Annotated in this window: 48 protein-coding genes (2 of these 48 only partly in view); 33 read left to right on the top strand and 15 right to left on the bottom strand. The window is 47.5% G+C overall.

Translation table 11 applies throughout. The features are described from left to right. From PV783_RS20755 to PV783_RS20690, 14 genes are all read left to right on the top strand, one after another. On the top strand, window positions 1–222 hold the 3' portion of the coding sequence (locus PV783_RS20755; protein ID WP_159454456.1) for an RNA polymerase sigma factor. The gene continues 381 nt to the left of window position 1, outside the view; the window shows 222 of its 603 coding nt (coding positions 382–603); the start codon falls outside the window, past its left edge; the stop codon is at window positions 220–222. Window positions 223–391: 169 nt separating this feature from the next. Then, window positions 392–1,540, top strand: coding sequence for a FecR family protein (locus PV783_RS20750; RefSeq protein WP_420989417.1), 1,149 nt, complete (start codon window positions 392–394; stop codon window positions 1,538–1,540). Window positions 1,541–1,750: 210 nt separating this feature from the next. Continuing rightward, complete coding sequence (locus PV783_RS20745; RefSeq protein ID WP_420989416.1) at window positions 1,751–5,977, top strand: TonB-dependent receptor plug domain-containing protein; 4,227 nt, start codon at window positions 1,751–1,753, stop codon at window positions 5,975–5,977. A gap of 16 nt (window positions 5,978–5,993) precedes the next feature. Beyond that, entirely contained in the window at window positions 5,994–7,412 is a 1,419-nt protein-coding gene (locus PV783_RS20740; RefSeq protein ID WP_420989415.1) for a RagB/SusD family nutrient uptake outer membrane protein, read from the top strand. Window positions 7,413–7,422: 10 nt separating this feature from the next. Next, window positions 7,423–8,154: an RNA polymerase sigma factor gene (locus PV783_RS20735; RefSeq protein WP_420989414.1), complete on the top strand. Its 732-nt coding sequence runs from the start codon at window positions 7,423–7,425 to the stop codon at window positions 8,152–8,154. Between the two features lie 106 nt (window positions 8,155–8,260). Next, complete coding sequence (locus PV783_RS20730) at window positions 8,261–8,728, top strand: DUF2059 domain-containing protein (RefSeq protein ID WP_420989413.1); 468 nt, start codon at window positions 8,261–8,263, stop codon at window positions 8,726–8,728. Window positions 8,729–8,793: 65 nt separating this feature from the next. After that, window positions 8,794–9,723 carry an ABC transporter ATP-binding protein gene (locus tag PV783_RS20725; protein WP_420989412.1) on the top strand — a complete coding sequence of 310 codons (930 nt, stop codon included), beginning with the start codon at window positions 8,794–8,796 and terminating at the stop codon, window positions 9,721–9,723. 10 nt (window positions 9,724–9,733) lie between these two features. Beyond that, the gene (locus PV783_RS20720; RefSeq protein WP_420989411.1) at window positions 9,734–12,076 is read left to right on the top strand and encodes a Gldg family protein; all 2,343 of its coding nucleotides are present in this window, start codon (window positions 9,734–9,736) and stop codon (window positions 12,074–12,076) included. A 12-nt stretch (window positions 12,077–12,088) separates the two neighbouring features. Further along, entirely contained in the window at window positions 12,089–14,437 is a 2,349-nt protein-coding gene (locus PV783_RS20715) for a Gldg family protein (protein ID WP_420989410.1), read from the top strand. A 26-nt stretch (window positions 14,438–14,463) separates the two neighbouring features. Beyond that, window positions 14,464–15,795, top strand: coding sequence for a MutS-related protein (locus PV783_RS20710; RefSeq protein WP_420989409.1), 1,332 nt, complete (start codon window positions 14,464–14,466; stop codon window positions 15,793–15,795). Between the two features lie 95 nt (window positions 15,796–15,890). Continuing rightward, window positions 15,891–17,228 carry a MutS-related protein gene (locus tag PV783_RS20705; protein ID WP_420989408.1) on the top strand — a complete coding sequence of 446 codons (1,338 nt, stop codon included), beginning with the start codon at window positions 15,891–15,893 and terminating at the stop codon, window positions 17,226–17,228. Then, window positions 17,225–18,166 (top strand): S1 family peptidase, encoded by a 942-nt coding sequence (locus PV783_RS20700; RefSeq protein WP_420989407.1) that lies wholly within the window; start codon window positions 17,225–17,227, stop codon window positions 18,164–18,166. Before PV783_RS20705 ends, PV783_RS20700 begins: the two co-directional genes overlap by 4 nt. A 128-nt stretch (window positions 18,167–18,294) precedes the next feature. Then, a complete protein-coding gene (locus tag PV783_RS20695) occupies window positions 18,295–18,645 on the top strand; it encodes a hypothetical protein (RefSeq protein ID WP_079472902.1) in 351 nt (116 codons plus the stop codon). Window positions 18,646–18,700: 55 nt separating this feature from the next. After that, entirely contained in the window at window positions 18,701–19,090 is a 390-nt protein-coding gene (locus tag PV783_RS20690; protein ID WP_079472903.1) for a DUF1801 domain-containing protein, read from the top strand. A gap of 6 nt (window positions 19,091–19,096) precedes the next feature. On the opposite strand, the gene PV783_RS20685 is transcribed toward PV783_RS20690, so the two are convergent. The 5 genes from PV783_RS20685 to PV783_RS20665 all read right to left on the bottom strand — a co-directional run bounded on the left by PV783_RS20685 (window position 19,097) and on the right by PV783_RS20665 (window position 22,746). Next, the gene (locus tag PV783_RS20685) at window positions 19,097–19,426 is read right to left on the bottom strand and encodes a hypothetical protein (RefSeq protein ID WP_200817378.1); all 330 of its coding nucleotides are present in this window, start codon (window positions 19,424–19,426) and stop codon (window positions 19,097–19,099) included. A 118-nt stretch (window positions 19,427–19,544) separates the two neighbouring features. Next, window positions 19,545–20,354, bottom strand: a complete 810-nt coding sequence (locus tag PV783_RS20680; RefSeq protein WP_111579729.1) for an AraC family transcriptional regulator — start codon at window positions 20,352–20,354, stop codon at window positions 19,545–19,547. 71 nt (window positions 20,355–20,425) lie between these two features. Beyond that, a complete protein-coding gene (locus PV783_RS20675) occupies window positions 20,426–21,448 on the bottom strand; it encodes an SDR family NAD(P)-dependent oxidoreductase (RefSeq protein WP_420989406.1) in 1,023 nt (340 codons plus the stop codon). Window positions 21,449–21,545: 97 nt separating this feature from the next. Then, on the bottom strand, window positions 21,546–22,097 hold the full coding sequence (locus PV783_RS20670) for a hypothetical protein (protein WP_420989405.1): 552 nt from the start codon (window positions 22,095–22,097) through the stop codon (window positions 21,546–21,548). A gap of 70 nt (window positions 22,098–22,167) precedes the next feature. Further along, window positions 22,168–22,746: a Crp/Fnr family transcriptional regulator gene (locus PV783_RS20665; protein ID WP_420989404.1), complete on the bottom strand. Its 579-nt coding sequence runs from the start codon at window positions 22,744–22,746 to the stop codon at window positions 22,168–22,170. A gap of 59 nt (window positions 22,747–22,805) precedes the next feature. Here PV783_RS20665 and PV783_RS20660 point away from each other — a divergent pair, with 59 nt between their 5' ends. The 3 genes from PV783_RS20660 to PV783_RS20650 are packed head-to-tail and all read left to right on the top strand — an operon-like array spanning window position 22,806 to window position 24,452. Continuing rightward, entirely contained in the window at window positions 22,806–22,997 is a 192-nt protein-coding gene (locus tag PV783_RS20660; protein ID WP_420989403.1) for a hypothetical protein, read from the top strand. 49 nt (window positions 22,998–23,046) lie between these two features. Further along, window positions 23,047–23,802, top strand: a complete 756-nt coding sequence (locus PV783_RS20655) for a DUF2314 domain-containing protein (protein WP_420989402.1) — start codon at window positions 23,047–23,049, stop codon at window positions 23,800–23,802. A 17-nt stretch (window positions 23,803–23,819) separates the two neighbouring features. Then, the gene (locus tag PV783_RS20650; protein ID WP_420989401.1) at window positions 23,820–24,452 is read left to right on the top strand and encodes an ankyrin repeat domain-containing protein; all 633 of its coding nucleotides are present in this window, start codon (window positions 23,820–23,822) and stop codon (window positions 24,450–24,452) included. A gap of 7 nt (window positions 24,453–24,459) precedes the next feature. Here PV783_RS20650 and PV783_RS20645 read toward each other — a convergent pair whose 3' ends face one another. After that, window positions 24,460–25,269 carry a class I SAM-dependent methyltransferase gene (locus tag PV783_RS20645; protein WP_420989400.1) on the bottom strand — a complete coding sequence of 270 codons (810 nt, stop codon included), beginning with the start codon at window positions 25,267–25,269 and terminating at the stop codon, window positions 24,460–24,462. A gap of 142 nt (window positions 25,270–25,411) precedes the next feature. Between PV783_RS20645 and PV783_RS20640 the strand changes: the two genes are divergently transcribed. The 6 genes from PV783_RS20640 (at window position 25,412) to PV783_RS20615 (ending at window position 35,639) form a co-directional block, all read left to right on the top strand. Then, window positions 25,412–25,996 carry an RNA polymerase sigma factor gene (locus tag PV783_RS20640; RefSeq protein WP_420990656.1) on the top strand — a complete coding sequence of 195 codons (585 nt, stop codon included), beginning with the start codon at window positions 25,412–25,414 and terminating at the stop codon, window positions 25,994–25,996. 80 nt (window positions 25,997–26,076) lie between these two features. Continuing rightward, entirely contained in the window at window positions 26,077–27,249 is a 1,173-nt protein-coding gene (locus PV783_RS20635) for a FecR family protein (protein ID WP_420989399.1), read from the top strand. 389 nt (window positions 27,250–27,638) lie between these two features. Next, window positions 27,639–30,890 (top strand): SusC/RagA family TonB-linked outer membrane protein, encoded by a 3,252-nt coding sequence (locus PV783_RS20630; RefSeq protein WP_420989398.1) that lies wholly within the window; start codon window positions 27,639–27,641, stop codon window positions 30,888–30,890. 13 nt (window positions 30,891–30,903) lie between these two features. After that, window positions 30,904–32,316 carry a RagB/SusD family nutrient uptake outer membrane protein gene (locus tag PV783_RS20625; protein WP_420989397.1) on the top strand — a complete coding sequence of 471 codons (1,413 nt, stop codon included), beginning with the start codon at window positions 30,904–30,906 and terminating at the stop codon, window positions 32,314–32,316. Window positions 32,317–32,408: 92 nt separating this feature from the next. Further along, entirely contained in the window at window positions 32,409–33,338 is a 930-nt protein-coding gene (locus tag PV783_RS20620) for an ABC transporter ATP-binding protein (protein ID WP_420989396.1), read from the top strand. Window positions 33,339–33,350: 12 nt separating this feature from the next. After that, window positions 33,351–35,639, top strand: a complete 2,289-nt coding sequence (locus tag PV783_RS20615; RefSeq protein WP_420989395.1) for a Gldg family protein — start codon at window positions 33,351–33,353, stop codon at window positions 35,637–35,639. 35 nt (window positions 35,640–35,674) lie between these two features. Here PV783_RS20615 and PV783_RS20610 read toward each other — a convergent pair whose 3' ends face one another. After that, the gene (locus tag PV783_RS20610) at window positions 35,675–36,775 is read right to left on the bottom strand and encodes a Kelch repeat-containing protein (RefSeq protein ID WP_420989394.1); all 1,101 of its coding nucleotides are present in this window, start codon (window positions 36,773–36,775) and stop codon (window positions 35,675–35,677) included. 214 nt (window positions 36,776–36,989) lie between these two features. Here PV783_RS20610 and PV783_RS20605 point away from each other — a divergent pair, with 214 nt between their 5' ends. Further along, complete coding sequence (locus tag PV783_RS20605; protein WP_420989393.1) at window positions 36,990–37,838, top strand: helix-turn-helix domain-containing protein; 849 nt, start codon at window positions 36,990–36,992, stop codon at window positions 37,836–37,838. Here the strand turns inward: PV783_RS20605 and PV783_RS20600 are convergent. Beyond that, the gene (locus tag PV783_RS20600) at window positions 37,832–38,824 is read right to left on the bottom strand and encodes an aldo/keto reductase (RefSeq protein WP_420989392.1); all 993 of its coding nucleotides are present in this window, start codon (window positions 38,822–38,824) and stop codon (window positions 37,832–37,834) included. The genes PV783_RS20605 and PV783_RS20600 overlap by 7 nt on opposite strands. A 115-nt stretch (window positions 38,825–38,939) precedes the next feature. Between PV783_RS20600 and PV783_RS20595 the strand changes: the two genes are divergently transcribed. Further along, window positions 38,940–39,284, top strand: a complete 345-nt coding sequence (locus PV783_RS20595) for a winged helix-turn-helix transcriptional regulator (protein WP_420989391.1) — start codon at window positions 38,940–38,942, stop codon at window positions 39,282–39,284. Between the two features lie 7 nt (window positions 39,285–39,291). Here the strand turns inward: PV783_RS20595 and PV783_RS20590 are convergent, their stop codons facing one another. From PV783_RS20590 to PV783_RS20580, 3 genes are all read right to left on the bottom strand, one after another. Beyond that, window positions 39,292–41,160: a hypothetical protein gene (locus tag PV783_RS20590; protein ID WP_420989390.1), complete on the bottom strand. Its 1,869-nt coding sequence runs from the start codon at window positions 41,158–41,160 to the stop codon at window positions 39,292–39,294. 27 nt (window positions 41,161–41,187) lie between these two features. Beyond that, window positions 41,188–43,149 carry an ATP-binding protein gene (locus PV783_RS20585; protein ID WP_420989389.1) on the bottom strand — a complete coding sequence of 654 codons (1,962 nt, stop codon included), beginning with the start codon at window positions 43,147–43,149 and terminating at the stop codon, window positions 41,188–41,190. Between the two features lie 329 nt (window positions 43,150–43,478). Beyond that, window positions 43,479–44,324 (bottom strand): class I SAM-dependent methyltransferase, encoded by an 846-nt coding sequence (locus PV783_RS20580; RefSeq protein ID WP_420989388.1) that lies wholly within the window; start codon window positions 44,322–44,324, stop codon window positions 43,479–43,481. Between the two features lie 325 nt (window positions 44,325–44,649). Between PV783_RS20580 and PV783_RS20575 the strand changes: the two genes are divergently transcribed. From PV783_RS20575 to PV783_RS20550, 6 genes are all read left to right on the top strand, one after another. After that, window positions 44,650–45,426 (top strand): pseudouridylate synthase, encoded by a 777-nt coding sequence (locus PV783_RS20575; RefSeq protein WP_420989387.1) that lies wholly within the window; start codon window positions 44,650–44,652, stop codon window positions 45,424–45,426. 33 nt (window positions 45,427–45,459) lie between these two features. Next, window positions 45,460–46,308, top strand: coding sequence for an isocitrate lyase/PEP mutase family protein (locus tag PV783_RS20570; RefSeq protein WP_420989386.1), 849 nt, complete (start codon window positions 45,460–45,462; stop codon window positions 46,306–46,308). 130 nt (window positions 46,309–46,438) lie between these two features. Further along, complete coding sequence (locus tag PV783_RS20565) at window positions 46,439–47,014, top strand: dihydrofolate reductase family protein (RefSeq protein WP_111579741.1); 576 nt, start codon at window positions 46,439–46,441, stop codon at window positions 47,012–47,014. 75 nt (window positions 47,015–47,089) lie between these two features. Continuing rightward, entirely contained in the window at window positions 47,090–48,175 is a 1,086-nt protein-coding gene (locus PV783_RS20560) for an NADH:flavin oxidoreductase (RefSeq protein WP_420989385.1), read from the top strand. Between the two features lie 148 nt (window positions 48,176–48,323). Further along, a complete protein-coding gene (locus tag PV783_RS20555; RefSeq protein WP_420989384.1) occupies window positions 48,324–48,458 on the top strand; it encodes a hypothetical protein in 135 nt (44 codons plus the stop codon). Window positions 48,459–48,557: 99 nt separating this feature from the next. Further along, entirely contained in the window at window positions 48,558–49,565 is a 1,008-nt protein-coding gene (locus PV783_RS20550) for a cyclase family protein (protein ID WP_420989383.1), read from the top strand. On the opposite strand, the gene PV783_RS20545 is transcribed toward PV783_RS20550, so the two are convergent. The 3 genes from PV783_RS20545 to PV783_RS20535 form a co-directional block, all read right to left on the bottom strand. After that, a complete protein-coding gene (locus PV783_RS20545) occupies window positions 49,509–50,339 on the bottom strand; it encodes a DUF4440 domain-containing protein (RefSeq protein WP_420989382.1) in 831 nt (276 codons plus the stop codon). The two genes, PV783_RS20550 and PV783_RS20545, sit on opposite strands and share 57 nt — an antisense overlap. 126 nt (window positions 50,340–50,465) lie before the next feature. Then, on the bottom strand, window positions 50,466–54,233 hold the full coding sequence (locus PV783_RS20540; RefSeq protein ID WP_420989381.1) for a glycosyltransferase: 3,768 nt from the start codon (window positions 54,231–54,233) through the stop codon (window positions 50,466–50,468). Continuing rightward, window positions 54,230–55,537: a hypothetical protein gene (locus tag PV783_RS20535; protein ID WP_420989380.1), complete on the bottom strand. Its 1,308-nt coding sequence runs from the start codon at window positions 55,535–55,537 to the stop codon at window positions 54,230–54,232. The genes PV783_RS20540 and PV783_RS20535 overlap by 4 nt, the downstream gene beginning before the upstream one ends. Before the next feature lie 152 nt (window positions 55,538–55,689). Here PV783_RS20535 and PV783_RS20530 point away from each other — a divergent pair, with 152 nt between their 5' ends. After that, window positions 55,690–56,283 carry a hypothetical protein gene (locus PV783_RS20530; protein WP_420989379.1) on the top strand — a complete coding sequence of 198 codons (594 nt, stop codon included), beginning with the start codon at window positions 55,690–55,692 and terminating at the stop codon, window positions 56,281–56,283. 3 nt (window positions 56,284–56,286) lie between these two features. Here the strand turns inward: PV783_RS20530 and PV783_RS20525 are convergent, their stop codons facing one another. Next, window positions 56,287–56,889 (bottom strand): DNA-3-methyladenine glycosylase, encoded by a 603-nt coding sequence (locus PV783_RS20525; protein WP_420989378.1) that lies wholly within the window; start codon window positions 56,887–56,889, stop codon window positions 56,287–56,289. A 63-nt stretch (window positions 56,890–56,952) separates the two neighbouring features. Between PV783_RS20525 and PV783_RS20520 the strand changes: the two genes are divergently transcribed. Continuing rightward, window positions 56,953–57,671 carry the 5' portion of a Gfo/Idh/MocA family protein gene (locus tag PV783_RS20520; RefSeq protein ID WP_420989377.1) on the top strand. The gene runs 277 nt beyond the window's last position, so only the first 719 of its 996 coding nucleotides appear in the window; the start codon lies at window positions 56,953–56,955; its stop codon lies beyond the right edge, outside the window.

The following is a 57,671-nucleotide window of genomic DNA, read 5'->3' as shown; positions in this document are numbered from 1 at the left end:
CACAAAGCGGTAGACGGGCTACCCGAGCAACGCCGCAGGATCTATGAGTTAAGCAGGGAAAAGGGGTTGTCACGAAAAGAGATTGCCGACCTGCTCCAGATTTCAGAGAATACCGTAAAAAACCAGCTGCGTATTGCATTGCGGCATATACAGGAGTCTATACTAAAAGATCAGGGAACTTTAATAGCAGGCATCTTTTTTATGGAGATCATCATGCATTAACGCCATATTCCCAACGCCTATCTACCTGCCTGTTTTTAGCACGGCGCCTGCAACAAACACTTCCTATGTATTATTCTTAAAAAAAAATGTAACCCGGAGGAGTACCGGTATCCATTTTTTGTGTCTATTACTAAGAACGACCTGGCCTGGCCGGGATAAAACGTACACTGTGATACAGGACGACCATATAAAACAGTTGTTAGAACGATATATAAATGATCTGTCCACGGAAGAGGAGAGGCTACAGCTATTGGATATCATCGACTCCCGCCCTGAGGTGGACTGGTATGCCCTGCTGGCGCCTGCGTTTACAGAAGCCGGTGCTGATAAAGGGTTTACACCTGAAAAGTGGCAGCCGGTACTGGATACTATTCTGAAGTATCCGCCAGTGGAGAAAACGACGCGGGTGGTACCCCTTTTCAGAAGATGGTGGTCTGTGGCAGCTATGCTTGCCATACTGCTGGGGGCAGGGTGGTGGTTTTATCGCTCCGGCAATACCAAAGTTGCTCCCCCGGTGTTAGCCATGGCTGATATACCTCCGGGCAGCAATCGTGCCGTACTGACGCTGGCCAACGGGCAGGAGATCACCCTGGATAGTGCCCACGGTAATATTGTTCAGCATGGGAATTTTAAAGTGAACAACGACAGTGGTATGCTGAATTACGAGGGAAAAGCGAATGTGGCGGAATATCATACGTTGTCAACACCACGGGGAGGGCAATACAAGCTGCAGCTTCCGGATGGCACCAATGTGTGGCTGAACGCGGCTTCTTCCATTAGCTACCCCACTGCTTTCACAGGCAGGAAGCGGGATGTTGCCATTACGGGGGAAGTATATTTTGAAGTAGCAAAAGATCCCGGCAAACCTTTTAATGTACAAGTGAACCAAATGAATATAACAGTATTGGGTACGCATTTTAACATCAATGCTTACAGCGACGAACCCGATGCTAAAACAACATTACTGGAAGGCGCAGTAAAAGTAAGCGCCGGCAACCAAATGAAAATACTTGCGCCGGGCCAACAGGCGCAGTTAGAAAAAAATAATACGCTCAGCGTCATTGAAAATGTAAACGTAGAAGATATAATTGCCTGGAAAAACGGGTATACTGTTTTTGAAAATGCCGATATCCGGACTATCATGCGGCAGGTATCCCGCTGGTATAATGTAGATGTTGTTTTTGAAGGGAACATCCCTCAAAGGCAGTTCGCAGGGGGCATCTCCCGGAAATCCAGCCTGGCAGAACTTTTAAAGGTACTGGAATTTGCCAATGTAAACTTTGTAGTGGAAGGGAAAAAGATTGTCGTAAAACCGTAGCATACATTTCGCTGCCGTTCCCTTCTCCGGTAACACGAATATTTTAAGGAAGTATTTTTTAAGTCATGTGAATAACTAATATCAACCAAAAGGCTTGCAAAAAAAAGCCGGAAGCGTTCGCGGCGCATCCGGCAAGGCTTTGGGCAACCCTTTTTCCAACAAGGCGTTTGAAAAAGTAAATTAATTATGAACCCAAAACAGTTCAAAACTATGAATTTTTATTCATTACAGGTCCCTGTATTTTTTAAACATAACAAAAAGCTGACTAAGATTTTTCTCTTAAAGACAATTACGGTATCAGTATTGTTATTTGCGGGCATCTTCGCAGGTACTGCAGCAACGGCGCAACAAATTACGCTGAATGAGAAGAATGCGCCTTTGAAAAAGATATTCAATCTTATCAAAAAACAAGGCGACTATATCTTTTTTTATGAGAAAGGTGTGCTGGATAAAACAGCCCCGGTAACCATCAATGTGAGCAATGCCGGTATCCGTGACGTACTTGAAATTTGCCTGAAAAACCAACCATTATCTTACATTATCTCCGGTAATAACATCGGCATTAAAAGAAAAACTGCCGGAGCAGAAGGCGCCAGTGGTGAAACTGCGGCGCCGGCAGCATTGCCCGACGAAGACATCCTTATATGGGGGGTGGTGGTTGATTCAGTTAGTAATCCTAAACAAGGTGTAACTGTTACCAGCATATCCGGCGGGTCGCACCAGAAAACATTTGCGGTTACCAATGCAGACGGAACTTTTGAAGTATATGGGCAAAAGGGCGATAAGCTGGTATTCAGCGCCATTGGACACAGGAATGTGGAAGTAAAATACAATGGGGAAGTGAGTCTGAAAGTAACGATGAAAGTGGCGCCCATAGAGATGAATGCCGTAGTGATCGATGACATTGACATGAGCCGGAAAAGAATACCTTTTACGGACACCATCGACATGACGCACCGGACGCACCTGAACCTGGGGCAGTTATTACAGGGCAGCATCCCCGGTCTCACTTTGCAAAATTCTTCTCAAAGCCAGCAGACATTGCAATCCATCGATTTTACCGGGAGGGGGGTGCCTGTAACAGGTACCTACACGCCAACCATAGCCGCTTTGCGGGCACACTATAACCAATATCAAAGCATCTATGCGTCAACAGGTTATCCCACCTTTGATTCGTGGATCAATTCTATGAAAGGTGTAGATGGCGTTCGTTTTAATTACAGCACTTCCGTTGGTAATAACGGCCTGATTCCCCAATTAAGAGGAGTAAGTGGATTTAGTGGTAACACGTCGGGTATGCTGATCATCATTGATGGTTTTGCGCAGGATGGATTCCCCGCCAATTACCCGATGACCAATATAGAATCTGTTAAAGTGATCAAAGATCCGGAAGAACTGACCAAATGGGGACCCAGGGCCACGGGAGGCATTATTATGATCACCAGCAAGCGCGCTGTGAAGGGAAAACTACAGCTCAGCTATAGTTCCAACTTAAATTATGCAGCGGCGCCCCGGTTTAACCGCAGTAAGCTACGTCTTGCTTCTTCCGCCGATATCGTGGACTATTTAAAGTCCGCATCCGATTCGGGTTTTATGGTGCTGGGAAGTAAAAATGATCCACGTACAGCTTTTAGTCTCAATTCTGCTGAGCGTATATTCTATGGGTGGCAGATAGGCGCCCTGTCTGAGCATGACTATAATACCCAACTGGATTCGCTGGGCAGGCTATCCAATGAAAGCCAGTTAAGGCAGCTGCAACAAAACTCCTTTAATCAAAACCAGATGCTCACCCTTTCAGGAGGCAGCAATGCCTGGCGTTTCAGGGCGGCCGGCATTTACAATACCACCCGTTCTACCGCCCTGGGTAACTACAGCCGGATGTTCAGCCTGAATATGAACAATGACTTCTTATTATTTAAAAACAAACTGCGCGCGCAATGGTATATAAATGTTTCCCAAAACACAGCCAGGACCGGTGCTAACTCCGACTTTCGCAGTTTGCAACCTTACCAGTTGCTCGTTGATCCGGTAAGCGGAAAGTATGTATACGATTATTCCACCTTTAACCCGGATGCCAATACCGCCCTTAAGAAATACGGGTATGAAGACTATGGCGCCAATGTGCTGGAGGATGCACGGATAAACAGCCAGATCAGCAAAAACCTCCAGGTGCAGTCAAGGCTGAATACCGACTGGGATATCCTGCCATCTCTCCGGTGGTCCACTTCACTGCAATATGATCTGCTGAATGGCAGAACAGAAAACCTGCTGGATGCTGTTTCCAGCCCGGCCAGGCAGCTGGTAAATGAATATGGAAGCCCTGCATTCGACGACTATGGCGCCGTTACCGGCATTGATTTTTATGTGCCCCGCGGCGGCATTATGAAAAAATCATCTTTAAAAAACAAGGATTGGAACCTGCGATCCGCTTTGCTGTTTAACAAGAATTTCGGGAAGCATTACTTTTCTGCATCAATTGGCGGCGGCGGTTTTGGTAATGCGTCACGTAGTCCTTCTTATGCCACCATCTATGGCTATAATAAACAAACCCGTCAGGGCCAGGCGGTGCTGTTGCCCTCTCCGGACCCCACAGCAGGTGTTCTTAACTTGTTTAGCCTGCCCGACAGGTATTGGGAAGGTACCTATGGCAGGATGGTTTATCCAAATACATTACTGACTCCGGCAGCGGGCGATACCATCATCTCACGGGGGCTCAACTGGAACGGCAGCTTTTCTTATTCCTATAACGATACCTATATACTAAATGGCAAGTACAATACAACGTTAAGTCCTAACTATGGCAATCCCCGTCCCTATACCAACCTTACCAACTACTCCGCGGATGCTACCTGGCGTTTAAGCAGGCAGCCTTTTTTCCAGGTTCCTTCCTGGATCACCAATGTAGCCCTGACTGCCGGCGTGGATGGAATCAGCCTTCCCGGTTTACCCACGCAAATTACTGCACAACGGGATCTTCAAAGCAACTGGAATAACTACGGGGTTTGGGTTGTCAATTTCACACCAGCCCAGCAAAGCGGGCAAAGTTCATACAACGTGTATGAGAAACTGGGGATAGGCCTGTTGGAGGATCGTTATACTTTTGATATCAGCTATAATAGTTTACGCATCAATAATAACAATAGCGGAGACAAAACCACCAGCGGCTACGAAATAAAAAATTATGTGGGTGCAAACGCACGGGTGAGGCTAAGGCAGGGGCTCCTGCATTTATACGCAGGTTATGGCTATTCGCTGGACGGGAATCCCCAAACAAATATGAGGGTTGCTTATGACATCGCCAGGGAATCCTATTTTCATGCCGGCGCCATCAGCAAATTGCTGGTGGATTTTACCCTGCAAAATATCAGTGCCTACCAGGGTATGGAAATAATGGCAGGTACCAACGCTCCTTTATCCGGTGGCGGATTCACCATGGCGGTAAATAACAGCTTCGGGCAGCTTCCGCCAACGGTAAAAAACATGGAAGTGCATTCAACGTTGGGATTAGCCAATGACCGTTATCTTTTCGATATCCGTTATTACCAGACAAACACGGCCGGGCTCAATAATTTTATTCCTGTTCCTACCGATCCTTCTACAGGGTTAGGAACAAAAATCAGTTATAGTGAGATCGTCAAAAAAGGAGTGGAGATGTACCTGCAAATAAAAGTACTGCAGCAGAAAGATTTTAAGTATGTGATTACCCTTAATGGCGCCTATAATAAAAATATTGCGAAAGATGTACCCCTGGTAAATTTCTCACAAACCTCACGCTACCTCACAGACTATCGTAATGGTTACAGCACAGAGAATCTCTGGAGCTATCGCTGGGCCGGACTGGATGCTACCGGGAGCCCCAGGATATATGACGCCAAGGGGCAAAGTACTGCCAGTCCTGACAGCGCCACACTGGCTTCTTCACTGGTCTACAGCGGCGTTACCCGTCCGCCTTTTACAGGTGGCCTTATACAGGAATGGGACTATAAAGGTTTTTTTCTGAGGGCAACACTGCTGCTCAATTTTGGTCATGTGATGCGGGAATACCTGCCGTCTCCGTCGAGAACCCAGGATAACAGCCTCCTGATCCGGGATCGCTGGCGGAAGCCGGGAGACGAGGCATTTACAGATATCGCAGCGATGTCGGGTAATGGAGATGAAGGCAGTACCCGGAAATTCATCATTCAAAATTCTACCAACAGTATTATGTCTGCAGATAACATCCGTTTGCAGGAAGTGCAGATAGGCTGGCAGGCGCTATCCGGTAAAATGCTGCAGCGTTATTTTATCAAGGATCTCACCGTATCCCTGCAAATGTTGAATGCTGCTTTATGGACCAGCAACAGGCTGCATGTAGATCCTGAAACCGTGGCCAATACAGGGGAGATAGAACTACCTAATACCCGGCAATATATGTTCACTGTTAATATGAAATTTTAAACAAGCGACAACAAATATGAAAAGAAAATTTCTCCGGCATAGTAACCTGTCAGATTTCCTGCTGCGAAGCATGGATGTAAGAGGAGTGATGATGGCTGCGCTTTGCGTACTCCTGTTCCTGTTGCCTGGTTGCAAAAAATTCTTTGATGTGCGTCCCAACACCACCAGCATCAATCCTACCACCATCAGGGACTTTGAAGAGATGCTGAACAGTGATTCCCTGGCGCTATGCAATTATCTGCTGGCGGACTTTATGAGTGATGATGTGCGGCTGGAAGATGTACACCTGTCTGCCGACGCCGTTTCATCCTATACCCGGTCTTATTTATGGGAACAAACCATCTGGAAACCAGGTGAGTCCGACTTTATGTACAACGCTTCATATACCCGTATTCTGCAAATGAATATTGTATTGGAGCGGATCGGCCGGGCAACGGGGAGTGAAGAACAGAAAAGTGTGATCCGCGCGCAGGCGCAAATTAACCGCGCATGGTATTATCTGCAATTAGCCAGTTTGTATGGATCAGATTACCAGGCGGCAACAGCCGCCACTGATCTGGCTGTTCCTTTGGTATTGCTTCCTGATGCCAGTGACCAGCCGGTAAGGGCCACTGTACAACAGGTGTACGACCAGATCATCGCGGATCTGACAGCTGCAGTAGCTACACCCGGTTTACCCGGTATGGGGCAGAATGTGGTGCATCCCGGTAAAGCAGCAGGGTATGCATTACTGGCAAGAATTTATCTGAATATGGCTAAATACCCCGACGCACTCAACGCCGCGCAATCAGCATTAACGATTAACAGCCAGCTGCTGAAATACAACCGGGATTATGTAGCGCCTTCCAGTTTGCTGGATCTGTCGAAGAATCCTGAAATATTACTTGCCAGGCTATGTGTGGATTATGATTTCTACAATATCCGGCATACTGCTTTTCATATTAGCCCTACACTTCGTGCCGTACTGGATAGCAATGATATAAGGTTACTCAGCAATTTCGCAGATGGCGGTCTTTATATCAACGGCGGCAACTTTAGTGCAGTGGCATTTAATTATAGCCTCGGTGTGCCGGAGGTAATGCTGATAAAAGCCGAATGCCTCGCCAGGCAGGAAGATGCAGCAGGGGCACTGGCGTTAGTCAATGAGCTCAGAAAAAACCGCCTGATTACCTATGAGCCGCTGGGCAGCACCACAGATGTACTGACCACGGTATTACAGGAAAGAAGAAGAGAACTCTTCTGTTATGGTGGGCTACGGCTTTTTGACCTGAAACGGCTGAACAGGGATAGCCGCTTTGCACAAACCCTGCAAAGGTTCGCCGATAACGGTACTACGTTGAAGGCCACATTAGCCGCTAATTCACCGCGTTACCTGATGCCTTTTTCTCCTCTCATTATTGCTAATAACCCCTCTATTATACAGAACCCACGGTAAAATAAGCGTCATGATAACGATGAACCAGTCGATAGAGAATCAGTTATTTTCCATCAAAGAAACGGGAACAGATCGTATGTGTTTTGAAGACGAGGCAGGATTTAGTGCAATCGTACAGCATCATTCTGCCAAGCTGCTCACCATTGTTACTTATATCACCAGGAACCGGCAAACAGCAGAAGATATTGTACAGGAAACTTTTCTGAGGTTGTGGGAAAAGCGTGTGACAATAACGCCTGATAACCTGGGTGGTTGGTTGTACAGAGTAGCCACTAATTTAGCTATGGGGCATTTGAAACGAGAATCCTTCAAAACCAGGGTGTATGCTTCTTTGCGCACATCACAGCAGGAATTTGCCACTGAAGTGGAAGAACGTTTGGTACAAAAAGAAACCAGGGTCGTTTTTAATAAAATATACGCCCGCCTGCCTGAACAACAACAGGCCGTATACCATCTGAGCAAAGTGGACGGGCTCACCAGGGATGAAATTGCGCATCATTTAAAGATCTCTCCACATACGGTTAAAAACCATCTGAGCAGGGCCGTTCAGTTTATAAAAGAAAACATCGGCGGTGTTACCCTCTTCTTTTTATTTTTTGTTTTTAACAATATATTTTTTAATCGCACTAGTACAAAAGCAGCGTCTGATAGTTTATATACTATACAGCAACAGGCAAACAGCAAACCAATATTCCCTTTAAAATCAGGTGCGTCTGAATTAATGAAACTGAAGCTGAAATAAGGCAGGTCATTAATCCGGATGGGTGAATGAATTCATGGAGCATTTCATGAAAAGGAACTTGCTATGTCTGTTGACAAAGAAATTATTCAACAATTAAATAAAAAACATGAAAACAAGAACGCTCTTACTGGCCGCTATGATGATTTGCGGAACATTTGCTGCAAAAGCACAACAGGATAGCACAAAACAATATCAGAAAATAGAGCAGTTGTTTGCTGCGATGAACCTGGAACAAGCCTATATGCAATCAGCTATTGCAGCGGCAGACCAAACTGCTGCGGGTTCAGCGCAGCTGGCTGGCAAGAAGGAAGATGTACGTGCTTTTTTTATCAGGTATGCGTCGTATCCTGCCTGCAAAAATGACTTGCTGAAGTTGTATGCAAAATATTATACCACGGAAGAAATAGAGGTGCTGACCGCATTTTACAAAACATCGGCCGGAAAGAAACAGCTGACCACTGCCGCCCAGTTACAGATGGAATCCGCGCAAATGATGAGCGCCAACCTGCAGGCACACGCAGAAGAATTGAATAAACTGAATGCTCCTGCTGCCGGCGGTCCTCAGAGCCGCTAGTTTACCGTATAAGCCGCCGCTGTTGCGCGGAGTATTTAACAAGCAAATTGTCAAACGAATATTTTATGACTTCCATTTTAAGAACGGAGAATCTTTCTCACCGGTATAACAGCACATGGGCCATACGCGACATCAATATTGAGGTGGAACAATCAGGCATTGTAGGCTTACTGGGCTCAAATGGCGCGGGAAAATCCACTACCATGAATATTATTTGCGGTGTGTTGAATCAAACGGAAGGAAGCGTGTATATCAATGGTATTGATCTCAGAAAATATCCGGAAGCAGCGAAGAAAGAAATAGGATTTCTGCCACAGAATCCTCCGTTGTATACAGATCTTACTATCGACGAATACCTGACTTACTGCGCGCAACTCAGGCTGATGGATACAGGTAAGATCAAACCGGCCGTGGAAGAAGCGAAGGAGCGTTGTGGTATCACGCACTTCAGCTCCCGGCTTATCAAAAACCTGTCAGGTGGTTACCGTCAGCGGGTAGGCATTGCGCAGGCGATTATTCATAAGCCAAAACTTGTGGTGATGGATGAACCCACCAACGGACTTGATCCCAACCAGCTGATTGAAGCGAGAAAACTCATCAGGGAAATAGCCATTGACCATTCCGTGCTTTTATCCTCGCACATCTTGTCTGAAATCAATTTGCTCTGCAAAGAGATTATCATGATAGAGGCCGGCCGGATGGTGTTTTCAGACAGTATGGACGCATTCAATAATTACGTGCAGTCAAAAATTATGCTCTTACGCATGGAAAACCCGCCGCCGAAAAGCGACCTGTTAAAAATACAGGGTGTTACCCAGGTGGAATTTCTGACGAACAAACAAGCGAGGGTTTATTTCGATGGCAGTCATGAAGATATTTCGGAGCGACTGATCACAGCGAGCGTGGAACAGGGATGGAAATTAAAAGAGATAGCGCTTGATAAGGGGCTGCTCGATGATGTTTTCAAACAACTATCCTCCCAGTCTCCACAATAAAGCGTAACTAATGAAGACGATATTTCAAATAGCAAAGAATGAGCTTCGTAACCTGTTCTATTCACCAATAGCCTGGTTTCTGCTGATTGTTTTCCTGGTGATGTGCGCGTATTTTTATACAGGCACCACCTATTCCTGGGCGAAACTCGCCCACCTGGCGTATTCCAATGATCCTAACTGGGTTTACCGTGCCACGGACTCTGTAACTTCGAGTATTTTCCTGGACAACGACGGCATCCTGATTAATGTATTGCAAAGTATCTATTTGTTTGTACCCCTTCTTACGATGGGTATCATTAGCCGGGAAATCAACAGTGGTACCATTAAACTGCTGTACTCTTCACCGGTTAAACTAAGCCGGATTATCCTGGGGAAATATCTTGCCCTTATGATCTATAACCTGCTGCTGGTGCTTATCCTCAGCATTTTTATTATCTCCGGGTTTTTTGATATCAAATCGCTGGACTATGGCCCGCTGTTATCGACACTGCTGGGGTTTTACCTGTTGTTGTGCGCTTTTACGGCCATCGGTTTTTACATGTCCAGTTTAACGGCTTATCCCATTGTGTCCGCGATTGCCAGTTTTACGGTGTTTTTTGCATTAATGAATATCGGGCGCTTATGGCAGCAGTATGATTTTGTAAGAGACTTTACCTGGTTCCTGTCTATTGCGGGACGTACCGAAAAAATGGTGACCGGCCTGATTACTACCAAAGATGTGATCTACTACATCACTATCATCTACCTGTTTGTCAGTTTTACATTATTAAAATTGCAGGGCGAAAGGGAAGCCAAACCCTGGTTTGTAAAAGCCGGCAGGTACGTGGCGGTGGTTCTGTCCGGCCTGTTGATCGGTTACATTAGTTCACGTCCCCGCTTTACCGGGTATTGGGACACCACCGCCGGGAAAACGAACACACTCCTTCCACACTCACAAAAAATTATTAAATCGTTCGACGACGGCCCGCTCGAGGTAACGCTTTACACCAACTTACTTGGCGCAGGCGCACAGGCCGGCCTTCCGGAATGGCGCAATGTTTACCTGGAACGCTGCTGGGAAAATTACCTTCGTTTTAACCGGAACATCCACTTTAAGTATGAATATTATTACGACGCTGACAGCACCGGTGTGGGCGGCACTATTTTTAAAGAGTTTCCGGGAAAGAGCCTGGAACAAATAGCCCGTGAGGTAGCAAAAGTGTTAAAGGTGGATGTATCCAACTTTAAGCCCCCGGCAGAAATGCGCAAGCTCATTGATCTTAAACAGGAAGGCTACCGCCTTGTGATGCAATTGAAATATAAAGAACGCGCTGTTTTCCTGCGGACATACGGCAATGGCGACTGGCCCCGGTCCCCGAACATGGATGCCACACTGGAACGGCTGCTGGGTACTAAAATGCCGAAAATAGCCTTCATCAGCGGAGAACTGGAACGTAGCATTTATAAAAACGGAGAACGGGAGTTTTTCCAACAGACAATAAGCAAAGATAATTCCGGTGCATTGGTGAATATCGGTTTTGATGTGGACACCGTTAACCTGGCTACACAGGACATTGCGCCTGATGTGACCACCGTAGTGCTGGCCGATCCTAAAATGGATTTAGGCGCCCCTGTATTGAACAAACTTAAAAGTTATATAGATAAGGGAGGCAATATGCTGATAATGGGCGAACCTGGTAAACAGCATATTCTGAACCCCCTGCTTCAAAAGACAGGCTTTCAGTACGTGAACGGCAAGCTGGCGCAACCCGGCTATAATAACGCGCCGGATATGGTGATGCCTTATATGACGGCGACAGGGCTCAGTATGGCGAAGGAAAACCCTGCCTTGCCGATGAATCGTTTATGGACCAACGGGGTGTATGATGATTCGCTGAAATTAGAGATGCCTTCCGCTATGGGAATTGTTAATTCCGGGGACAGTGGTTTTGCCGCAAAGCCGTTGTTTGCAACGGTTCCCGGAGCCGTATGGTCAAAAGCCGGAAAATTTGTGACGGACTCGGTGGCCCCGGTATTCAGTCCGCAGGAAGGCGACATTCAGATCAACTCTTTCCCTACCTGTATTCAGCTAACGCGGCACATCAATAACAGGGAACAACGGATGATTGTGTGTGGAGATGCCGACTTCCTCAGCGACCAAAAATCATACTCCAGTTGGGTGAGCAGGACATTCTACTGCTGGCTGAATGATGGCCGGATGCCGATTTACTCAAACTATCCGTATGCCAGCGACAATATGCTTAGTCTTAGCCCGGCCAGGGCAACGGTACAGAGAATAGCATACCTGTGGGTATTGCCTGGTATATTATTATTCCTGAGCACCGTATTGCTGATCAGGAGAAAAAGGAAATAAATAAGCGCACCAATGAAGTTATTATTTAGAATTGCAAAGAATGAATTCCGGTACTTGTTTTACTCACCCATTGCATGGTTTCTGATCATCGTGTTTTTAGTGCAATGCGCGCTCGTTTATACGAGCCCTGTTTATGACCTGGCACTTTACCAGGACATGGTGCTGAAAAACAATCCCAGGCCAACAATATCGATGGCGGCGGATTCATTAACCCTGAAGGTTTTCCTGGCGGGTGGTATATTTCTCCGTGCAATTGGAAATCTGTATCTCTTTATTCCTTTGCTCACGATGGGGTTGATCAGCCGGGAAATCAATAACGGAACTATTAAGTTATTGTATTCCTCGCCGGTTCAGTTGAGGCAGATTGTGCTGGGAAAGTATCTGGGCATCATGCTTTACAGCCTGCTGCTGATAGCGATCATCGGAATTTTTATGATCACCGGTTTTTTCAATATTAAAAATGCTGATTACGGCGTGTTGTTTTCCGCCGCCCTGGGATTTTACCTGATTGTATGTGCTTATTCGGCCATCGGGTTGTTTATGTCCAGTCTTTCCACTTACCAGATCGTATCAGCGCTCGCCAGTTTTACCGTGATCTTTATTCTCAGCCGGATTGGTGGCCTGTGGCAGAAATATGATTTTGTAAGGGACCTTACCTATTTCCTGTCTCTTCAGAACCGCACAGGAAAAATGCTGCAGGGGCTGATTACTACGAAAGATGTTATCTATTTTATAGTGGTTTCGTGGATGTTCGTTGGCTTTACGCTGATAAAACTGCGGAATGGCCGGGAAGTTAAGCCCTGGTACATAAAAGCGGGCCGGTTTGCAGGCGTTTTTGCATTAACCCTTATGACCGGCTACATCACTTCCCGCCCTGCACTCACCGGTTACTGGGACACCTCCGCCACCAAAATGAATACCATACATCCCCGCACACAACAGCTGCTGAAGGAAATGGGTGATACCACGCTGGAAGTTACGCTGTATACCAACCTGGTAGACCGCCTGGTAGCCCACGGACTTCCCGAGGTGCGGAACGTAAGTTATCTGGGCAATTTCTGGGAAGCCTATTTACGTTTTAAACCAAACATCTCATTTAAGTATGAATATTATTACGATACGGATGCGAAAGGAACAGACAGTGCATTGTATAAAATGCTTCCGGGTAAAAACCTGAAACAGATTGCAGCGGAATATGCGGATGCGATGGACCTGGATCTGTCGATGTTTAAAACACCGGAAGAAATGCGCAAGCTGATCGACCTTAAACCGGAGGGCTATCGCCTGATCATGCAATTAAAATACAAGGGACGCACCGAATACCTCCGCACTTTTGAGGATGATTTTGTATGGGCCGACGAGCAGAACATGAATGCAGCCCTTAAACACTTATTGTATGGAGATATACCAAAGTTATTATTTGTGAGCGGTGAACTCGAACGCAATATTTATAAAATGGGGGAGCGGGAATATGCTTATCATACCATTTCAAAACCAGCCCGCCGTGCTTTGATAAATGTGGGCTTTAATGTGGATACCATCAACCTTACCACGCAGAACATTCCGGCCGGGATTACGGCGCTTGTACTGGCCGACCCCAAAATGGACCTGAGCCCGGCTGTGTATGAAAAGCTTAAAAAATATATCGATGCAGGTGGTAATATGCTGATCACCGGTGAACCCGGCAAACAATATGTACTTAACCCGCTGCTTCAGCAAATCGGCGTGCAGCTGATGAATGGGCAGCTGGTACAGCCAACTTATAATGAAACCCCGGATAAGGTAAAACCCTATCTGACAACAACGAGTGCCGGTCTTGCTGAAGAACCCGCGATGCTGGTATTACGGGAGAGACTACAGGCGCACTTGACAGGCGATTCGATAAAAATACTCATGCCGGGTGTTGCGGGAATTTCCTACACCAGGGATAGTGCCTTTACGGTGGCGCCATTGGCTATGACCAGTCCGGATCGCGTATGGCTGAAAGCGGGCAACCTGGTGACGGATTCCACGCTTCCTCCGTTTAATCCGCTGGAGGGAGATATCAAACAGGCTTCCTTTCCCACCGTTGTGCAATTAACAAGGTCCGTTCGCGGGAAAGAACAACGGATCATTGTGTGTGGCGATGCTGATTTTTTGAGTAACCGCCGGTTGGCGGAGAGCTTTTTCGGCAATGCGCTTTATAGCTGGTTAAACTATAACCAGTTCCCTGTTTATACACCGCGTCCGCAACCGGAGGATACCCGTCTGCAGGTTAATGCGGAAGTGGCCGGTTTGCAGAAAATCATCTACATATGGGTGCTGCCGGGTGTGATACTGTTAATAGGCATCATATTATTGATTCGCAGAAAACGGAAATAACGATACGCTTACTAAATACAAATAAGATGTTACGAACCGACGAACAAACCATAGAAGACCTGGGGATATTTGGGAAAAAAAGCGGCAGCGGGATTTATGATATCTACAACCGCTCACATACCAGGGGCGGCGAAGCCTTACTGGAAGAGATGTTCCGCAGCCCCTTGTCCGATAAGGACGCCATCAACAGGCGCAGCAGTATCATCGAAGATTTTGCACGACTGGGCATGCCCTTTCCTTACAATGCCTCGCTGTTTGACATGGCGGAAAAGTATCTTATCAGCGGTGAAAAGAATTCAAAAAGCAAGAACGATCCAACCTTACTCGGTGAAAAAGAGATACAAAACGGCGTGGGAGCGGTAATAGAACTTATTCGTCTTACAAAAAAATTCGTAGAGCAGCACGATGTGAAAAACATAGCTGCTTACGCAGCCGAGTGTGAAGCGATTACCCGGCTGCTGGCCGATCCTGTTTTTGAACCTGTACTCAAAGAACAGCCCAAAGGAAAATTATCCTATGGTGCGGTAACGGCGTATGACGCCTTGTTCAGGGTAAGCGACCGGGCCAAAGTAGAAAAACTGTTAGGTCATATCTACTACCTGGATGTATATATGTCCGTTGCCGGAACAGCTACAGAAAGGGATTTTATCTTCCCCAAAGCATTAGATAAAGGACTGTGTGAACTTAAACTTGAAAGTGTATACCATCCCGCGTTAAAGAACCCGGTAGGCAATGATATTATGATGAACGCCACACAGAATGTTATTTTTCTGACCGGGGCCAATATGGCCGGTAAATCCACCTTCCTTCGTTCACTGAGTACCGCCCTGTACCTGGCCCATATGGGGTTTCCGGTGGCCGCAAAGGGCATGACGTTCTCTGTGATGGATGGTATTTATACTACGGTGAACCTGCCCGATAACCTGGGTATTGGCGCCAGCCATTTTTATGCGGAAGTGCTGAGGGTTAAAAAAATGGCGACCGAGTTAAGCACCGGCCAGTCATTTTTTATTTTGTTTGATGAGCTGTTCCGCGGTACCAACGTAAAAGATGCTCATGAAGCCACTGTTGCTGTTACAAATGGCTTTGCAACAAAACAAAACAGCATGTTCATTATTTCCTCGCATATAGTGGAAGCAGGAGAGGAGCTAAAGAAAAAAAGCAATATCGACTTTCTCTACCTGCCTACACGAATGAACAACCATGTGCCGGAATATACCTACACACTGGAGAAAGGCATTACAGACGACCGGCACGGCATGGTGATTATTCGTAATGAAGATATCCTGAACATACTGGAGAAAGGAAAGAAAAAAAGAGCGCAGGAATCAGCGTCCCGCCAGGTGAAACCAGTATGAAATGCTTTCACCCCATCTGCGTAATGGTAAGCAGGAGAAACAACAGGCAACTACCATAGAGGCGCTTTGTAGTACTGGTAAAAAATAATAGTCGTATGAGTTTTGGAATTGACAAACAAACCCTTGATGAACTGAACCTGCTGGGCAAGTACCGTCAGGGATCAGTGTATCATTTATTTAACCGGGTAAAAACACGCGGCGGAGAGCAATTGCTTGATAACATGTTCCGCTTTCCTTTAGATAATGAAGCCACGATCAATGAGCGTAGCAGTATCTTTCAATATTTCCAGCAGGCAAAGCTCTCTTTCCCCTTCGATGTGCAGCAGGTAAGCCTGATGCGGGAGTACCTCGACATGGGCGCAAATAAAAATGCTGCGCTGGTATTGGCCGGCACGCTTATTAAAAAATGGCTTTCTACGCTCACAAGGGACGAACAGTATAAAAAAAATGTGCAGGGATTACAGGCTACTATTATCACCCTCAACAAGTGCTATGCTTTTGTAACAGCCATGCGTGCGGAGGGAAACCCCTATTACCCCCGCATACAGGCAATTAAGAACATCTTATCTGATAAGCGGATAGCGCTCCTTCGCAATATCGACATCTACCAGGCATTGCCAATAAAAACCTTAGCCAGTTACGACCATTTATTAAAGGGAAGGTTGTACCAGCAAATGGAAGACATCTTACAATTTATTTACGAAACAGATGTATACATTTCGGTAAGCGCGGTGGCGGCGGAGAAATCATTCAGCTATGCCCGGGCACTGCCGCCGGAAACAAATGTGCTGTCGGCTTCAGGGCTTGCCCATCCATGTATCGACGGAGCCGTGGGCAACCGGATTTTTATGCATGCGGACAGTAATGTATTATTCCTCACAGGAGCCAACATGGCGGGCAAATCCACGCTGATGAAATCGGTGGGTATCGGATGCTACCTGGCGCATATGGGATTCCCGGTGGCGGCTGCGAAAATGGAATTTTCCGTCAGGGAAGGATTGTATACTTCCATCAATGTGGCAGACAATATCGGTCTTGGCTACAGTCATTTCTACGCCGAGGTAGTGAGAGTGAAACAGGCCGCAGAGGCGGCAGCAAGCGGGAAAAGATTACTGCTCATGTTTGATGAGCTGTTCAAAGGCACGAATGTAAAAGATGCTTACGACGGTACGCTCGCTGTAACAGAGGGTTTTTCCGATTACCAGGAATGCCTGTTCATTGTTTCCACGCATATTATTGAAGTAGGCGAAGCGCTGAAACCCCGCCACAATGTTCACTTCGTGTATATGCCCACGGTAATGGATGGAGCGTATCCCCGCTATACTTACCAGCTACAGGAAGGAATTACGGAAGACCGGCAGGGGATGATGATCATCCGCAACGAAGGTATCCTCGAACTGCTGTACAACAAAACTCCGGACAAATCATCATGAAAAAAAGTACGTTCTTACTAACAGGTATCACTATACTGGGCGGACTGCTACCTGCCGTGGCGCAAACTTCCGCTGCTTCCGATATATATACCGATTACCAGCATTACTTCAGCGATATAAAATTCGGGTCTCCCGGTAAACGAGCTATAGTGCAGGACCTGAAGGACAGCGCGGCCCTGCTCACAGACGAAACACCTCCGGCCGGTAATAAAATCAAACTTCTTTCCGCCACCACCAAAGTACTGGCCGATGAAGAGATTTATGCCAGGAGAAAAAACAGCGTATTCATTGTAGGAAAACTGCAGAAGGCAAAAGACAGTACAGACGCACTATCATTCGGTTTAACAGGTACCGCTTTTGCGCTGAACCCGGATGGAATATGCGTAACCAACTATCACGTGTTGAAAAGCATAATTGTAAATGATAACCCGGAAGCTGCGAAAGACAGTGTCTACTTTATTATTGCCCATGATAAACAGGTTTATTTCATAGAAAAGATACTTGCCTATTCTCAAAATAATGACCTGGCCATTTTTAAGGTGAACACCAATGGTACGCCGTTCCAACCAATACCAGTAGGGAAGCCTGCAGAAGTGGGAACTGCCGTTTATTGCATTTCCCATCCTACCGGTTATTTCTACTACTTCAGTAAGGGTATTGTAGCAAGAAATGTGACCATCGGTGCCCGGCAGGCTGCGGCGGGTTATAATCCCCTGGGTAAACCGCCCATCCGGATGGAGATTACAGCAGACTATGGCGTGGGTTCAAGCGGAGGACCGGTACTGGATAAACGCGGTAATCTTATCGGGATAGTTTCCTCCACACTGCCGCTGGGAGCCGTTGTGAAAGATGATGCCGGTAATGTTACGGGGCATCAGCAAATGGTGATAAAGGATACTCTGCCTGTGAGTGCATTACAGGAGTTGCTGGGCAATTAAATCTTCCAGAGAGAAGCTGGTAATTTCCAGATAATCTTATATTTAGATGTGAAAATGGAAGAGAGTTACCTGAAAGCGCTTTTAGGGTAATTTTCTGTAACAACGGATAGCACTATAAAAAGCAACGTATGAAATTTCTTTCCCTGCAACCATTTGTTCCTTCGGGAAGTGATTTTGAAAGATCAAAGCAGCTATTTTCAGCGTTAGGTTTTAACATCAGTTTTGAAGCACCAGGTTATGCCGGTTTTGAGAAAGATGGCTGCCGGTTTATTTTACAGCACTATGATGTTCCCGATTTTGCGCAGAATTTTATGATCACTGTGGGGGTTGAAAATGCAAGTGAATTCAGAAGTGAGATGATTGAAAAAAAACTGCCGGAACGGTTTGGAATACGGATCGGGGAAGTAACACAGCAGCCTTATGGAAAAGAAGTGAATATTATTGATATAGCCGGTGTATGCTGGCATTTTGTTGAATAATTTATTTATATTTTTAGTTTGATCCTATTGTTTTTTTGTTTACAACACCTGCAATATGAACAAAGAAATACAAGCCTACAACGATTCAATGTCAGCGGCAGATAAGGCTATATGCGAAAAGCTGGCCCGGGAAATTGACAAACACCTGGCTGAAGCAGAAAATAAAATCTGGCACCGGCACCCGGTGTGGTTCCTGAACGGAAACCCGGTTGTTGGCTACAGCAAATTAAAAGACAGCATACGCCTGTTGTTTTGGAGCGGCCAGTCGTTTGATGAAGAAGGGCTGCAACCGGAAGGTTCCTTCAAGGCTGCTGAGGCCCGCTACACAGATGTGAAACAGGTAAACACAGATTTGCTGAAACGCTGGCTTGAGAAAGCCGCAAAGATCCAGTGGGATTATAAAAACATCGTTAAACGCAAAGGCGTATTGGAACGATTGCTTTAGCTTCCTTTACACATTCACCCGCTGCAATAATTTCCTGCTTTCCTTACTCACAAAGGTGATCGGCACAAACTTGTCTGTAGGCGCGCCGATATAATACACGGTCCACTCCGGATCGTGGTGCGACAACATTTCACTGATACAATCTGCCCGGTGCCCCATCGGATTGGAACAATCGTCCCAGTAAAACAACTCCACCCGGTAATGCAGTTGTTGCTTCTGGTTGTTAATGGTTACTTCAACTTCTATCTCCTGCTTACCCGGGAGTGGTGGAATTGGAATGACAATGTGGCTCATGGTATTGATGTTATACAAGCGCTTCCACAAGAAGGTTGCCATATCCGGGCAGTATGCAACATATATCACTTATGTATAACTGTTTTCTGTAATTGTTCATGCGCGGGCGCTGCGTGTCCGGAAACGGACAATCTGAAAAACAGCAAGTCAACGAAGTGTTCTATTTATTGAATAAAGAGTTGGGCGGATACCCGAAGTAATTTTTAAACGCACTTGAAAAATGGGAGAGGTTTTCAAAGCCCACTTCAAAATAAACATCAATAGGCTTCCGCTTCTTCTCCGACATCTCGTAATGCGCCAGTTGCAGCCTTTTTTCTGTGAGCCATTTTTGCGGTGTGGTATGATAGGTCTTTTTAAAATCCCTTCTGAAAGTAGCCAGACTACGGCCGGTGAGGTAGCCAAAGCGGTCCATCGTCATGTTAAACATAAAGTGCCGCTCCATAAAGTCGGAGAGATTTATTTTGCCCGGCTCTTCAAAGTCGGCCAGCAAGCCATCCACGCTTTTGTCAATGGACCTCAGGATACTGATAGCTTCCTCAATTTTAATAGCGGCGATATCCGGCGGCAGGTTTTCACCAAGATCAAAATAGGGGATCAGTGAAGCAAGGCAACTTTCCAGCAACGGGTGTTTGGAGAAACGATATACTTTTGGATGAGATACTATTCTGCCCACTGCTTTATGCCTGGCATAAAAGTCCTTCAGCCGTTCTTTGGTTAAATGCATGGCTACCGCTTTGTGCGGCGCGCCATCTTTCGGGTAATTGATAACAGTGGTCAGCTGGTTACGCGGAATGAGAAAAATATCACCGGAATGGAAAGTATAGGTCGCATCGGCCTGTATAATTTTTGTTTCACCGGAGATAAACCAAACCAGGATATGGTGCTCAAAGATCACTTCTGTTTTGAACCCCTTGCCTTTAAACTCCGACAGCTTAATATCCGGCGTAATATATTTCGTTTCAAATTCCATTTTTCGAACGATAGATTTATGAAAGAAAATAAGCCGAATATATGAATTCGGCTTGTGATAGAAGATTTTAATCAGTTGACAGGGAACGCAACGCCCGTTAGTTTTTCCGTTAGCGCCCACAGCTTCCTGGCATTTTCAGCATCAACCGAGTAAGGTTGTACGCCTCTCAGCGACGATGGTTCATTATAGTTGTGTACAATATTTCCTTCATCCAGTACGGCTACGTCGGCATCCTCGCAATATACGCCGCCCAAATCATTTAATTGAGGGGTAGTGGCGCACCATACCGGTGTAGCGGCGCCCTGTTCGATACTTTTGAGTTTGGCGGCCACCTCCGGTCGTATATTCCCGGCTTCATCGTGTGTGCCCATTTGCTGAAACAAAGCCATTGGGGCAACGCGACCCAGGTCGGTTCCATTTACCGATCCGGGATGCACGGAAAAAGCGCGTACACCAAAAGCCTTGCCGCGATGGTCCAGTTCTACTGCAAAAAGATTATTGGCAGTTTTGGATTGTCCATAGCCCTGCAATGTTTCATACGCCCGGTTTGTAAAATTGGGGTCCTCGAAATCGAATGGCGCCATCTGGTGACCGTAAGAAGATACATTTACCACACGCGCGCCACGGGCCTTTTTCAAAGCGGTCCAGAGTTTTGCCGTTAACTGAAAATGACCTAAGTGATTGGTGGAAAGTTGTGATTCATAGCCCCGTTTATCGCGCTGCAAAGGCACCCACATAATGCCGGCGTTATTAACCAGTATATCGAGGGTATCATTTGTGGTGAGGAATCTTTCTGCAAAAGCATCGATAGATGCCGGGTCCATAAGATCCATTGTGTCGATGGTTACATTATTTATCCCTTTTAAATTATTGGCTGCTTTATGGATATCGCGGGCCGGCACGGTTACTTTTGCCCCGGCGGCAACAAACGTTTTCACAGTTTCAAGCCCTATACCTGCATAACCGCCGGTAACAATAGCTGTTTTACCGGTAAGATCAATACCTTTTATAACATCATGCACCGTTGAGGTAGCGTTGAATCCGGAGTGGACAGGTTGCTGAAGAGCGCCACTATAATTGTCTTTTAAATTCATAGTTTTAAATTTTATGAGACAAAGCTAGTGACCGCATGATGAAACCGTTTTGTTTAAAACGTCAAAGTACTTTGTTTAAAACGTCATTTCCCGAATGTCAGCATAAGTACACAATTGCCCAGATCCCGGTGATAAAAGGAAGCGCAAAAAACAGGAAGCTGATAGCCATCCAAACGAATGGGTTCCTATTGCTTACGGGCTGGTTACTCAATATATCCCGCAATTCTGTGACACGCAATTTGTACATATCGGTTTTGGTGAGCCCGCAGGTAGCTGCGTTTTTCATGGTCAGTCCCTGTTTGAATGCCTTTAGCGTGTTGGCGGGGTAAAGCAGCACGCCTACGCCCATTGCCCATATGGCCATCACCCAGATAACGTAAATATCTTTCCAGCCGCCCGAAGCAATTTCCCAGGCAGAGATGGCGCTCTCGCCCTTCCAGGTGGTATCGTTGCCGGTAATGATGTGGTTTATATCGTGCAGGTAAACATTTTTGCGGCGGCCATTTACATTGGGAATGGGGATCGACAGGAAGCCAAATTTTATCCAGGCGAATTTCTCATGTATGCCGCCTTCTTCGCCGTATTGGTGTTGTTGGTAGAAATCCTGGACAGCCTGTGCTACCGTTTGGTCCGGTGCTGAATTTGTCATATATCCTTATCATTTTATACTACAAAGTTCTGCAGGAAAAAATAGAATTTTATTCACCCCGGTGAAGAAATTACCTGTTTTCAATTATTCTTTTACGGATGCGGCTAAGGGAAGGCGGCTTCACACCTACAAAAGAAGCAATATGGTATTGAGAAATGCGCTGCTGCAGATCAGGGTATTCTTCGATAAATTTCTGGTACCGTTGTTCCGGCGTATCGGTATAGAAAGAAGTGAGTTCCTTCTCCAGTTTTATCAGTACCATTCCCAGTACCAAACGCCCGATCCTGTCGCCGGACCGGGTGTGATCATAGAGGTATTCAAAATTGTCAAAGGTGGCCACATGCACCGTGGTATCCTCCAATGCCTGTATTATTCTCGAAGAAGGAGATTGTGTTTTAAAGCTTTCATAGTTACACAGAAACCGTTTTTCATTCACAAAGGAAAAAGTCCGTTCCCTGCCGTCCTGGTTGATATAATGACGCATCAGGCCGGATTCAATCAGCCCCATATATTTACACACCTGTCCTTCCTGCAGAAAAAAATCACCTTTTTTGTAATGTTTTACCTGGAAGCGGTCCTGGTAAATCGTCTTATCTTCTTTATTGATGGGTATCAATTGTTGCAGCGTATTGATAAGAAAGGATTCCATTGGCAGTAATATAACTTTTTGTGAAATTAGTTCAAATCAATCTTTTCCTATATTGCAGTATGAAAATATTATTGATAGCCCTAACGTTAACCGGTTTCAGCAGCTGCTACAATAGTACAGAAAGCTATGATGAAAGCCGCGAACTGGTACCCAATCCTGAAGGATATCAGAAAGATACAGTTATTCAGTCACCAGTAGACTCCGTTCAGCTGATGGATACTGTTGGCACGAAGAAACAGGCCGTCCAATAACTATCGGAGAAACGATTTTTTAAATATTGAATCCATTAATATTTTAAATATGACCGAGAAAACCATTTTTTATTCCGAATCAGATAACCCGGAAATGATTAAAGCCTTTCATAAAGCCCAGGAAACATTCAGGTATTTCTGGAGAGAGCTTTCCTGGGAGTATCGCAGAATTGTTCCTGCATTGGATCTGGCTTGCGTAAAAATAGCCTTCATGCAAAATGTTGCACATCAAACAACTCCTGCGGTAGAGCATATGTGGATTAATGAAGTGGAATTTGATGGAGATATGATTAGCGGTGTGCTCATAAATGATCCAACAGAGCTGACAAATATTAAGAATGGCGACTTTGTTGAAGTACCACTAAGTCAGGTCAGTGACTGGCTATTTAGCAGCCAGGGAGATACCTATGGAGGATTTACCATACAGCAGTTGAGGTCTACCATGGGGGAGGCGGAACGTAAGGAACATGATGAGGCCTGGGGATTGAATTTTGGGGACTACCATAATATTCAGCTCGTTTATGGACAAAAGGAACACCCGGAGCATCTTATTGATCACCCTATGAGTATTAATATGAAGGATAGCCTGATAAAATTTCTAAAAGAACATCCGGATGAAATAACTAATCAGAACGAAGCCGGGTATACGCTTTTACACAGGGAAACAATATCAGGTAACAGGAGTTCCGTTGAAATTTTGTTGCAGCTGGGTGCGGATAAAGCTATTAAAACCGGTAATGGAAAAACAGCATTGGATTTTGCAAAGCAGGTAGGTTGGGAACACCTGGTGCCATTGCTTCAGTAACTTTATTTTAAACTATCATGAAAGAACTGATCACCAACAAAGATTACGAGGGAATTAAAAGGGCGCTTACTGAAAATCCTTCACTGGCCAATGAAGGAATTCCTTTTGATGAAAAGAACACTACTAAGGCACATCCGCTGCACCGGATCTGTGATGGCGTATTTGCCCATACCTACACTGATAAAGAAGCGGTGGAAATGGCCCGGATATTTTTAGCGCATGGGGCAAACGTCAACGGCTATGAATTAACCGATGGACAGGATACGCCGCTGACAGCAGCTGCCAGTTTGCATGCGGAGGAAACAGGCATTTTGTATATAGAAAACGGCGCTGCTATTGATCATGCAGGCTGTCATGGCGGAACCGCTTTGCATTGGGCTGCCTGGGTGGGAAGAGACAAGCTGGTGGAAAAACTGATCCGGGAAAAAGCAGACATTCATAAACGATGTGTTGATTTTAAAGGCACCCCTCTTTTATGGGCTGTTCACGGGCTCAAACATGGCGGCGTGGGAAACAGGCATCACCAGGTTGAATGCGTGCGGTTGTTGCTGGAGGCCGGCGCCGATAAAACGGTTCCAAATATAGACGGTACCACTCCATTGGAGTTTCTTGATGAAACGGATACGGAGTTAATCGACCTGTTAAAATAGCGGGGGCTTATTTTTGCCCGATCCCTGCAAGCGCGCTTAATTCAAATTCAAAAGCGCCTGGTCCGAACCGTTGAATAAGTTGTTGCTCCAGTTCATTGGCCACGCGATCATAGTCCGCCGGGGCTTTTTCTTTTACCTGCCTGCCCAGGGGATGCTGATGAAAATAACTGGTTACAATATGTTTGGCTGAATTGGCATGTCCTTTAAATTTCAGGTACACTGCTTTATGATGGGCGAATCCGGCCTGTTTAAGATAGGCGTTTAACAGGTTGGGATCATGTAAGGCGAACGGCGTATGGAAGCGGCTTGTATCTTCTCCTTCAAACAGGGGGATCATTATTTCGTCGATCAGCAGTTTAAATAATCCCATGCTTGCTGTATGGTCCCAGGTGGTGAACACAAAATGGCAGCCGGGCTTCAGCACACGGTATGCTTCATTTACACCGCCTTGTTTATCCGGCAGGAACATTAACCCGAACTGGTTTACCACCAGGTCGAACGACTGATCCGCGAAGGGTAATGCCTGCGCATCGGCCAGTTGAAACGTTATAGCAGAATGCCCCAATTGCTGTTGTGCCAGTTCCAGCATATCAGGGTTAATATCCGTAGCAGTAATACTGGTTGATGCAGGAAAGTTTTCCCTGAGATGTTTGGTGAGCCTGCCGGTGCCGGATGCTATTTCCAGGATGGATTGTGCCGGAAGCGTAACAATATGTGGCAGCAACGCATGGGCCGATGGTTCAAAGATGAGGGGACCCAGGTGTTCCTCATAGTTGGAGGCGTCGTTGCCTGTAATTTTATATACTTCTTTATTCATGATTTTTATTTTAAAAGATCAGGGTATCATCTGATGGGTATCCGGCCGGAAACGGGTTGCTGATAAAAATAGCTGATTTTTTGATAAACCGCGTTAAACACTTTTTCCTTACTTTTACCTCCTTACCTAGCTACAGAAGGAGATCGCAGCCAACATTTACATAGAGCACGAAGCCGTATATCTTCGGCGTATCGCCAATGGTGACCACCTGGCGTTTGAAGTGGTGTTCCGTTATTACCGCGACAAAGTATTCAACATTGCTTATAAGCTTACCGGTTCCCGCGAAATGTCGGATGATATTGTACAGGATATCTTTCTGCAGGTTTGGCTGAAACGAAGCATCATGGCCGATGTACAGCACTTCAAGGCTTACCTGTTCACGCTCTCCCGGAATTATATTGCCCGCTATATAAAGCGCAATGCCCGTCTTATTTTTACCCAGGCATCCGAAAACGATGGCGTACCCGAGGAGGCCGCCGACCGGCTGCTCCGGGAAAAAGAGTACGCGGGCATCCTGCAACAGGCCATTGCCAGGCTCCCGGCCCAACAGGCCGAAGTATACCGCCTCAGTAAACAGGAAGGACTGAAAAGGGAAGAAGTAGCCGGCATCATGGGCATTTCCCCCGAAACGGTTAAAGCCCACCTGGCGCTGGCTATGCGCAGCATCAGGGCTTATTGCATGATGCGTCTTGGTATTCCCGTATTGGTATACCTGCTTATTTCATAAATTTTTTTCCGGGGCTATACCCCCATCTTTCTTTTTCCGGCCTCTCATATAACAGAAGCACTAACGCTGCTCCTTTTTATATGAATGAAACCAGGTTATCATATCTGTTTAAAAAATTATTAGATCAGTCTTTATCCCCGGCGGAAAAAGAGGAACTGGGCATGCTGATAGAGCAGCAGCAGGACGATGCGCCGCTTGAAGAGCTGATCCAGCAGGCATTGGAAGACGCCCCGGTGGAGCACCGGATGGATGACCAGGCTACCCGGCAGGTGCTGGATGCTATCCGGTTTGCCGACAGCGAACCGGCGTTACACGTTAGCCACAGACGTAGCTGGCTGCGTACAGCCGCGGCTGCCGCAGTGTTCATAGCAGTAGCAGCAACCGCTTATTATTACTGGCCGGTGCGTTCCGGCAGAACACCGGTGGTGAAAGTGGAAGATGTACAACCCGGCGGCAATAAAGCATTGCTCACACTGGCCGATGGCCGCGTGGTAGCGCTGGACAGCAGCAGCACACAAACCATGCAGCAAGGCGCCGCCTCTATACATAAACAGGGCGGGCAGCTGGTATATACTGCTGCCAGGAATAGCAATCAGCCGGAATTTAATACGCTCCGCACTCCCCGCGGCGGCCAGTTCAAAGTACAGTTGCCCGATGGCACCAATGTATGGCTCAATGCGGCCAGTTCACTCAGGTATCCCACCGATTTCAACGGAACGGAACGGCTGGTACAGGTATCCGGCGAGGCTTTTTTTGAAGTGGCAAAAGATGCGGCCCGGCCATTCCGGGTTGCAGTGAGTAAGCATCATTCCATTATAGTGCTGGGTACACGCTTCAACGTAAAAGCGTACGATGACGACGCGATCGCAAAAACTACTTTGCTCGATGGAGCGGTGAAGGTAACCTTCAGCATCGGGAAGGTACAGGAAGTACAGCTGCAGCCCGGTCAGCAGGCGCAGGTGAGCGCCGCGGACGAAACCATGCAGCTGGTTAAACAGGTAAACCTGGACCAGGAAATGGCGTGGCGTTCAGACGCTTTTAGTTTTGAAGGACAAACGCTGGAAGAGATCATGAAACAGATTTCCCGGTGGTACGATATCGATGTGGTTTTCCCTGGCAAAGTACCGGATATATCGTTTGGGGGAGGTATGAGCAGGGACGTAAATCTGAAAGAGGTACTCGATTTTCTCCGGGATTCGCGGGTACATTATAAGCTGGAAAGCAATGGCAAAAAACTGATCATCACACAATAGCCTATACTATTATCAATCAAAAACCAACCAGATACCAACCATTATTTTTTAAAACACTATCAACCAGATCTATGTATGATGAATGCAACGTAGTTAAAAGAATGCTCCCGGGGTTCCAATAAAAAACGGCGGCGATTGGACCCGCCACCGTAAAAGAGATTGGGATGCTGTGTCACAACAATTGGCTTAATCATTATTTACATCAACCCAAACATTGCAAATCTATGCAAATTAAACCACATTGCTACCAATGTGAGAAGGGGACTGCTCATGCCCACAGCGAGGCAATTCCACCCCTTTTGTACAGGTGCTCAACCAAAATCGGATGCTCTGCTGCAAGGCTTTTCCAAACAGTTCCGGGCCCGGCGAACAAAACAATTGTGAATGCAATGAAGTTAACTTTTGTACTCATGACCGTTGTCATCCTGAATGTTGCGGCAAAAGGTTACGGTCAGCTGGTTACATTGTCCGGTAAAAACATCCCGGTGGAAAAGGCGTTGAACGCGGTAAGAAAACAAACCAACTTTATAGCGGCTTACTCCAGGGAAGTGCTGGCCGCCGCAAAGCCGGTTACCATTGATGTGCGCAATATGCCGCTGGAAGAATTTATGCGTTTGCTGGTAAAGGACCAGCCGCTGAAATTTAAAATTCAGAACAACACGATCTTCATTACAGAAAACCCGCTTCCTGCTCCCGTGAGCGTAACAACAGCCCCGTACATAGCAACGGAAATATCCGGCACACTGGTACATGCGCAAACCAACCAGCCGTTGGAAGGTGCAACGGTGCATATTGTAGGGCAAAAGATCATCGCAGCGGCAGATGCCAACGGAAGGTTTTCCATTAAAGCGGAAATAGGGGATGTACTGATGATCACCTTCGTAGGATTTACTACGAAAGAAGTAAAGATCACCAGCACCAACGTGGGTATCATTGCGCTGGAACCATTTACCAGCAGGCTTTCAGAAATAGTGATCAACAAAGGCTATTACACCGAGTCGCAGCGTTTATCTACCGGTAGTGTAACAAGGGTAACATCTAAAATAATTGAACAGCAACCGGTCACCAATGTATTGCAGGCTTTACAGGGCCGTATGCCCGGCGTATCCATTGTACAGAACAATGGTTATCCCGGCGCATCAATCGATGTACAGGTGAGGGGCGTAAACTCCCTGCTGCGCACTTCGCAGCCATTGTACATTGTAGACGGCGTACCGTTTTTGTCTGATGCCATCAATGCGCAAACAGGGAATGTGCTCAATGGCGCCAACGGGCCTACCAGTCCGTTAAACAGTATCAACCCCGCAGATATCGAAAGCGTGGAAGTGTTGAAGGATGGCGATGCCACCGCTATTTATGGTTCCCGTGGCGCTAATGGTGTAATACTGATCACCACCAAAAAAGGACGTGCCGGTAAAACCCGGATCGATATGAACCTGAATACAGGCATGTCGCAGGTGGCGCATTTTGCACCCACCTTGAATACAGAAGAGTTCCTGGCGATCCGCAAACAGGGTTTTAAAAACTCAAATATTACGCCCACCACTGCGAATGCGCAGGATCTGCTGGTATGGGACCAGCACGCATATACCAATTTCCAGAAGCTGCTGATCGGTAACACCGCGAATTTTACAGATGCCAGTGTGAGTGTATCCGGTGGCGACGACAGAACGAACTTCCTGCTGGGTGGCACTTTCCACAAGGAAACCACGGTGTACTACCTGGATAAATCGTATAAACGTGGCGCGGCCAACCTGAGCATTAATCACAGCAGTTTCGACAGAAAATTCAAACTCGCTTTTTCTGCGATGTATTTGGCAGATAATAATACGCTGGCGATAGAGGACCTTACGAGCCGTGCATACCAGTTAGCGCCAAACTTTCCTTTATACAACCCGGATGGCAGCCTGTATTGGTCCACCGACTTCTTTTCGCAGAATCCCCTCGGTGTGATGATGCGTACCAATCGTAATAAGTCGTCCAACCTGAACAGCAGCCTTAACCTGAGCTATACGCCTGTGAAAGGGCTGGAGTTTAAAACCCTGCTTGGCTTTGGCCGTTCGGATATGGACCAGGTGCAGCTTACGCCGCAGTCGTCGCAGGACCAGGTGAATGCGACCAACGCTGCGCGCGCTGCTTTTGTGTATAGTTATACCAATAACTACATTATTGAGCCGCAGGTAAGTTATACTAAAACAATCGGCGCCCACCATTTTTCCGGCCTGGCGGGCGGCTCCTGGCAATACCGGATGTCGCGGCAGCCTTACTATACCATTGCATCGGATTTTACTTCGGATGATTTTATAGAGAACCTTGCATCTGCGGCAAGTATTTTTACCCGCTCCAGCTCTACGGATTATAAGTTTGCGTCGGTTTTTGCACGTTTGAATTACGTGTACAACGACCGTTACGTGATCAACGGGATCTTCCGGAGAGATGGCTCCTCCCGCTTTGGCCCCAGCAGCCGTTTTGGTAATTTTGGTTCCGTAGGCGCTGCCTGGCTGTTTACAGAAGAGTCGTTTTTCAAAAATCGCCTGAAATGGTTAAGCAGTGGTAAACTGCGCGGCAGCTATGGTATCACCGGCAGCGATAATATTGGCAACTATGCTTATCTCGATTCCTACAGCACCACTAGCTACGTATTTAACGGCGTTACGGGCCTGGTGCCTTCACGGATTGCCAACAGCGACTACCGCTGGGAGCAAACGGATAAGCTGGAAGGGGCGCTGGAACTGGGCTTCCTGGACGATAAGCTGCAGTTAACCGCCGCTTACTATAGCAACATCACCAGTAACCAGCTCATTAGCTACACCGTCAGTACACAGGCCGGCTTCAGCAACTACCAGGCAAACCTGCCAGCAGATGTGCAGAACAAAGGATGGGAAATCTCGTTGAATACGGTGAACCTCCGGAATAAATACTTCAGCTGGACATCTAACTTTAATTTCTCCGCCAACAAAAATAAACTGAAAGCATTCCCGAATCTTCAGAAAACTTCCTATTACACCAGTTATGTAGTAGGTAACCCGGTAAGCAGCGTGTACCTGTATAAATACGCAGGATATGACCCTGCTACTGATCTTCCCATTGTAGCAGATTTAAATAATGATAAAGCCATCACCTTTGGCCTGCAGGCAATTGGTAGGGGCGACAGGTATTATGCAGGTACTACCTATCCCGACTTTTTCGGTGGCTTAACCAATACCCTCAGTTATAAAAACTTTACGCTGGACTTTACCTTCCAGTTTGTAAAACAGAAAGGCCGCAGTCTTGGTTCTGCCATGATTTACCCGCCGGGATTCAGTTATAATTTTTCGAGAGATGTACTGGATGATTACCTGGCGGATGGAGGTCCCGGTCAACGGCACGTGCTTGCTGCCTATAGCGCTGTCGCCAATAATTATTTTGGCTCCGATGCTACCTGGGTAGACGCCTCTTTTGTAAGGTTGAAGAACCTTTCGTTTTCCTACGATTTTTCACCGTCACTGCTGAAACGTGCGCGGATTAATCAGGCCAGGCTGTTTATGCAGGCGCAGAACCTCTTTACGCTTACATCCTACAAAGGCTTTGATCCGGAATCAAGAGGTACCTCGCTGCCTCCTTTGCGCACGCTGTCTGCTGGTTTTAAACTTTCGCTTTAAAAAGATTGATGACATGTTAAGGAAAATAAATTCTATAAAAATAATCGCAGGCTTGACAGCAACGCTGGCAATGACCGGCTGCGAAAAGCTGATAGACATTCCTGCACCGGTAACGGAAATTTCTTCTGCACGTGTGTTTACATCTGATAAGCTGGCGTTGTCGGCTTTATCCGGTGCATTCAGCAGCACCTTCGGCTCGCAAACGCTTGCCGTGAACCTTACCTCCATAACGTCGCTTGTGTCCGACGATATGAGCTTTCTGGCCAATACAAACTATGATGAGTTTACCAAAAATACGTATGCGCCTGGCTCCAGTACATCTGCGGTAAGTAACCTCAATGGTATCTGGATTGACCTGTACGCGGGTATTTACCGTTTCAACAGTAACATAGAAGGAGCGGCAGAGAGTACGGCTTTAACCGATGCGGTAAAGCAACGCGTTATTGCGGAATCGAAATTCATGCGTGCCTACTGCTACTTTTATCTTGTAAATCTTTATGGGGAAGTGCCGCTGATACTGGAAACAGATGTAAGCAAAACAGCATTGGCGCCTAAAAACAGTATAGCGGCTATCAACACGCAGATTATCACCGACCTGCAGGAAGCCCGCGACCGTTTACCGGCTGATTACAGCGCCTCGCCAGGTTTCCGTACCAGTGTAACCCGCTGGGCTGCAAGTGCATTGCTGGCAAGGATTTACCTGTACAATAAACAATGGGCGCTGGCAGAACAGGAAGCCTCCAAAGTAATAGATGACGCAGGTGCGCTTTATGCAATGACGCCCGCCGCTGCATTGGAGAATACCTTTTTAAAAGCCTCCGCCGAAGCTATTTTCCAGTTCGGACCTTATCTCAGCATCACCAGCGGTTATACTTACGAAGGTTCCACTTTTGTCAGCAATACTTCCCAGTATTCACTCACAGAAGACCTGGCCGGTATCTTCGATGTTACAGATGCGCGCAGAACAAAATGGATAAAGGACACTACTTTCAGTGGTGTTTTAAATCATCAGTCCTATAAATACCGCCTGGTGTCGATCGCTGCAGCAACAGCGGCCGGCAAACAGGAAGCGCCCACCGCATTGCGGCTGGCGGAGCAATACCTGATCCGTGCAGAAGCCCGGCTTAACCAGCAGAAACTGCCCGAAGCAAGGGCCGATCTAAATGTGGTGCGGGTACGTGCCAACACCGCTGGCAGTGTGGCCACCGCGGAAAATGTACTCCGGCTTGAAATCGAAGATGAAAACCGCCGCGAGTTTTTTAATGAGTACGGTCACCGCTGGATGGACTTACGCCGCACCGGCCGGATCAACACCGTGCTGGGCGCCAAAAAAAGCACCTGGCAGGCGCGCGCTGCTTATTTCCCGCTGCCGCAGGCTGCGGTGGATGCTAACCCTAACCTGATACAAAACCCGGATTACAACTAAGATCCAATATTGATCATTCCAAAGTATGTGCCTGTGGGCGGTTCCGGCCGCCCCTGTCCATACTTTGTCTTTACCATGCTAAGCAATTATTTATGAATACAAGTATTGTTAAAATCGAGCAGTTATCGCACAGGTACAGTACCGCCTGGGCGATAAAAGACATTAACCTGGACATCAGGCATAAAGGAATAACGGGTTTGCTCGGCTCTAACGGCGCGGGTAAATCCACTACCATGAACATCCTTTGCGGCGTGCTCAATCAAACGGAAGGATCGGTGCTGATCGATAATATCAACCTGCGCGAACACCCGATCGCCGCGAAGAAACTGATCGGCTTCCTGCCACAGAATGCGCCGCTTTACCTGGATCTCACCGTAGATGAATACCTCACGCACTGCGCGCATATGCGGCTGATTCCGAAAGACCGGATCAAAGCAGCTATGACGGAAGCAAAGGAGCGATGCGGTATCGCACACTTCAGCAAAAGACTGCTCAAAAATCTTTCCGGTGGCTATAAACAACGGGTGGGCATTGCGCAGGCCATCATTCATAAACCCAAACTGGTTGTGCTGGATGAACCCACCAATGGCCTGGACCCCAACCAGATCGCGGAAGTGCGCCTGCTCATCAAAGAAATCGGGGAGGAACGTTCGGTGATTTTCTCATCGCATATTCTATCGGAAGTACAGGCTACCTGCGATACCATCAAAATGATTGAACAGGGCAGGGTGGTTTTTACCGGTACGGTAAACGACTTCAATAATTATATCGCGCCTAACTCCATGCTGCTTTATTTCAGCAATGCACCGGGGCTGTCTGCGCTCAAAGCGATACCGGGTATTACCGGCGCATTACCCACAGATAACGGCTGGTGGCGTTTACATTTTGATGCAGCACCCGAAATCGCGGAAACAGTAGTGGAACTCAGCGCCCGCAACGGATGGAAGCTGCGGGAAATCCAGCTGGAAAGAAGTTCCCTGGAAGAAATCTTCGCAAAATTATCAAACAAGGTTAAATCATAATAATCAGTACATATGAAACTTACATTCAGGATTGCAAAACTGGAATTAAGCAATCTGTTTTATTCCCCCGTTGCATGGGTAGTGCTGGTCATTTTTATGGTGCAGTCGGGCTGGGAGTTCACCAGCCTCCTGGAACGTTTCGAGCGGGCGCAGCAGCTGGGCATGAACCGCAGCGGTATGACCCACTCGCTGTTTGCAGGGTTTTCAGGCGTGTTTACAAAGATGCAGGAAAACTTATACCTGTATATTCCTTTATTAACGATGGGCCTTATCAGCCGGGAAACGGGCAGCGGCTCTATCAAACTGGTATATTCATCGCCCGTAAAATTAAGTGCAGTAGTATGGGGTAAATACCTGGCGATGGTATTTTATTGCCTGTTGCTCATGTGCTGTCTTGTGATCTTAGGTATTGTTACTTCCTTTATCCTGAAAGATACGGACCTGTCATTTATTTGCTCCGGGATCATTGGCTTGTTCCTGCTTATCTGCGCTTATTCGGCCATTGGATTGTTTATGTCTTCGCTTACTACCTACCAGGTGGTAGCGGCTATCAGTACACTGGCACTTTTAGGAGGATTGAACTACGTGGGTAAGTTATGGCAGGACATGGATTTTGTCCGTGACCTGACCTACTTTCTTTCTATCTCCGGCAGGGCAGAAAATTTTGTAGAAGGATTAATTACCAGCAGGGATGTTTTCTACTTTATCATCGTGATACTTTTATTTGTGGGGTTAACGATATTAAAACTCCGCGCCGGTAAAGAATCGAAACCATTGCTGGTGAAAGTGTCGCGCTATGCCGCCCTGGTTGTATGCGCCCTGCTGGCAGGGTATGCTACCAGCCGCCCGGGCATAGTAGCCTACAAGGACATGACGGCCAACAACAGCCGTACATTAACCAAAGGTAGTCAGGATGTACTGCGTCAAATGAAAAGTCCTTTGACGATCACCGCTTATGTGAACCTGCTGGATGCCAACTACTTTTCTTTGTCGCCCATTTTCCGCAATTCCGATCTGGAAAGATTTGATAAGTATTTCCGTTTCAGGCCGGATATCCGCATGAAATATATTTACTATTACGACAGCACCAACAACCCTGATCTTTACGGCAGGAATAAAGGGCTGAACACCGCGCAGCTGGCGAAACGTGTGGCATCGTCGTATAAGCTGGACATCAACGATTTCCTTACGCCGGCGCAGATCCATAAAAAGATTGATTTATCAGGAGAAGGCAACAGAACCCTGCGCCTGCTGGAATACAATGGTAAAAGCACTTTCCTGAGAATTTACGAAGACCTGATGCGTCAGCCGGAGGAAAAAGAAATTACTGCTGCTATAAAAAGACTGGTTACAGAACCCGCTAAAGTAGCTTTTGTAACAGGGCAGAATGAAAGAAGCATTAAACGTATGGCGGATAATGATTACAAACTCTCTACCATAGAAAAAACCTTCCGGCATGCTTTGCTCAACCAGGGCTTTTCCGTACAGGAAATTTATTTGGGGAAAGATAGTATTCCGTCAGATATAGCGGTGCTGGTAATTGCAGATCCAGGGATGCCGTATTCACCGGAACAGCTGCAGCAGGTAACTACGTTTATCAATGGCGGCGGTAACGTGCTCATTGCCGGAGAGCCTTCCAGGCGTGAGTACATCAACCCGCTGCTGGCAACGCTGGGCATGAGCATTGAACCCGGTACCATATTGCAGAAATCAGAAGATATGGCGCCACGGTTTATCCAGTCTGCGCTCTCTGCACCGGGACTTAAACTGTTAGGTAATTCCCCGGCATTCCGCCAGGACGATATCGTTATTGGTTTCTCCGGAGCAGGCAGTATTTCCGGCAATGCCAATAATGCCTATCATATTACGCCGCTGATTGTAAGCAATACGGCCAATACTTTCAAACGTATGGCGCCAATCGATGATAGTCTGCGTACCGCCATATTCAGGCCCGAACTGAACGATGCGCGCGGCGCTTTCCCGATGACGGTAGCTTTAACACGGGAGCATAACGGTCGCCAGCAACGGATCATCGTTTCCGCGGATGCCGACTTTATGAGCAATGCTGAACTGCTGCGGAATAATATCCGCACGGCCAATTTCCTCTTTACCACGGAGCTGTTCCGCTGGTTCACTTATGGATTGTTCCCGGTTGATACTTCCCGGCCGCCCTTAACAGACAGCGACCTGCGGATCAGTGCCACCGGTGTAAGCTATCTTAAAACAGGCCTTGTAGGATTGCTGCCTGCGCTTATTGTAGCGGGCGTAGTGATCATGATGATAAGAAGAAAAAGAAGATAGTTATTTTTTAAGGGGACCTCACCAGGTCCCCTTTTTTATTTTGATAATTTAAACACGTCCACCACTTTTGAATACCCGGTTACTCCGCCACCGCCGCCGCCAATAAGCAGGGTATTACCTGCCGCTGCAGCGGCTGCATTTGCTCTTGCTTCGCTGAGTTCCAGCTTCTCCCATTTGCCGGTTTTAACGTCGTATACATCTACATCCGGAACAACCGCGAATCCTGCGACGAAGCCTCCCGCCAGCAGGATTTTAGTATCAATGGCGCCGGCAGTGATGCTTCTTCTTACTTTGCTTATTTGTACTGTGGACCAGCTTTGGGTGGCGGCATCGTAGATGTCAATTTTTTCGGAGGTGGCAATATTTGTGAGAACACCACCGGCAAACATGGCTTTGTTACCCGCACCGGCAGCCGCCATCATGAACTTTGCTTCACTCAGCTGGCCGGTGCTCCAGGAGCCGGTAGCAACATCATAAATATCTACTTTGTTGGAATTGCCTGAGCCTACGCCACCGGCAATGATAATTTTGCTTCCCGCTGTGGTGGCGGAAAGCTTTCCCCGGCCCTCGCTGAGCGTGGCGGTAGTCCAGGTTTTTGTGGCGATGTCGTAAATATCTACGGTAGCAGTGGGGAGGGAGTTGTAGGCGAATCCGCCGGCAAACACCACTTTATTTCCGGAAGCGGCAGCCGCCAGATCGTACCTGGCTTCACTGAGTAGTGCATTGGACCACTGACCATTGGCGGTGTTATAAATATCTACCCTTTTTGATAAGCCCAGGTCGCCGGTGCCACCAGCTATGAAGATGTAAGTGCCGGCGGCGGTGGCGGCATAATTACTTTTGGCTTCTACCAGGTCGGTTGTTTCCCATTTGCCGGTAGATACGTCGTAAATATCCACTGTTGGCAGCCTGCCTATACTGATATTGCCGCCGGCAAACAGGATCTTATTGCCTGCAGCAGCTGCTGCCAGCCCACTTCTGGCCTTTGATAACTGCATCGTACCAGTGTGGGTGAGCTTCAATTCCGGATCCGGCGGAGGAGAGGGATTGTTATTGTTTTTGCTGCAACTGCAAATACCCGCTATAGTAAAAAGGATAGCAGGAAGAAGATAGCAACGAAAGGGTTTCTGTTTCATGATGTTTGAATGTTTATATTTTCTGCTTCAGGGGTCCTGATTATGCAGGGGCATCTCTTTTATGGGGTTAGGGGTGAAATTATCTCAAAAAGAAATACCGGTATAGGAGAAAATCGACATTTTATATACCGCCGAATGTTGAAAATGCTACCTTCGTATAGTATGCTGTACTGGAAATAGCTGATTTGTAACCAATATCTCAAACAATCCTTTCATGTCGTCTTCATTGGAAATAGTAACCAGGGTTCCCTGTGCATCACTACGACCTTTTGTGATGGAATATGTTTACAGGAAAGTAGCAATTCCTGCGGGAGCTTTGCTGGAGAAGGCAATGCCGTTATGGTGCCAGAGTACAATCGACTTCTACCTGGACGGACAAATTCAAAGTGTAGATTTTTCTTCCGGGAGGGAAATTCCTTTTTCTCCCTGTATAATCAGGGGAATCCGTACCCGTAAGAAATCTTTTATCCGTGTTGCCGGGAATTTTACCGCTTTTATTTTGAGGTTAACACCCGCCGGACTATACGGCTTGCTGGGCATCCCGGCTATTGAGTTTAAAGATCAGCTGATTGATTGCACGCTGATCCGGGCGTCGCTTTTTGCTGAAATAACAGAGCGCCTGATGGGTTGTAATGATATAGACAGCTGTGTGGCTGTTGTTGAACCTTATCTCATGAAAATGGCCGGTACTACGCTCATATCAGCGCCGGTAGATCATATGGCTATGCTTATTTCTGCTAACAGGATCCCGCCGGCTATTACAGGATTGCAGGAAAAAGTTTGCTTATCACACCGGCAGCTGGAAAGGAATTTTACTAAAGAAGTAGGGATCACCCCGAAATATTACAGCAGGATGATCCGCTTCACCAATATGCTTTATTATAAGATGCAATACCCTGCAATAAAGTGGCCTGCCGTTTCCTATGAATTTAACTATACGGATCAAACGCACCTCATCAGGGACTTTCAGCACTTCCTCGGTATCACGCCCAATGAATTTGCGTCCGATAATTTTGCCTGCCTGGAACATCTCCCGCCATCATTGAAGTGGCAGTCTTATTGAAACAACAGCTCCCGTTGCGTTTTGATCAGGTCGTGCGGGTATTCCATCGGGATCTCACTTACCTCGTCCAATAAAGCGATTTGTTCTTTTGTTAGATGAACCTGTAGCGAGGCAAGGTATTCATCGAGATGTGCCTTTGCCCTGGGACCAATTACCGGGAAGATGCCTTTTGAACAAATCCAGGCCACGGCCACATTGGCAGGACTGCTACCTGTTTCATCTGCAATAGCAATAACACGATCCAGTATGGCCTCATTGCGCCCGTTGTGAAGCTGCTTTTCATTGTTCATACGGGTGATCCGGCCGGTGCCGTTCTTCCTGTATTTGCCGGTAAGCAAGCCTCCTGCTAACGGCGAATAAGCCATAACGCCCAAACCAAAGTTGCCCGCCATTGGCAGCAACTCTTTCTCCGGCACCCGCTGAATGAGACTGTATTCCGTTTGTAACGCAATAACGGGTGCTTTAAAATGAAGATTAGCACTTGTAACAGCGGTAGCCACTTTCCACGCCGGGAAGTTCGATAACCCGCCGTATATAATTTTTCCCGCACTTACCAGGTCATCAAATCCACGTACCAGTTCTTCTACAGGGGTTACACCGTCGTCGAAATGCGCGATGTAAATATCAATACGGTCTGTTTTCAGGCGTTTCAGGCTTTGCTCCACAGACTGGATCATGGCTTTGCGGTTATTTCCCAGCGCACTGATGGCCGGCGTAGCACTTGCGCTCCGGGTAAATTTTGAAGAGATCACAAAGTCGTTCCGGTTTGCCGCAATAAATTCACCAATTACTTTTTCTGATTCTCCGTATTGGTAGGCGTCTGAGGTATCAATAAAATTTCCGCCGGCGTCCGCATAACTTTCCAGGATGCTAGTTGCTTCCGCTTTGCTTGCGCCATAGCCGGTAGTGGCGCCGAAGCTGGCGCCTCCCAATATCAGCTCGCTTACGTACAACCCGGTATTTGTGCCAAAGGTCTTATATTTCATAACTTGTTCTTTTTATTGAACACAAAAGTCAGCAGGAATGGGTTAGCCAGCAAGTACGGATAAATTTATCTATACCGCCAGCCTGAAAGAGAACATATACTTTTGAATTTTTTTTATGACATACCAGCGAAAAATTCCAATACTGGATTGCGGACATGAATATGTCCGGGAAATATTATACGGGCGATGGAAGGTTCCCCTGATTTATTACATTGCCAACGGTGTAAGCCGCCCCGGCGAACTGCAAAGGAAAATTCCTCACGCCAGCAGGAGAGTGCTGGATGCACAGCTGACGCAACTGGTGAAGCATGAAATTATCAGCAAAACTGTTTTTGACGAAACCGTGCCTAAAGTGGAATACCAGTTAACTGAATTTGGCTTAACCCTTATGCCCATGATGATGGCCATGATTAAATGGGGCAATAATAATATTGAACAGCTTAAAAGAGTGACCCGTTAAAGAAGCATCATAGCTGATAGATAAATGCAAAAGTATCCGGCTTGTCTGATTTTACCTGTAGGCTGCCACCCATTTTATTCATAAAGTCTTTACAGGTAACCAGTATCAGTTTATCTTCCTGCTGCGGCAGATCCAGCAACCGGAGCAGTGGCGGCGTAACCGCAATAGGGCTGCCCGTTGCGGTAAAGGTGGTTTGCCCGGCATGTTGTTGTACCTGTATATCAATAGTGCCATTATTTCCTGTGAGCGTAATCAGTTGCCGCAGGATGGTACGATGCACAAATTGCAGCATTTCAGCGTCTGCAGCTACCACGGTTGCGTCCGGGATGCTGGTGGTAATGCGGAATGATTGGTTGCCGGCTTCTGTTTCTATACCGGTGATTACTTCCGCGATCATCTCATTAATATCACAGGACACGGGATGATAGGCGAAATCGGAGAACTGCGATTTTATCCACCGGAGGATGCCGTCAAAATTGTCGAGGGTTCTGCGGGAGTCGAGTTCCACGCGCCCGATGCTGTCGAGCATGGCACGCTGGTTGTTTGTGCCGCGTTGCCACAACCGCGCGGTGTGGAGAATATCATTGATCGGTGCGCGGAAATCATGCGCTATCAATGATAATAACCTGTTCTTAAAATCATCCCCGGCCTGTAATCGTATGTTCTTCTCCGTTATATCTGCATTAAGCGCGGCCAGTGCCCTGGTATGCCGGCGGTAAGCATAATAGGAAAAGCAATAGATAGCGGTGAAGATGAGTAACAGTATGAGGAGTGCCAGCAGGAATATCAATAGTATCCGGTGACTGGTCCGCTGCAGGTTGCTTTGCCCGATGGCATGTTGCTGCAGCTGGCTGGCAATCTGCAGTTCCTGCATTTCCTGTTCTTTCAGGAAGTAGCTGATATGATCCACTACGGGCAGTTTACCCGCTTCGGATTGTTCAAACATGGCCAGCTGCCGGATGGATGCGCCATAAAGGGCTATCCGGCGCCAGTCTTTCCCCGGTAAATAATGTTTATATAATTTAGGGATCATTTTCATAATCACTTCATCGTCTCCTATTTCTTTTGCCAGCAGGAAAATCTTTTCTGCATAGGCAATAGAGTCTACATCGTATCCCATTGGCAGCACATCGCGGAGCATCAGCACATAGGCGGTTAAGGATTCATCGGGTAGCCCTCTCCGGTAGGCGTCGGCGGCAAGGTCTTTCAGCTGCTTTTCTGTTTGCCGGAAGGGTTTTGTTTTGATGGATGTCAGCGTTTCATAGATCCGGGATTCGTACCACTCCATGCTGTAAGGCTTCTTTGAAGAGATGGTGTGCAATTCGCGCAGCGCCCATTTTACGGAGTCAATTTTCGCGGGGTTATTCCAGTAGTATTCGAGGTAGTTAATCAGGTCGACCTTATAGTCGCCCAGTTCCGGGTATTTGCTGCCCAGCTGCAACGACCGCTGCTCATATTCCTGTGCTTTACCGAGATTGCCTTCCGCCCGGTAGGCGAGGGCCAGGTTGCTGAGATCAATGCTGATATTTGCGGAGTCGCTCAGTGCGTAGTCTATTTCCAGTGCCCTGTAATTATAGATGATGGCCAGTTTAAGATTTCTTTTTTTTGTGTAGAACAAGGCGAAATTCGTATAGGCGTAGGATTTACCTTTCTCATCCTGCCGGCGCAGGGCTATTTCCAGCGCTTTGGTGGCATACCAGAAACAGCTGTCGAGGTTATTGCGGTGATGATAAAAGGAAAGGCTGTTTAATAATTTAACATACTTAGCGCTGTCTTTTTCCTGTTGCAGCTTTTCATGCAGCTGCCGGAAGTTATCTGTTTGGGCAAGCGCTGTCATACTGCCGGTGAGCGCCATCAGCAGTAGGATACCATGCAAATATTTTAAGTAACCTTTTATCATAGTTTATTGCAATTGGTTAGGCTTAGCCAGCCGCAGGCTATAAGAGAATATCGCGCCTCCTTCCGGCAGGTTACCGGCTTTTAGCTGCCCGTTCATCTTATCAATAAAATCCCGGCAGATGATCAATGCAAGGCCGGCGCCTTCGTGCCCGCCACTATTCTCTTTTTTGTTACTGTATTCAAAAAGATGTGGTAAAATATCTTCCTGTATTCCCGGCCCGTTGTCTGCTATTGATAAGGTCATACTATCATGATCTGTGTGCGCTGTTATATGTATCACGCCTTTTTCCGGGGAGAATTTTATAGCATTGTGAATCAGGTTGCGGTGTACAAACTGGAGCATTTCCCGGTTTGCCCAAACGGTTGAAGACCCGGTATCCACCACTATCTGCAGCTGTTTGCTGCTGATCATTTTTTCCAGGTATTGGAGCACTTCCGGGATCATATCGGCAGGTGTACAGGGCTCCGGGGTATATACAAACCCGGACGACTGAGAGCTGATCCACGCCTGTATGTTATCAAAGATCTGCAGGGTATAGCCGGCGGTGCGTTCTACTTCCATCATCCACTCGTTTGCTTCTTCAGGCATTAACACTTCTTCTTTCAAAAAAACAGCAATATTAATGATATTGCTGAGCGGCGACCTGAAATCGTGTGCCACTACGGATACCAGCTTGTTTTTGAAATCGTCGTGTTCACGCAGCAGGATATTTTTTTCATTAATCTCCCGGTTCTTTGAGGCCAGGAGGATGGCATTCTTTTTTGTTTTTCTGAAAGCGCGGAAGAAATAGATGCCTGTTAAAGTAGCCAGCACCAGTAATATAGAAAGGAATCCTACCAGGAAAAGGCGGATCCTGCCTTCGAGTTGTTGTTTACCCAGTATTTTCTCCTGTATGGCGCGTTTGAGTTTCAGGGAATGTATATCATGTTGCTGGGTATAAAAGGAGATGTAATCCATTTCCCCATCGGATTTAACAGCGGTTCTTTTTTGCAGGATGTCCAGCAGCACACCGCTGTAATAGGCCGCGGTATCTGGTTTTCCTTGCTTTGTATACCAATCGTATAGCTGGATAGCATAGGGTAGCATGAGTGAGCGGTAGCCACCCTTTACAGATGATGCGATCATCTGCGCCAGGTATTGAATAGAATCTGCCTGGTGCATACCGGCGCTGGTGGCGGCCATCAGGCGGGCCGCATTCATAGCGGGGTAATAGTAACCATCTGCAGAAGCGGTGGTAATCAGGGCGCGCAATTTTTCCCGGGCAGCGGCCGTATTCTTTTCAAGCAGCAGGCGCCTTGTGTTCAATAGCTCCAGCTGAAACAGTGCAGGCTTATCATGATAGCGGTTGAAAACAGGACGGGCAGTTGCCAGTGCCCATTGAACAGAGTCTTGTTTGGAAGCGTCTTCCATATTTACGTCTGCGTACTGGCTTAATATGATGGCGTACATGGAATCGTTGCGGAGGCGGCGCCCTATGTCCATTGCTTTATTGACATAATGTACCGCAGAAGGGTGCTGACCGGATTGCTGGTAATACGCGCTGATACGCGCATACAGCTGGCCAATGCCGCTGCTGTCGTTCAGCTTTTTATATGCCTGGAGGGCGTCTATATAATAGCGGATACAAAGGTAGTTGTTGGTATTTAGTCCGTAGTAGTTGCCGAGAACATGCCAGGCGTCTGCCTTTCCTTTGGTATAATCCAGGCGGGTAGCAATTTCCCTGGCTTGTGTGGCATAATGAAAAGCGGAGTCCAGTTCTTTTTGCTGAAATAAAATAGCCTGGCGATTGAGTTGGTCTACATACCGCATACTGTCTGCCGGAATAACGCCGGCCTGTACTGCTCCTGCATAACAGAGCAGGCATACTGCCACAGATATTTTCCACACGGTGCTGTTGCGTCCAGGAAAATGAGCCTTCTTTTTTAACCGGCCGGCAAATAGCAATAACACATGACCCTGTTTCATGTTTTTCTACCTGTTTGGTTAATGATGAAGCGCCTGTGATAGTGGGAAGAAATACGTGTATTAATAATGAACAGTTGTTTCCCGGTGCGTGTTTCGGTTTTGTTTTTCAATAGTTATAGAAAGATAGGAGTGTATAATTGGATAATGCATTCCCGGTAATTAAAATTACCTGATTAACGTATGCTTAACGTTAGCCACACCTGAATATACGAAAATATTATGTCAGTGGATTTATTTCCGCTCCGGAGGGGGTAGAAGGGACCTAAAAGGTGGCTGGTAGTAACATTAAGCCCGCATAGCCATGCTGTGCGGGCTTAATAAGGCAATCATTATTTCTCTCCATAAATCACCAGCGCGCTGGATTCAATCATCACATCTCCGGAAGGGTATTTCTGGTTCACTGCTTCAAATACTTCTCTCTTTATTTTTTCTTTCATGGCATCATCGCATTTGCTGAGCGCTGCCACAATGGGGGCGCCTATCTCGGTCATCATATTCCAGTATACATCTGTTGTTTTACAGTTCAGTTTCCCGGTAATTTCTTTCTGGGAGATGTTTTTCAGTCCTGCTTTTTCGAATAAGCCGGCGATCAGCTGATCTTTCGCGCAACGGAACATTCCCGGTGCGTCCGGAGGTGGCGGCGGCAGTTCCATATTCCGGTTAATGGTGCCCATGATAGCGGTCACCCAAAAGTTTTTCTCCGGCACATTCCATACCGATGTGGCCATTCTGCCACCGGGTTTAAGCACCCGTACCATTTCATTTGCTGCCAGCTGCATGTCGGGGAAAAACATAAATCCGAACCGGCAGCTGATGGCATCAAATGTATTGTCGGCAAAGGGGAGTTCACAAACGTCACAGGCAACTGTTTCCACGTTTTGTATGCCTCTTCTGGCAGCATTTTCACGGGCTATTTCCAGCATGTGTTCAGCAAGGTCAGTAATTACTACCCTGCCGTTTTTCAGCTTTGATGCAATGGTGAGCCCCGGTTCACCGGTGCCTGCGGCTACATCCAGCACCACATCGTTTTCTTTAAGGTGGAGCGCCCGGATAATTTCATCGCCCATTGGCTGCAGAAAGTCCATCGTAAGTTCATCCCATTTTTTCCAGCCGGGAGAGAACTTATTCCAGGCATCCTTTTGCTGATCGCGGATTTGTTCAAGTACTTGTTCCATAATGTGGGGTTTAATTAAAAGGTTACAATAAATAATTACGCTTAACTCCTGTTGAAGCATTTGTGCCATTGATAATGAAAGTGCCAGACGTTTATGTTTGCTGACAACCAGGTGTTTGGGGTGTGTTGTGGCCTGGCGGTTGATCTGTTTGCCAAAAATAAGGTCTTTTAACGTGAAAATGGCGGGCGTTTTATTCCTGCTGCCATTGCGGGGGGCTTGGGGAAAATGGTGGTAAACGACCAGTATTTTAGTACCTTTGTGGCCATCAATAGAAGGCTTCAGATCTTTTCTGAAGCTTTTTATATTAAAATTCACAACGTTGGTAATGGATAGTGTGGTTTATGAGCCGTCTGTGTTCAGCCCTTTCGACGAGTCAACAGCCGTTAATGAATTAGCTGAAGGGCTTACCTTTTCATTGAACGGTGCGCCTCATCCGCTTTGCCTGCTGGCAGCAGGCCATTTACAGGCACATTTGCAGCAACAGCAGGAGTGGGAGCATAATTTTGGTTTACCGGGTAATGCGGCAGGCACAATTATCGGGAAGATGTTCGGCGTATTGATTGTAAGAACGAAAGATGATAAGCTGGGTTACCTGGCGGCATTCTCCGGCAAATTGGCGGGTGGCAACCACCATGCGAAATTTGTGCCGCCCATTTTCGACGGACTGGAACCCGGCGGGTTTGTGAATACCGGCATGCTGAAACTCACAGCAATCAATGAAGAAATCGGCATCCTGGAAGCGTTTGATGATGACGCAAGCGCAGAACAGGTCCGTCTTCTCAAAATATTACGGAAAAATCATTCTACTGCACTGCAACATAAAATTTTTGAACAGTATCATTTCCTGAATAAAGCCGGAACATCCAAAAGCTTAATCGAGATTTTTGAGCACACGCCCTCCGGTAAGCCACCTGCCGGGGCTGGCGAATGCGCGGCGCCCAAGTTACTGCAATACGCTTTCCGGCATGCAATGGAGCCACTGGCGCTGGCTGAATTCTGGTGGGGGCAATCGCCTAAATCAGACTACTGGCAGCATGGTCACTTTTACGCTCCCTGCCGTGAAAAATGTGCGGCCATATTAGCGCACATGCTGGGAGAGTAGGAGTTACTATATTTACCCCCGTAAATATCCGATATGAAACCATCAGCAAACAATTCATTACGCGCCAGGGCCGAAGCCTTTCAGGCGCTCCACCAGCGTTCCGGTATTTTTATTGCTCCCAACCCCTGGGATGCAGGATCCGCAAGGGTATTGGAACTACTCGGATTCAAAGCGCTGGCTACCACCAGCGCCGGTCTTGCTTTTTCTTTGGGTAAACCCGATGGCCACGCGGCCGTAACCCGGGAGGAAACGCTGCAAAACGTCCGGGACATTATTAACGCCACTGCGTTGCCAGTGGCGGCCGACCTGGAAAATGGTTACGGCGATGAGCCATCCGTATGCGTCGAAACGATACTGCTTGCGGCAAAATCCGGGCTGGCAGGAGGTTCTATAGAAGATGCCACCGGTAAGCCGGATGATCCGATCTATCCATTCGACCTCGCGGTAGCGCGCGTGAAAGCTGCTGTGGCGGCAGCGCGGAGTTTACCTTATCCTTTTACACTCACCGCAAGAGCAGAGAACCTTATCTATGGCCGCCCCGATCTTAAAGACACCATAAAGCGACTGGAAGCTTTTGCAGATGCCGGCGCCGATGTGCTGTTTGCCCCCGGACTGAAAACGCCGGAGGAGATAACCGCTGTGGTAAAAGCCGTAGCGCCCCGTCCTGTAAACGTGGTGATGGGACTTTCCGGCGGCAACTTTTCATTGCAGCAGCTGGAAGACCTGGGCGTAAAACGTGTAAGCCTTGGCTCCTCCCTGATAAGAGCCGCCTATGGCGCCATGTTCCGGGCAGCGGAGGAAGTATTGCATAAAGGCACCTTCGCTTATGCGGAGGAAGCAAAACCTTATGGAGAGATCAATACACTGTTCAGCGAATATTGAGCGTTTTAGTCCGCAACCAGAAAGACCAGAACAATTGCCGGCCCGACGCAACCGCCCCCTCAGATTGACGTCTTTCCCCCTCGTAGCTTCGGGAAGCGCTGGGTACATTTGTGAAACAAATTAATTCACTATGCGGAAGTTAATCATGAAGATGTCGGCTTCACTCGACGGTTTCGTATCCGACACCAATGACCAGAAAGATTGGGTTTTCAAAACCGGCGACGAGGAGTCACTGGCCTGGAGTGCCGGGGTAATCAGGGAGGCAGGGCTGATTATCATGGGCCGGAAGTCGTTTGAAACAATGGCCCCTTACTGGCCCACTGCCACCGGGCCTTTTGCTGAGCCGATGAACAACATTCCCAAGGCCGTTTTTACAAAAAAGGGATTCAAGGGTATTGATTTTGCGGAACAGTCGCCCGCCACGGCATCCTGGGCAGCGGCGCGGGTTTTCGACGGCGATCTTGCTGAAGGAATCAGGGCACTTAAAGCGGAATCCGGGAAGCCAATTGTAGCAATTGGCGGCGCGGGATTTATGCAAAATCTCATAGCAACGGGGCTCATCGATGAATATCACCTGGCTGTTCATCCCGTTGCATTAGGTTCGGGATTGCCCATCTTCAGCGCGCTGAAAACACCGGTTTACCTGAAGTTGGCAGAGGTAAAGGTTTTCCCGAAAGGAATCATCGCACATACTTACCACGTATAAGATTTATATCCGGAAGAATAAGCGCGTTGTCCCCGTCCGGCGATGTCGATCGTCATAGGATATAAACAACGCAGTATGAATACCAGCAGCTTATTCAGGCCATTCGCCCTGAAATCATTGCATACAAAGAATCGCTTTGTAATGTCCCCGATGACCCGGTCGTGTTCTCCGGGCGGCGTTCCTGCCGCCGACGTAGCCGGTTATTATAAACGGCGGGCCGAAGGAGAAGTGGGCCTCATCATTTCGGAAGGCACGGTGATTGACCGGCCTTCTTCGGCTAATGAAGCCAATGTTCCCAGGTTTTATGGAGAGGAATCGCTGGCCGGATGGCAGCAGGTGATCGACAGTGTACTGGCTGCCGGTGGCCAGATGGCGCCACAGCTCTGGCATTGCGGCATCCAGGAAAATCACGCATCCGGATGGCTGCCGCCGGCGCCGTTTGAAGGCCCTTCCGGAGCAGGCAATGGTATCGCCATGACCGATGCAGCTATTGCCGATACGATCATGGCCTTTGGCCGCGCCGCCGCCGATGCCAAACGCATGGGATTTAACAGCGTGGAAGTACAGGGCGCGCATGGTTATTTAATCGACCAGTTTTTCCGTAGCAACACCAATACAAGGACCGATTTTTTTGGCGGTAAAACATTGGCAGAACGCAGCCGGTTTGCCATAGCAGTTACCAAAGAAATACGCAGGCAGGTGGGAGATAATTTTGCTGTTATGATGCGGCTGTCGCAATGGCATCTTACAGACCTGCATAGTAAACTCGCCGCAACGCCGGCGGAAATGGCCGCGTGGTTAACACCACTGGCAGATGCAGGGATCGATATCTTCCACTGTTCTACACGCCGTTTCTGGGAACCTGAGTTTGAAGGATCAGGACTGAACTTCGCCGGCTGGGCAAAAAAGCTTACCGGCAAAGCCACTATCACCGTGGGTTCTGTAGGTTTGGATAAAGATATTATTTCATTGCACCGGGGAGAGGATTCCGCGCCGGCATCTCTCGAAAACCTGGTGCGCAGGATGGACGATAACGAATTTGACCTGGTGGCAGTAGGGCGGTCTATTCTTACAGATCCTTACTGGGTGCAAAAAGTAAAAGAAAACCGGTTGGGCGAACTGCAGGGATTCAACAGGGAAGCGTTGTACAGCCTCGTGTAAGCCGGTATCAATAACGCGTTAACAATAGATAACAGTTCTCCTATCACTCTGGCATAGTTTTATCATTTATGGTAGATGAACAAGAAGCTTAAACCGCCTGCAGTCGCTTAACTTCCATCTATTCATCACACATTCAAATTTTGTCATCATGAGAACGTTAAAATATCTTATCGTTACAGTTACACTCATATCCGGGTTAAGCAGTTGCCTGGTTGTGCGCGACAGGCCAGGGTATTATCCGCGTCATCATCATCATTATTATCATCACGGATATTATTGGTAATAACATACCCCTGAAATTACAGCACAATCCCCGCATTGTACCTGTGGCGTGGTTATCATCCTCTTTACTTTTGTGTGAGTAACATAAAAACTAACGAAGATGAATACACGAAACAGGTACAGCTGGTATAAGCAGTTATTGCTGGCGATGCCATTAGCAGGAGCCATCACCGCAGCAGGACAAAATACACATGCAACGGAACAGGCAGGGATCAGTCCCTGGGGAAAATCAGACGAAATTGGCACACTGAATATGATGAGCGACAGTAATAATCTTTCCCTGTTCTCCAGGATAAGAACGGGGAAAGTTTATGATCTCGGTGTGGAATACTTTACGGGAATGCCCGGCTTCACTGCCTTGGGCGACCCTCCCTATCAATACTGGCTTACACATACACCCCGCGGTACTGTTGTTGGCAACGTTACCAAACAAGGCGATGAGATGAACAGGAAAGTAAGTTATACCGGTGATGCCGTATCCATGTACACGCATACCGGCACACACATCGACGCACTTTCCCACTTTGGTTTGAATGGCAGGATCTGGAACGGATACTCGGCAGATGAACACCTGGGCGACCGTGGCTGGGATAAAGGTGGTGCAGAAAATATTCCGCCCATTATCGGAAGGGCTGTGCTGATCGACATTCCCGCCTGGAAAGGCGTGGAGGTGCTTCCCGGAAACTACGTGATCACATTGGCAGAGCTGCGGCAACTGTTACAAGCGCAACACCTCGACATTCAAAAAGGAGACATTGTGCTGATCAGAACAGGACTCATGAAATATTTCTACACCGACACGGAACGGTTCATGAGCAACACACCAGGCATGAGCATGGAAGCCATAAAATGGCTGATAGAAGAAAAAGGGGTGATGACGCTGGGCGCTGATAACCTGAGCGTAGAGGTAATGCCTTCCGGCAACGATAAAAACTGGTTGCCGGGGCATACTTACCTGCTCGCACAAAAAGGCGTGATGTTTATTGAGTTGTTGTATCTCGAAGAATTGTCTGTTGCAAAGATAAAGGAGTTTGTTTTTATCGGGCAGCCTCTAAAGCTGAGAGGCGCCAGTGGCGCGCCCGTCCGTCCCCTGGCTATCCCGTTGTAATTCTTCCGCTATTTCATCGCGTTCACGTACGATCAGTTTCATCACCTCATTTCCCTTTTTTATAAACTCAAAAGTGAGGTCACGGTCTTTCGAAAAGAAGAGATTTTCTTTCTCTGCATAAAGCGAAAAGTTTTTATCGCCTATCTGCATAAGGAGTGATCCAGCTTCCGCCTTTATATACATAGCAGCGGTTTGCGGGCCTTTATATTTACCGGCGTAGCTACGCAGTACATCAGCCGGTAATGTAAGGGCCTTTCTTTTATTGATATAAGGCGCCGGGCCGTGGTCGTAACTCAGCACCCGCGTCATTTTCCAACTACCGTTTTTCAGCAGCCACAGATGGGTGAATTTTGCAAGTCCTTCTGCATGTTCCTTCTTTCCTTTTTCCTGTACATAAAACAGGTGGCTGCCGGTAAGTATGGCGCCGTATATCACGCCATCTTTTTTGAGCGGGAATGCTTTGATGCTGCTGTCGATCACTTCTCTTCTTAAAGTAAAACTATCCCTGTTGCTGCAAACTCCTTTTTCAAATGATTGCGCCAAAGCGGGTATACCGAGCGTGATGCCTCCTTTGTCGTGATAGAATTCTATGTCTTCCGAGAAGTAACTCATCATTTTTGATACGTCACAATTATTATACGCCTGCCAGAAAAGACTATCGTGATGCAGTATGACGGCAGACAGTTGTTGATCGTTGTTCTGTGCCACGGATATGCTGCGGAAGGAGAGCATACTTACCAGTACCAGGGTGGCGACTATAAGCTGTTTTTTCATTAGGGAAATTGTTTATGTAATAGAATGACGGCTTGTCTGGTACAAAGATAGATTATTACATGGTACTATTCAATACATAGTACTATGTAATTTATAATAAACTTTACAAGTGGTAATAATTACACGTTAGAGCGGCGTATTCAGCTTTGATTGCACCGTAGCCACATGATCATCTTTCACGGCTTCGAGGTACAACCGGTAGTGTTCCGGATTTTCAGGTATGGAGATAGTAATGAAGGCGCCCGTGCCCAGTTTTCTTAAAAAGATGTTGTTGCCATCACCATCTGTTTTTACAAGATACCATTCAAGCTTTACACCGGAGTTGTTAGCAGCGGGTTTCCATTCATTGTTGTTGTAAATAAGTGCATGATAGGTGAGCCGGTCGTCCGGATAGGTGGTTCTGGCTGGTCGTAGTATATGGATACGCGGAATAGCCGGTTCGCGGAAGGTGTTGCTCCATAAGTATCCCAGCTGGTAGAAGGATGATTTATATCTTCCCCAATGATCGGTGAGGCCGTCAAATGTTACATAGTCCCGTGTTTCCAGGTCCTGCCAGCTGGTAATGAAAGCTGGTTGCCGGTTACCTGGCAGGTGGGCGTAAGCCGCTACCGGTATCTGGCTGAAATAATGGGGAAGGGTAACGGATGCCAGTTGCGACAAACCGGTGGTATCGTTCCCCATCACAATGCCGAATGCATCTGCCTGTGGTAACTGCTGATGCAGCATTTCCAGGTCGCCGGCTATATGGCTGTTCATGGCCACGTCTATTGTCAGTGGTCTGGTAGCATCTATGGCCTTAATGGCGGTCATCAGGTTGCCGAGCCAGATGATAAAGTTCTGTTGCTGATAAAGTAGCTCCGGCTTAAAGTACTCTTTTAAAAGCTGCTGCCATACGGTGTCGCCGATGTTCCAGGCTACTATGCTGCGGTCGTGTTTCAGTGCTGCTACCCGGTGAAGGATAGTTTTCCGGAGATCGGAAAGCATGGCCGCATCTTTATCCATATCTGTTATGGCAGGAATCCAGAAGCCATAATGAATATTTATATCCAGTTCTTTTGCCACATGCAGGATGTTCCTGTCGTATACACCAGGGCCAAAGCGGCGGATGGTATTGGCGCCAAGTGCTTTCATGCCCGTGAAATCTTTGGTGATCTCCCGGCGGGTAAGGGCGTGTAAATTCCTGAACCAGTTTTCTCCTTTCTGATAATTTATTCCCCGGATGCTGTCCGGCAGTGGTATAGCAGCCGTTACCCGGCCGGATGGCGGCGTTGTGATGATATTGCCGTAAGGGATTGTTTTCCCGGACTCACGGATACGGGTATACTTTTCTGCTGCAGCAAATACTTTTCCGGGTTCCTGTAATTTCCAGTTAAGCTTGTCTCCTGCAACGGGGCGTAATACGTTTTTATCCTGGTCGCTGTTAAATAGTATGAAGGCGTGTATTTCACTGAAGGAATGATCAATTGCGTTAAAGGCATCGTTTAGCCATAGCTGTTGGTTGCCGGCGGCGGCGAGCGAGCCCATTTCAGCTACCATCACGGGCAGGCCGGAACGGAATACCGGCAGCTGATGAAACGGCGCATACAATTCCCGGAAAGCATATGACTGCCCGTTTTCATTTTGCGGTCCATAGTTAAGCCCCGTCACCCCGATCCAGTCGACATACGATGTTCCGGGAAAATATTCCGTTGCCGCTGTGGCGCGCCACGGGTGCCACACCCAGATAACATTGCCGGCGCCATTGCGCTGAAAGAGGTCATATACATATCTCCAGGCGGCTTTGAACTCTTCCGGTGTGTTGTTACCGGTTTGCGACCAGGGATAGGCGGGGTTATCCGCTTCATGCGCAAAGCGAAGGTATACCGGCCGGTTCAATGATTTAATCCGGGCAGCAAACCGCAGCAGGTATTCATCAAAAGCGCCTGCGCTGATACGCGCAAACACCTTTTGTTCTTTATGCAGTGCTGCATTTTTAAACAGGGAGGTCCAGGGTTCCCAGGTGATCATGGGTAGCGACCCGTTGTTGTAAATGGCGGTTATCAGCGAGTCGGGTAAGTTGCATTGCGGCGCATCTCCCCAGGGCAGATACAACGATATGATGTTGAAGCGGGCGTTAAACTGTTGCTGGTAGTCCTTTACCTGTTGAATGGCAGTGAGACCGTTTGTTTCATCCGGACTGAATATCCCGGTGTAAAATGTTTTTTGTTTATGTGTTGCCGGATGCAAAACAGCAGCGGGTTCGGGATTGCTTCCAATCATATACCCCGTTAATATAACAATTGCCAGGAGTAAGGGCAACCCCAGCTTACGGAAGGCCGCGTACAAATGAAGATGCCGGAAAAGCCATAATTGCTTCTTTAACAGTAACGGGTATATGAGCACGATCCTTAGCCAATGATATTTTACCGCCAGGCGGCGCAGGCGCAGACTGGCAATAATATTGAACATCATGATCAGGCAGTTCACGCCTGCGATGCCGGCCATCACAAGGGAATAGGGATTCCAGTCGTACGACAGCCCGTAAGCAATCGCCGCCAGTGAAGTAAGCAGCACCAATATATTAGGTATGTTCAGCTGCCAGTTATCAGCTCCGCTGTCGTCTTTAGGAGTGGGAATATACGGAACCTTCTTCCGGATAACAGTATACACGAGTCCTAGGATATAGATCCACCAGGTACCGATCAGCAGGAGGCCGCCTACCACATGAAAGCCTCTTTCTGTTTCTTCCATCACCCATCGTTGTACAAAATGACGGATCAGGATAATTGCTGTAACGGTAGGCAATCCCAGCAGGGCAAAGTTGATAAAGTCTACCCGCAAAGGTATCAGCCCGGTAAACAGGGAGAGAACAGGGATGAGGAAATTTATAAAGAAAACAATGCCGGATAAATAATGAAAGGGAATGGTGCCATAGTGCAGGCGTTGCCGCCAGGTAAAAGACCGGAATAATTTCGGGTAGGAGGTAACCAGTAATTCCAGGGTGCCACGGGCCCATTTCAGTTGTTGGGCGTAATAGGCCGACATGGTGGCCGGTACCAGGCCCCTGGTGAGTACAGCTGGTACATACACCGATTTCCAGCCTTTGGCATGCAGCTGCATAGCGGTATGCATGTCTTCCGCAAGACCGCTGGCGTGTCCTCCGATAGAATCCAGCGCGGCTCTCCGGAAGGTACAGTTAGCACCGATGGCCAGCACGGTGCCATAACTATTCATGGTGGCCATGATAGGGCCGTAGAACTGGAAGGTTTGCTGGGCCGCACCTTTGGCCACGAGGCTGTCGCCCAGGTTGCTGTATGCCTGAACAATCTGCACAAACCCTACTTCCGGGTTATTGAAATGTGATACAATTACGTCGAGGAAGTCCGGCGAAGGAACATGATCCGGGTCCATCACCACGCAGAGCTCCCCGGTAGCCTGTTTCAAGGCATTGTTGATGTTGCCGGCTTTGGCATCTTCACGGGTAAATCTTGTTACATGTTTTACGCCGAGTTGTTTACATACTTCAATCAGGTAAGGGTCGTTGGCTTCATCGCAGAGATAGGTGGTATGCGGATAGGTGATGGCCTGTATAGCCGTTAACGTTTCCACGATCATGGCATAGGGTTCGCCCGGACAAAAGGTAGTAAAGATGTCAACCGTAAAGGGATGTTGCGTTTCCGGCGTTTCCGGTACTGAAATGGAAAAATAGTGATACCATTCATGGAGTATGGTGAGGCAGTTAAAAACAAGACCAGCCATCAGGATCCAGTAAAAAGGAGCATAACCTATCTGTGCCTTGTTTAAAAGACAATACAGCAGGTAAATCATGCTGCAGGCGCCCAGCAGGATCATGAGCCGTAGCGTAAAGCGTTCCCGGCGCGAAGGTGGTAAAATAGGTGATGGTCTATCTATCATCGACTGACTACGTAAAATGGTGTATTGGCGGTAGCAAAATGTCCTTTATTATCAGAAACGGTGGCAAAGATCCTGTAAGGTCCTTCTTTTACAGGAGAACGGAACGTGATCTTATTTCCCTGCGGAGGCAGCAACAGGTTGTTGTAAGCAACGGGTTTCTGCAGGTTGGGCTCGTCCTGGTTTTTGGTGTGCCAGTCTTCCGCCAGTATCTCCCAGGTAATCCGTAAGGGGCCACCGGCGGTGTCCCGTAACAGGACTTCCGCGGTTTGCAGGCTGTTGGGATTTAATAAGATGTTGTCCCTGGCGCCTTTGCCGTTCAGTAATACATACCTTAATGCCGGGGCCTTGTAAGGAGGCCATTTGCCGGTCCACAGGTATTCCATCACGGCTACGGTTTCCGAAGCTTCACCCTCTTTTGTAAATAAGCTGAACCAGGTATGTGTTACTTCCTGTTTATTGCCCCAGTAAAAAACGCAGGCGCCGAGGAAGCGCGGATCTTTCACCGGCATGTACTCCTGGTAACGCTGCAGGTATTCTTCCGCCTTTTGGGTGCTGTTGTACTCAACCGGCGCTCCCCATGTGGTGAACGCCGCCGACTCCCACGGGCCGTTGATACCCCATTCCGTAATCAGGAAAGGACCATCCCAGAACCACGAAAAGTTGTCCAGGTTGCGTTGCAGGTCACGCAGCTCACCAAAAATATTCATCGAAATAAGGTCGAGGCCCGTTACTTTTAACCGGATGTTATAGATACACCGTTTGTTGAAATTTATCAGCGCAGTAGTTACCGGGTGATCGGGATCTTCCGTATGGATCATTTTCAAAAGGCGGTTATAAGCCGTGTAAAAGCTGTTGTACTGCGGTTTGTAGGGGAAATCAATTTCATTGCCAAGGCACCACATCAGCAATGCGGGATGCGACTTATACCGGTTTACCACGTTCCTGAAAGCCGTGTATTGGGTGGCTACTTTAGCCGTATCGTTATAGTAGGGTAAAAATCCGCTGACAGGCATGGGAAAACCTGCTATCACTGCTATATGATTGGCGTACGCGTCGTCCAGTATCTTACCGAGGTGTAAGGTATCCCAGGTACGGATGGTATTGCCACCGGCCGCAGATAGTTCCCGGAGATTTTCAAAACCAGCTGCCCCTTTTATTGTAAAGGGTTGTCCTTCGCGGTATAACTGGTATTGGTCGCCCTGTTTGCCGATGTAAACCTTGCCCTTACGCAACGGAGCAGGGGACGACAGGCAACCGGTAAGGACAGTGAGCAACGCAGCATGAAAACAAATCTTCTTAAGCATTCACCAGGTATAATATAATATATTACTTACAACACGAAACCGAATATAATATAAAATCAGAAACTTATGCAGCCGGGGGATAGTATCTTCATTTTCCCGGACATAAAAGAAAATTGCTTATTTTCAATGGCACAGGCCATTAAACGATTATAATGAAACTACGAAAAGTACTCACCGGGGCAGCGCTTTGCTGTATACTGTTCTTTTCTGCCAGCGTGCTGGCACAATCGGGAAAACCAGGCGTTACAGATATCACCTTCCACATGCTCACCTGGGTGAAACACCTGGATAACGACGTCGATAAATATTTCAAACGTGAAAAAGGAGAACAGCTGAACCAACAGCTGGAAGCCCTGAAACAGGAATTGAATAATTACCGCAAAGCCAGGAAAACACTTTCAGACAGTTTGTTCCGGAATAATATTGCCCCCGGTAAAAAAGACGACTATAACCTGGAAGCGCTTAAAGTAAAAATGAGCGCGGTGATGGAAAAACTGCGAGAGGTTACTGACCTGGTAAATCCTGAACTCCAGGCGGAAGGAGATAAACTCAATGAAGAAATTTACAATGCTTTATACAGCGACCAGCCTAAGTATTTATCTTACCTGGAAGCATTCCTGGGCGGTTTGGAGGTCACTAAAAAGGACCTGGCACTGGATGGCAGCACGGCTTATTCGCGCCTCGGAGACTGTGTGAATATCATCGCTTCACTGGAGGGGAAAATTAACAGGAAGATGGGGCAATGATCTTCACAAGCCTTTCCCTTTGCTTACCCAGTCATTGTTTTTAATACTGAAACGATAGGGGAGATAGGCATCTTCCCCGGCATATTGCACGCCTACACGGGTAGATACCGTAATCGCATCTTCCGGAATATCCTTGCCGGATTCAATCCATACTTTCTTCCCGGTAAGGCTTTCCCCGTTCAGGCCGGCATCGATACCCATTGCCTTGCAGAGGCTACCCGGGCCCGCTGTGAGTTTGGCGGAGGGCTTGTTGTTATAACGCTGCTTCATCATCTCTATACCATCAACAGGCTGCAGCGCCCTGATCAATACCGCATGCGGCGTATCTTCAATGTTGGTGACCACGTTAAAAAGATAGTGAATACCATAACATAAATACACATACGCAAATCCGCCCGGCTTGTACATCACTTCCGTGCGTTTGGTACGGCGGTTATTCCAGGCATGCGAGGCCCGGTCGCCGCTGCCTGCATAGGCTTCTGTTTCCACAATCATACCAGCGGTGCGAACGCCATTGATATAGGTAACCAGTATTTTCCCCAGCAATTGTTTCGCAATGGTTGTCACCTCGTGCTGCTGATAAAATTCATGCTTTAACTTAGCCATCGAAATAAATATCCCTGTTTTAAAAAATGAATTTATGTTATTTGCATAATTATAAACATCATTATGGAAGAAATAAAGTGGGGAATCATAGGTTGTGGAGATGTGACGGAAGTCAAAAGTGGCCCGGCTTTTAATAAAGTGCCGCATTCGTCACTGGTAGCGGTTATGCGCAGAGACGCTGTAAAAGCGCAGGACTATGCCCTGCGGCATGGCGTGCCCAAATGGTACAGCAATGCTGAACAGCTGATCAACGATCCGGAGATCAACGCCATATATATTGCCACACCGCCTTTGCAACATGAGGAATACACCCTCCTTGCTTTGTCGAAAGGAAAACCGGTGTACGTGGAAAAGCCAATGACGCTGGATGCCGCATCAGCCATCAGGATGAAAGCCGCATCGGATCAATACAACGTAAAACTAAGCGTGGCGCACTACCGGCGCGAGCAGCCGGTATTCTTAAAAATAAAAGAGCTGCTGGCGGATAACGCCATCGGTGATATCCGTTTTGTATCGCTGCAAATGCTGCAGCCGCCGGCTTCCAGCCTGATAGCTGATTCGACGGTCAACTGGCGGATAGATCCCGCTGTTTCCGGTGGCGGCCTGTTTCACGACCTGGCCCCGCATCAGCTCGACCTGATGATCTATTTCTTCGGAAAGCCAAAGCACGCTGCCGGGATCGCCGCGAACCAGGCGGGAGTCAACCAGGCAGATGACCTGGTAACCGGGCATATCTTATTTGAAAACGGCGTAGTGTTTAACGGCATGTGGTGCTTTACGGT

Origin of the sequence: Chitinophaga sp. CC14, assembly GCF_048957795.1 — a bacterium.
GTDB lineage: Bacteria > Bacteroidota > Bacteroidia > Chitinophagales > Chitinophagaceae > Chitinophaga > Chitinophaga ginsengisegetis.
The sequence above is the reverse complement of the archived record's forward strand: the minus strand, read 5'-3'. Positions and strand labels throughout refer to the sequence as shown.

Bases quoted from the DNA above. Each gene is read 5' to 3' on its own strand.
- PV783_RS20745 (WP_420989416.1), top strand. From the start codon at position 1,751: ATGAATTTTTATTCATTACAGGTCCCTGTATTTTTTAAACATAACAAA.
- PV783_RS20740 (WP_420989415.1), top strand. From the start codon at position 5,994: ATGAAAAGAAAATTTCTCCGGCATAGTAACCTGTCAGATTTCCTGCTG.
- PV783_RS20735 (WP_420989414.1), top strand. From the start codon at position 7,423: ATGATAACGATGAACCAGTCGATAGAGAATCAGTTATTTTCCATCAAA.
- PV783_RS20730 (WP_420989413.1), top strand. From the start codon at position 8,261: ATGAAAACAAGAACGCTCTTACTGGCCGCTATGATGATTTGCGGAACA.
- PV783_RS20725 (WP_420989412.1), top strand. From the start codon at position 8,794: ATGACTTCCATTTTAAGAACGGAGAATCTTTCTCACCGGTATAACAGC.
- PV783_RS20720 (WP_420989411.1), top strand. From the start codon at position 9,734: ATGAAGACGATATTTCAAATAGCAAAGAATGAGCTTCGTAACCTGTTC.
- PV783_RS20715 (WP_420989410.1), top strand. From the start codon at position 12,089: ATGAAGTTATTATTTAGAATTGCAAAGAATGAATTCCGGTACTTGTTT.
- PV783_RS20710 (WP_420989409.1), top strand. From the start codon at position 14,464: ATGTTACGAACCGACGAACAAACCATAGAAGACCTGGGGATATTTGGG.
- PV783_RS20705 (WP_420989408.1), top strand. From the start codon at position 15,891: ATGAGTTTTGGAATTGACAAACAAACCCTTGATGAACTGAACCTGCTG.
- PV783_RS20700 (WP_420989407.1), top strand. From the start codon at position 17,225: ATGAAAAAAAGTACGTTCTTACTAACAGGTATCACTATACTGGGCGGA.
- PV783_RS20695 (WP_079472902.1), top strand. From the start codon at position 18,295: ATGAAATTTCTTTCCCTGCAACCATTTGTTCCTTCGGGAAGTGATTTT.
- PV783_RS20690 (WP_079472903.1), top strand. From the start codon at position 18,701: ATGAACAAAGAAATACAAGCCTACAACGATTCAATGTCAGCGGCAGAT.
- PV783_RS20685 (WP_200817378.1), bottom strand. From the start codon at position 19,426: ATGGCAACCTTCTTGTGGAAGCGCTTGTATAACATCAATACCATGAGC.
- PV783_RS20680 (WP_111579729.1), bottom strand. From the start codon at position 20,354: ATGGAATTTGAAACGAAATATATTACGCCGGATATTAAGCTGTCGGAG.
- PV783_RS20675 (WP_420989406.1), bottom strand. From the start codon at position 21,448: ATGAATTTAAAAGACAATTATAGTGGCGCTCTTCAGCAACCTGTCCAC.
- PV783_RS20670 (WP_420989405.1), bottom strand. From the start codon at position 22,097: ATGACAAATTCAGCACCGGACCAAACGGTAGCACAGGCTGTCCAGGAT.
- PV783_RS20665 (WP_420989404.1), bottom strand. From the start codon at position 22,746: ATGGAATCCTTTCTTATCAATACGCTGCAACAATTGATACCCATCAAT.
- PV783_RS20660 (WP_420989403.1), top strand. From the start codon at position 22,806: ATGAAAATATTATTGATAGCCCTAACGTTAACCGGTTTCAGCAGCTGC.
- PV783_RS20655 (WP_420989402.1), top strand. From the start codon at position 23,047: ATGACCGAGAAAACCATTTTTTATTCCGAATCAGATAACCCGGAAATG.
- PV783_RS20650 (WP_420989401.1), top strand. From the start codon at position 23,820: ATGAAAGAACTGATCACCAACAAAGATTACGAGGGAATTAAAAGGGCG.
- PV783_RS20645 (WP_420989400.1), bottom strand. From the start codon at position 25,269: ATGAATAAAGAAGTATATAAAATTACAGGCAACGACGCCTCCAACTAT.
- PV783_RS20635 (WP_420989399.1), top strand. From the start codon at position 26,077: ATGAATGAAACCAGGTTATCATATCTGTTTAAAAAATTATTAGATCAG.
- PV783_RS20630 (WP_420989398.1), top strand. From the start codon at position 27,639: ATGAAGTTAACTTTTGTACTCATGACCGTTGTCATCCTGAATGTTGCG.
- PV783_RS20625 (WP_420989397.1), top strand. From the start codon at position 30,904: ATGTTAAGGAAAATAAATTCTATAAAAATAATCGCAGGCTTGACAGCA.
- PV783_RS20620 (WP_420989396.1), top strand. From the start codon at position 32,409: ATGAATACAAGTATTGTTAAAATCGAGCAGTTATCGCACAGGTACAGT.
- PV783_RS20615 (WP_420989395.1), top strand. From the start codon at position 33,351: ATGAAACTTACATTCAGGATTGCAAAACTGGAATTAAGCAATCTGTTT.
- PV783_RS20610 (WP_420989394.1), bottom strand. From the start codon at position 36,775: ATGAAACAGAAACCCTTTCGTTGCTATCTTCTTCCTGCTATCCTTTTT.
- PV783_RS20605 (WP_420989393.1), top strand. From the start codon at position 36,990: ATGTCGTCTTCATTGGAAATAGTAACCAGGGTTCCCTGTGCATCACTA.
- PV783_RS20600 (WP_420989392.1), bottom strand. From the start codon at position 38,824: ATGAAATATAAGACCTTTGGCACAAATACCGGGTTGTACGTAAGCGAG.
- PV783_RS20595 (WP_420989391.1), top strand. From the start codon at position 38,940: ATGACATACCAGCGAAAAATTCCAATACTGGATTGCGGACATGAATAT.
- PV783_RS20585 (WP_420989389.1), bottom strand. From the start codon at position 43,149: ATGAAACAGGGTCATGTGTTATTGCTATTTGCCGGCCGGTTAAAAAAG.
- PV783_RS20580 (WP_420989388.1), bottom strand. From the start codon at position 44,324: ATGGAACAAGTACTTGAACAAATCCGCGATCAGCAAAAGGATGCCTGG.
- PV783_RS20575 (WP_420989387.1), top strand. From the start codon at position 44,650: ATGGATAGTGTGGTTTATGAGCCGTCTGTGTTCAGCCCTTTCGACGAG.
- PV783_RS20570 (WP_420989386.1), top strand. From the start codon at position 45,460: ATGAAACCATCAGCAAACAATTCATTACGCGCCAGGGCCGAAGCCTTT.
- PV783_RS20565 (WP_111579741.1), top strand. From the start codon at position 46,439: ATGCGGAAGTTAATCATGAAGATGTCGGCTTCACTCGACGGTTTCGTA.
- PV783_RS20560 (WP_420989385.1), top strand. From the start codon at position 47,090: ATGAATACCAGCAGCTTATTCAGGCCATTCGCCCTGAAATCATTGCAT.
- PV783_RS20555 (WP_420989384.1), top strand. From the start codon at position 48,324: ATGAGAACGTTAAAATATCTTATCGTTACAGTTACACTCATATCCGGG.
- PV783_RS20550 (WP_420989383.1), top strand. From the start codon at position 48,558: ATGAATACACGAAACAGGTACAGCTGGTATAAGCAGTTATTGCTGGCG.
- PV783_RS20545 (WP_420989382.1), bottom strand. From the start codon at position 50,339: ATGAAAAAACAGCTTATAGTCGCCACCCTGGTACTGGTAAGTATGCTC.
- PV783_RS20540 (WP_420989381.1), bottom strand. From the start codon at position 54,233: ATGATAGATAGACCATCACCTATTTTACCACCTTCGCGCCGGGAACGC.
- PV783_RS20535 (WP_420989380.1), bottom strand. From the start codon at position 55,537: ATGCTTAAGAAGATTTGTTTTCATGCTGCGTTGCTCACTGTCCTTACC.
- PV783_RS20530 (WP_420989379.1), top strand. From the start codon at position 55,690: ATGAAACTACGAAAAGTACTCACCGGGGCAGCGCTTTGCTGTATACTG.
- PV783_RS20525 (WP_420989378.1), bottom strand. From the start codon at position 56,889: ATGGCTAAGTTAAAGCATGAATTTTATCAGCAGCACGAGGTGACAACC.